45 protein-coding genes and 1 tRNA gene (2 of these 46 running past the window's edge) are annotated in these 57,671 nt (G+C 66.8%); 19 read left to right on the forward strand and 27 right to left on the reverse strand.

From position 1 onward, the window contains the following. On the forward strand, nucleotides 1-285 hold the end of the coding sequence (locus QOZ99_RS01535) for a glycosyltransferase family 4 protein (protein ID WP_306888113.1). The gene continues 774 nt to the left of window position 1, outside the view; only the last 285 of its 1,059 coding nucleotides appear in the window; its start codon lies off the left edge, out of view; it ends in the stop codon at nucleotides 283-285. A 27-nt stretch (nucleotides 286-312) separates the two neighbouring features. On the opposite strand, the gene QOZ99_RS01540 is transcribed toward QOZ99_RS01535, so the two are convergent. Then, nucleotides 313-1,302 carry a threonine ammonia-lyase gene (locus tag QOZ99_RS01540; RefSeq protein WP_306888114.1) on the reverse strand — a complete coding sequence of 330 codons (990 nt, stop codon included), beginning with the start codon at nucleotides 1,300-1,302 and terminating at the stop codon, nucleotides 313-315. Between the two features lie 151 nt (nucleotides 1,303-1,453). On the opposite strand from QOZ99_RS01540, the gene QOZ99_RS01545 reads away from it, so the two are divergent. Further along, nucleotides 1,454-2,074: a helix-turn-helix domain-containing protein gene (locus tag QOZ99_RS01545; RefSeq protein WP_183190994.1), complete on the forward strand. Its 621-nt coding sequence runs from the start codon at nucleotides 1,454-1,456 to the stop codon at nucleotides 2,072-2,074. A gap of 202 nt (nucleotides 2,075-2,276) precedes the next feature. Here QOZ99_RS01545 and QOZ99_RS01550 read toward each other — a convergent pair whose 3' ends face one another. From QOZ99_RS01550 to QOZ99_RS01585, 8 genes are all read right to left on the reverse strand, one after another. Continuing rightward, nucleotides 2,277-5,444: an efflux RND transporter permease subunit gene (locus QOZ99_RS01550; RefSeq protein WP_306888115.1), complete on the reverse strand. Its 3,168-nt coding sequence runs from the start codon at nucleotides 5,442-5,444 to the stop codon at nucleotides 2,277-2,279. Between the two features lie 17 nt (nucleotides 5,445-5,461). Then, on the reverse strand, nucleotides 5,462-6,667 hold the full coding sequence (locus QOZ99_RS01555; RefSeq protein WP_306888116.1) for an efflux RND transporter periplasmic adaptor subunit: 1,206 nt from the start codon (nucleotides 6,665-6,667) through the stop codon (nucleotides 5,462-5,464). A 140-nt stretch (nucleotides 6,668-6,807) separates the two neighbouring features. Next, on the reverse strand, nucleotides 6,808-8,352 hold the full coding sequence (murJ, locus tag QOZ99_RS01560) for a murein biosynthesis integral membrane protein MurJ (RefSeq protein WP_306888117.1): 1,545 nt from the start codon (nucleotides 8,350-8,352) through the stop codon (nucleotides 6,808-6,810). A gap of 33 nt (nucleotides 8,353-8,385) precedes the next feature. After that, nucleotides 8,386-8,979, reverse strand: coding sequence for a Uma2 family endonuclease (locus QOZ99_RS01565; protein WP_306888118.1), 594 nt, complete (start codon nucleotides 8,977-8,979; stop codon nucleotides 8,386-8,388). 59 nt (nucleotides 8,980-9,038) lie between these two features. Further along, complete coding sequence (locus tag QOZ99_RS01570; RefSeq protein WP_306888119.1) at nucleotides 9,039-10,208, reverse strand: DegT/DnrJ/EryC1/StrS family aminotransferase; 1,170 nt, start codon at nucleotides 10,206-10,208, stop codon at nucleotides 9,039-9,041. 13 nt (nucleotides 10,209-10,221) lie between these two features. Then, nucleotides 10,222-11,223, reverse strand: coding sequence for a Gfo/Idh/MocA family protein (locus tag QOZ99_RS01575; RefSeq protein WP_306888120.1), 1,002 nt, complete (start codon nucleotides 11,221-11,223; stop codon nucleotides 10,222-10,224). A 134-nt stretch (nucleotides 11,224-11,357) separates the two neighbouring features. Continuing rightward, nucleotides 11,358-12,878, reverse strand: coding sequence for an SH3 domain-containing protein (locus QOZ99_RS01580; protein WP_306888121.1), 1,521 nt, complete (start codon nucleotides 12,876-12,878; stop codon nucleotides 11,358-11,360). A 369-nt stretch (nucleotides 12,879-13,247) separates the two neighbouring features. Beyond that, a complete protein-coding gene (locus tag QOZ99_RS01585) occupies nucleotides 13,248-14,540 on the reverse strand; it encodes a nicotinate phosphoribosyltransferase (protein ID WP_306888122.1) in 1,293 nt (430 codons plus the stop codon). Nucleotides 14,541-14,853: 313 nt separating this feature from the next. On the opposite strand from QOZ99_RS01585, the gene QOZ99_RS01590 reads away from it, so the two are divergent. Continuing rightward, nucleotides 14,854-15,951 carry an alkene reductase gene (locus QOZ99_RS01590; protein ID WP_306888123.1) on the forward strand — a complete coding sequence of 366 codons (1,098 nt, stop codon included), beginning with the start codon at nucleotides 14,854-14,856 and terminating at the stop codon, nucleotides 15,949-15,951. A gap of 71 nt (nucleotides 15,952-16,022) precedes the next feature. Here QOZ99_RS01590 and QOZ99_RS01595 read toward each other — a convergent pair whose 3' ends face one another. The 3 genes from QOZ99_RS01595 to QOZ99_RS01605 form a co-directional block, all read right to left on the reverse strand. Further along, nucleotides 16,023-16,913, reverse strand: a complete 891-nt coding sequence (locus tag QOZ99_RS01595) for a transglutaminase family protein (protein WP_306888124.1) — start codon at nucleotides 16,911-16,913, stop codon at nucleotides 16,023-16,025. 73 nt (nucleotides 16,914-16,986) lie between these two features. Further along, nucleotides 16,987-17,259, reverse strand: coding sequence for a hypothetical protein (locus QOZ99_RS01600; protein WP_306888126.1), 273 nt, complete (start codon nucleotides 17,257-17,259; stop codon nucleotides 16,987-16,989). Between the two features lie 70 nt (nucleotides 17,260-17,329). Beyond that, the gene (locus QOZ99_RS01605) at nucleotides 17,330-17,563 is read right to left on the reverse strand and encodes a hypothetical protein (protein ID WP_306888127.1); all 234 of its coding nucleotides are present in this window, start codon (nucleotides 17,561-17,563) and stop codon (nucleotides 17,330-17,332) included. 404 nt (nucleotides 17,564-17,967) lie between these two features. Between QOZ99_RS01605 and tssA the strand changes: the two genes are divergently transcribed. The 16 genes from tssA (at nucleotide 17,968) to QOZ99_RS01685 (ending at nucleotide 37,338) form a co-directional block, all read left to right on the forward strand. Then, nucleotides 17,968-19,647, forward strand: coding sequence for a type VI secretion system protein TssA (gene tssA / locus QOZ99_RS01610; protein WP_306888128.1), 1,680 nt, complete (start codon nucleotides 17,968-17,970; stop codon nucleotides 19,645-19,647). Nucleotides 19,648-19,712: 65 nt separating this feature from the next. Continuing rightward, on the forward strand, nucleotides 19,713-20,216 hold the full coding sequence (tssB, locus tag QOZ99_RS01615; RefSeq protein WP_306888129.1) for a type VI secretion system contractile sheath small subunit: 504 nt from the start codon (nucleotides 19,713-19,715) through the stop codon (nucleotides 20,214-20,216). Between the two features lie 56 nt (nucleotides 20,217-20,272). Further along, nucleotides 20,273-21,760: a type VI secretion system contractile sheath large subunit gene (tssC, locus tag QOZ99_RS01620; protein ID WP_306888130.1), complete on the forward strand. Its 1,488-nt coding sequence runs from the start codon at nucleotides 20,273-20,275 to the stop codon at nucleotides 21,758-21,760. Between the two features lie 78 nt (nucleotides 21,761-21,838). Further along, a complete protein-coding gene (gene tssE, locus QOZ99_RS01625; RefSeq protein WP_306888131.1) occupies nucleotides 21,839-22,270 on the forward strand; it encodes a type VI secretion system baseplate subunit TssE in 432 nt (143 codons plus the stop codon). A 2-nt stretch (nucleotides 22,271-22,272) separates the two neighbouring features. Then, entirely contained in the window at nucleotides 22,273-24,018 is a 1,746-nt protein-coding gene (tssF, locus tag QOZ99_RS01630; protein WP_306888132.1) for a type VI secretion system baseplate subunit TssF, read from the forward strand. Beyond that, on the forward strand, nucleotides 23,982-25,019 hold the full coding sequence (gene tssG / locus QOZ99_RS01635; RefSeq protein ID WP_306888133.1) for a type VI secretion system baseplate subunit TssG: 1,038 nt from the start codon (nucleotides 23,982-23,984) through the stop codon (nucleotides 25,017-25,019). Before tssF ends, tssG begins: the two co-directional genes overlap by 37 nt. A 222-nt stretch (nucleotides 25,020-25,241) precedes the next feature. Next, a complete protein-coding gene (tagH, locus tag QOZ99_RS01640) occupies nucleotides 25,242-27,155 on the forward strand; it encodes a type VI secretion system-associated FHA domain protein TagH (RefSeq protein WP_306888134.1) in 1,914 nt (637 codons plus the stop codon). A 1-nt stretch (nucleotide 27,156) separates the two neighbouring features. Next, the gene (tssJ, locus tag QOZ99_RS01645; RefSeq protein WP_306888135.1) at nucleotides 27,157-27,696 is read left to right on the forward strand and encodes a type VI secretion system lipoprotein TssJ; all 540 of its coding nucleotides are present in this window, start codon (nucleotides 27,157-27,159) and stop codon (nucleotides 27,694-27,696) included. Nucleotides 27,697-27,739: 43 nt separating this feature from the next. Continuing rightward, nucleotides 27,740-29,080: a type VI secretion system baseplate subunit TssK gene (tssK, locus tag QOZ99_RS01650; RefSeq protein ID WP_306888136.1), complete on the forward strand. Its 1,341-nt coding sequence runs from the start codon at nucleotides 27,740-27,742 to the stop codon at nucleotides 29,078-29,080. Beyond that, complete coding sequence (gene icmH, locus QOZ99_RS01655; RefSeq protein WP_306888137.1) at nucleotides 29,077-29,988, forward strand: type IVB secretion system protein IcmH/DotU; 912 nt, start codon at nucleotides 29,077-29,079, stop codon at nucleotides 29,986-29,988. The genes tssK and icmH overlap by 4 nt, the downstream gene beginning before the upstream one ends. Nucleotides 29,989-29,997: 9 nt before the next feature. Beyond that, nucleotides 29,998-33,576 (forward strand): type VI secretion system membrane subunit TssM, encoded by a 3,579-nt coding sequence (gene tssM / locus QOZ99_RS01660; protein ID WP_306888138.1) that lies wholly within the window; start codon nucleotides 29,998-30,000, stop codon nucleotides 33,574-33,576. Next, nucleotides 33,573-34,331 carry a type VI secretion system-associated protein TagF gene (gene tagF, locus QOZ99_RS01665; protein ID WP_306888139.1) on the forward strand — a complete coding sequence of 253 codons (759 nt, stop codon included), beginning with the start codon at nucleotides 33,573-33,575 and terminating at the stop codon, nucleotides 34,329-34,331. The genes tssM and tagF overlap by 4 nt, the downstream gene beginning before the upstream one ends. Continuing rightward, on the forward strand, nucleotides 34,328-35,059 hold the full coding sequence (locus QOZ99_RS01670; protein WP_306888140.1) for a PP2C family protein-serine/threonine phosphatase: 732 nt from the start codon (nucleotides 34,328-34,330) through the stop codon (nucleotides 35,057-35,059). The genes tagF and QOZ99_RS01670 overlap by 4 nt, the downstream gene beginning before the upstream one ends. Then, a complete protein-coding gene (locus tag QOZ99_RS01675; protein ID WP_306888141.1) occupies nucleotides 35,056-36,018 on the forward strand; it encodes a serine/threonine-protein kinase in 963 nt (320 codons plus the stop codon). The genes QOZ99_RS01670 and QOZ99_RS01675 overlap by 4 nt, the downstream gene beginning before the upstream one ends. 79 nt (nucleotides 36,019-36,097) lie before the next feature. Then, a complete protein-coding gene (locus QOZ99_RS01680) occupies nucleotides 36,098-36,571 on the forward strand; it encodes a hypothetical protein (RefSeq protein ID WP_306888142.1) in 474 nt (157 codons plus the stop codon). Then, nucleotides 36,568-37,338 carry a MinD/ParA family ATP-binding protein gene (locus tag QOZ99_RS01685; RefSeq protein WP_306888143.1) on the forward strand — a complete coding sequence of 257 codons (771 nt, stop codon included), beginning with the start codon at nucleotides 36,568-36,570 and terminating at the stop codon, nucleotides 37,336-37,338. Before QOZ99_RS01680 ends, QOZ99_RS01685 begins: the two co-directional genes overlap by 4 nt. Nucleotides 37,339-37,408: 70 nt before the next feature. On the opposite strand, the gene QOZ99_RS01690 is transcribed toward QOZ99_RS01685, so the two are convergent. From QOZ99_RS01690 to QOZ99_RS01760, 15 genes are all read right to left on the reverse strand, one after another. Continuing rightward, nucleotides 37,409-38,737, reverse strand: coding sequence for a serine/threonine-protein kinase (locus QOZ99_RS01690; protein WP_306888144.1), 1,329 nt, complete (start codon nucleotides 38,735-38,737; stop codon nucleotides 37,409-37,411). A 111-nt stretch (nucleotides 38,738-38,848) separates the two neighbouring features. Next, nucleotides 38,849-40,537, reverse strand: coding sequence for a sigma-54-dependent Fis family transcriptional regulator (locus QOZ99_RS01695; RefSeq protein ID WP_306888145.1), 1,689 nt, complete (start codon nucleotides 40,535-40,537; stop codon nucleotides 38,849-38,851). A 3-nt stretch (nucleotides 40,538-40,540) separates the two neighbouring features. Continuing rightward, the gene (tssH, locus tag QOZ99_RS01700) at nucleotides 40,541-43,315 is read right to left on the reverse strand and encodes a type VI secretion system ATPase TssH (protein WP_306888146.1); all 2,775 of its coding nucleotides are present in this window, start codon (nucleotides 43,313-43,315) and stop codon (nucleotides 40,541-40,543) included. Nucleotides 43,316-43,606: 291 nt separating this feature from the next. Further along, nucleotides 43,607-44,122 carry an Hcp family type VI secretion system effector gene (locus tag QOZ99_RS01705; protein WP_306888147.1) on the reverse strand — a complete coding sequence of 172 codons (516 nt, stop codon included), beginning with the start codon at nucleotides 44,120-44,122 and terminating at the stop codon, nucleotides 43,607-43,609. A 245-nt stretch (nucleotides 44,123-44,367) separates the two neighbouring features. After that, nucleotides 44,368-44,715, reverse strand: a complete 348-nt coding sequence (locus QOZ99_RS01710) for a hypothetical protein (RefSeq protein ID WP_306888148.1) — start codon at nucleotides 44,713-44,715, stop codon at nucleotides 44,368-44,370. Nucleotides 44,716-44,719: 4 nt separating this feature from the next. Further along, nucleotides 44,720-46,585 carry a tetratricopeptide repeat protein gene (locus QOZ99_RS01715; RefSeq protein ID WP_306888149.1) on the reverse strand — a complete coding sequence of 622 codons (1,866 nt, stop codon included), beginning with the start codon at nucleotides 46,583-46,585 and terminating at the stop codon, nucleotides 44,720-44,722. Beyond that, nucleotides 46,582-47,196: a DUF3540 domain-containing protein gene (locus tag QOZ99_RS01720; protein ID WP_306888150.1), complete on the reverse strand. Its 615-nt coding sequence runs from the start codon at nucleotides 47,194-47,196 to the stop codon at nucleotides 46,582-46,584. Before QOZ99_RS01720 ends, QOZ99_RS01715 begins: the two co-directional genes overlap by 4 nt. Nucleotides 47,197-47,306: 110 nt before the next feature. Continuing rightward, nucleotides 47,307-49,820: a type VI secretion system Vgr family protein gene (locus tag QOZ99_RS01725; protein WP_306888151.1), complete on the reverse strand. Its 2,514-nt coding sequence runs from the start codon at nucleotides 49,818-49,820 to the stop codon at nucleotides 47,307-47,309. 49 nt (nucleotides 49,821-49,869) lie between these two features. Next, nucleotides 49,870-50,274, reverse strand: a complete 405-nt coding sequence (locus QOZ99_RS01730) for a DUF4150 domain-containing protein (RefSeq protein WP_306888152.1) — start codon at nucleotides 50,272-50,274, stop codon at nucleotides 49,870-49,872. A 1-nt stretch (nucleotide 50,275) separates the two neighbouring features. Next, complete coding sequence (locus tag QOZ99_RS01735; protein WP_306888153.1) at nucleotides 50,276-51,364, reverse strand: pentapeptide repeat-containing protein; 1,089 nt, start codon at nucleotides 51,362-51,364, stop codon at nucleotides 50,276-50,278. Further along, on the reverse strand, nucleotides 51,357-54,491 hold the full coding sequence (locus QOZ99_RS01740) for a DUF2169 family type VI secretion system accessory protein (protein ID WP_306888154.1): 3,135 nt from the start codon (nucleotides 54,489-54,491) through the stop codon (nucleotides 51,357-51,359). Before QOZ99_RS01740 ends, QOZ99_RS01735 begins: the two co-directional genes overlap by 8 nt. 573 nt (nucleotides 54,492-55,064) lie before the next feature. Then, nucleotides 55,065-55,140: transfer RNA gene (locus tag QOZ99_RS01745), tRNA-Lys, on the reverse strand. A gap of 107 nt (nucleotides 55,141-55,247) precedes the next feature. Further along, the gene (locus QOZ99_RS01750) at nucleotides 55,248-56,747 is read right to left on the reverse strand and encodes a tripartite tricarboxylate transporter permease (RefSeq protein WP_306888155.1); all 1,500 of its coding nucleotides are present in this window, start codon (nucleotides 56,745-56,747) and stop codon (nucleotides 55,248-55,250) included. A gap of 16 nt (nucleotides 56,748-56,763) precedes the next feature. Further along, nucleotides 56,764-57,243 (reverse strand): tripartite tricarboxylate transporter TctB family protein, encoded by a 480-nt coding sequence (locus QOZ99_RS01755; protein WP_306888156.1) that lies wholly within the window; start codon nucleotides 57,241-57,243, stop codon nucleotides 56,764-56,766. Between the two features lie 86 nt (nucleotides 57,244-57,329). After that, on the reverse strand, nucleotides 57,330-57,671 hold the 3' end of the coding sequence (locus QOZ99_RS01760; RefSeq protein WP_306888157.1) for a tripartite tricarboxylate transporter substrate-binding protein. Its footprint extends 645 nt past the window's final position; 342 of the gene's 987 nt are visible here — the last part of the coding sequence; its start codon lies off the right edge, out of view; the stop codon is at nucleotides 57,330-57,332.

A 57,671-nucleotide genomic window follows, 5' to 3' on the forward strand; every position in this document is an offset into this window, starting at 1 on the left:
ACATTCGGTATCGTGCTGCTGGAAGCGCTGGCGAGCGGCCTGCCGGTCGCCGCCTTCCCCGTGACCGGGCCGATGGACGTGATCGGCGAAGCCCCGGCCGACGCGCCGGTCGGCGTGCTCGACAACGACCTGCGTCGCGCCGCGCTCGCCGCGGTGGATATCGATCGCGGCACCGCGCGCGCCTATGCCCAGCGCTATAGCTGGCGCGCCTGCACCGAGCAGTTCCTCAGCAATATCGAGACCGCGCAGGCGCGCTCGCAGCCGCCCCGGCAAGCGGCCGGCTGACGGCTGCGATCCGCCGGCCCCGCCGGCTCAGGCGATGCCGAGGCAGCGTGCGAACACGCGGGCGTCGACATTGCCGCCCGAGAGCACGATGGCGCCCACCTTGTCCTTCAGGTCGAGCTTGCCCGCGAGCACAGCGGCCAGCGCGACCGCCCCGCCCGGCTCCACCACGATCTTCAGTTCCTCGAACGCGAAGGCGACCGCGCGCGCCACTTCCTCATCGGTGGCCGAGACCCCCTCGCCCACCATGCGCGAGGTGATTTCGAAGGTCAGCTTGCCCGGCGTCGCGGCGAGCAGCGCATCGCAGATCGAGCCGGACACCTGGTTGTTGCGCTCGCGCCCGCCGGAGCGGAACGAACGGGCATGGTCGTCGAAGCCGGCCGGCTCCGCCGTCATCACCCGCGCTTCCGGGAAACGATCCTTCACCGCCAGCGCGATGCCCGAGACGAGCCCGCCGCCCGAGGCGTTGGCAACCACGATATCGGGGGCGAGGCCAAGCGCGGCGAGGTCCTGGGCGATTTCCAGCCCGACCGTGCCCTGCCCGGCAATGATGTAGAAATCGTCATAGGGCGGCACGAATACCGCGCCCCGCTCGCGCGCGATGGCGCCGGCAATGGCGTCGCGATCATCGGTCTCGCGGTCATACTCGACCACCTCCCCGCCAAAGGCGATGGTGCGGGCGCGCTTCACCGCCGGCGCGTCCTTCGGCATCACGATCACCGAGCGCATGCCCATCAGCGTCGCGGCTGCCGCGACACCCTGCGCGTGATTGCCGGAGGAACAGGCCACCACGCCCCCCGCGCGCTGGTCCGGCGGAATGCGCGAAATGCGGTTATAGGCGCCGCGGAACTTGAAGGATCCGGTGCGCTGCAGCGGTTCCGGCTTCAGGAACACCCGCCCGCCCGTCAATTCGTCGAGCCTGGCGCTGGTGATCAGCGGCGTGCGCACCGCCACGGGGGCCAGCCGCTCGGCGGCGGAGGCGATGTCGTCGATGGTCGGGAGAGCGTTGGTCTGCATCATGGGCAAACTCTAGTGCGGCCGCGCGCGGCGCGCATCCATTATCCGATGGGGGCGGCTTTAGCCGTGAATCGGCAGGCCTGCCGCCCCTGTCATGCTTGCGCCGTCGCCTTCCGGCAACCTAAATTCCGACTTTGGTTCGGTTGGAGACGCCATGTCGGGACGCACGCGCAGCCTGGATCGCAACGGCATGGAAGCCGGCGCGCAGGCCATTACCGGACAGCTCGGCCGCACCATCCAGCGGCTGCGGAAAGCCTATAATCTCTCGCTGTCCGAGCTTTCCGAACAGTCGGGCGTGGCGAAGTCGATCATCAGCCAGATCGAGCGCAACGAGACCAATCCGACGCTGGCCACCGTCTGGCGGCTGTCGCAGGCGCTCGACATGTCGATCGACCGCTTCATGTCGGCGACCGATGACGAGCCCTTCGTCGAGCACCTCACCCGCGCCGACACGCCGATCCTGCTCTCGGAGGATGGCAAGTGCCGCCTCACCATTACCGGCTGGATCAAGACGGTGGAATGGCTGCAATGGTTCGATTTCCTCGCCGAACCCGGCGGCGAGCTGATTTCCGATGGCCATCAGCGCGGCTCGGTGGAATGCCTGTCAGTGCTGTCGGGCGAGCTGCAGGTGGAATGCGGCGACGTGACCGAGACCGCCCGCGCCGGCGAAACCCTGCGCTACCGCTGCGACCGGCGCCATGTCATCCGCAATCTCGGCAGCACCCCGGCGCACGCGACCATGGTGTGCCTGCTGAAGGCGGCCGTGCTGGATTGATGGAGCGCTTTCTCCCTCTCCCCGCGGGGAGAGGGGTCTTCTTTCGCTCCGCAATCGCCGAAGCCCTCACCGACCCGCTACGCGGGCCACCTCTCCCCAATGGGGAGAGGGAAAGCAAAGAACATGAAAAAGGCGCCCCGCGGGGCGCCTTTCGCATATCCGGATCAGGACGCCGGCCCGGCCGCACCCGGCGGCCATCCGCTCAGTGCGGCGAGCTGGCCGCGCGCGCCCGTTCCCGCCGGCGTTCGCCGAAGCCGGCGATCCAGCGGCTCACCACGTAGAAGGTGGGCGTGAAGAGCAGGCCGAAGAAGGTCACGCCGATCATGCCGGAGAACACCGCCGTGCCGAGCGCCTGGCGCAGTTCCGAACCCGCTCCCGTCGCCCGCACCAGCGGCACCACGCCGAGGATGAAGGCGAACGAGGTCATGATGATCGGCCGCAGGCGAAGCTGCGCGGCGTGCGTCGCCGCCATGAACCGGTTCTCGCCGCGATCCTCCAGCTGCTTGGCGAATTCCACGATCAGGATCGCGTTCTTTGCCGCCAAGCCGATCAGCACGATGAAGCCGACCTGACTGAGGATGTTGTTGTCCTGCCCTCGCAACAGAATGCCGGCCACGGCGGCGATCAGGCACATCGGCACGATGAGAATGACCGCCAGCGGCAGGGTCAGGCTCTCATATTGAGCCGCCAGCACGAGGAACACGAACACCACGCCGAGCGCGAAGGCGAAGATCGCCGTGTTGCCCGCCCGCTGCTGCTGGAAGGCCAGCGTCGTCCACTCGTAGGAGAAGCCGTCGGGCAGCGTCTCGGCGGCAATGTTCTGCATGAGCTGGATGGCCTGCCCTTGCGAGATGCCGTTGACGTCGCCGTCGAGTTCCGCCGCCGGGTAGAGATTGTAGCGCGGCACGCGGTAGGGACCGGAAATGTCGTTCACCTTGGTGAAGGACCCGAGCGGCACGGTCTCGCCCTTGTCGTTCTTCACCCGCAGCCGCAACAGGTCCTCCGAGGTCAGGCGATACGGCGCATCCGCCTGTGCCTGCACGCGGTAGGTGCGGCCGAACAGGTTGAAGTCGTTGACATAGGACGAGCCGATATAGGTCTGAAGCGTCGAGAACACGTCGGCGATGTTGACGCCGAGCAGCTGCGCCTTGGTGCGGTCGATGTCGAGGAAGAGCTGCGGCGTCGAGGTCTCGAACAGCGAGTAGACCTGCTTGAGCCCCGGCGTCTGCGCGGCACGGCCCATCATGGCATAGACCGCGCCCTGCAGCGCCTCATAGCCGCGCCCGCCGCGATCCTCGATCATCATGCGATAGCCGCCGGCATTGCCGATGCCATTCACCGGCGGCGGCATGACGACGATCATGAAGGCTTCCTCGATCGAGGCGAGCTTGCCGAACAGCGCGCCCTGGATTGCCGGAGCCGACTGACCGGGATGCAGCGCCCGCTCATCCGCCGGACCGAGGATGACGAACATCGCGCCCGCATTGGGTGCGTTGGTGAAGGTGGCGCCGGAGAAGCCGACAATGTTCACCACATGCGCCACGCCGGGCTGGGCGAGCGCGATCTTGGCCGCGCGCGTCATCACCTCGTTGGTGCGCGCGAGCGCCGCGCCGCCCGGCAGCTGCGCCGCAACAATCAGGTAGCCGCGATCCTGCGCGGGGATGAAGCCCTGCGGAGTCTCGGTGAACAGCTTGAAGCCGCCGGCGAGGATGGCGGCATAGACCAGCAGCACGATGACGGCGAAGCGCACCAGCTTGCCGGTGAGCCAGCCATAGCCCCGCGAAACGGCGTCGAAGCCCTTGTTGAAATAGTGGAAGAAGCCGGTGATCGGCCGCAGGAACCAGGCCGGCTTGTGGTCCGGTCCCTTGTGCGGCTTGAGCAGCAGCGCGCACATCGCGGGCGAGAGGGTGAGCGAGACCAGCAGCGAGATCAGCGTCGAACCGGCGATGGTCAGCGCGAACTGGCGGTAGAACTGGCCAGATATGCCGGTAATGAACGCCGAGGGGATGAACACCGAGGCGAGCACCAGCGAGATCGCCACCAGCGCGCCACCCACCTCGTCCATGGTCTTGTAGGCGGCATCGCGTGGCGACAGACCGGTCGAGATATTGTGCTCGACGCTTTCCACCACGACGATGGCGTCATCCACCACGATGCCGATCGCCAGCACGAGGCCGAACAGCGAGAGATTGTTCAGCGAGAAGCCGAACAGGCTCATGATGAAGAAGGTGCCGATCAGCGAGACCGGAATCGCGAGGATGGGAATGATCGCCGCGCGCCAGCTCTGCAGGAACAGGATCACCACGATCACGACCAGCACGATCGCCTCAAGGATCGTGTGTTCCACCGCGCGCACCGATTCCGCGATGAACTGGGTGGGGTTATACGCCGTGGAATAGGCGACGCCCGCCGGGAAACTCTTGGCGATGTCCCGGATCGCCGCCTCGATCGCCTGCCCCGTGGCCAGCGCGTTCGAGCCCGGCAGCTGGAAGATGCCCAGCGCCACGGAAGGCTTGGAGTCGAAATAGGAGATCGAGGAATTGTCCTGTGCCTCGATGTCGATGCGCGCCACGTCGCGCAGCCGCACCACGGCGTTGTTGTCCTGGCGGACGACCACGTTGCCGAACTCCTCGGGCGTGGACAGACGCCCGAGCGTGCGCACCGCCACCTGGAAGGCGAGCTGCTTTTCCACCGGCGGCGCGTTGAGCACGCCGGAGGCGACCTGCAGGTTCTGCGCCTGCAGCGCGGCGGTGACGTCGGTCGCGGTGAGGTTCAGCGCCTGCAGCTTCAACGGATCGAGCCACACCTGCATGGCGTAGTCGCGCGAGCCGAACACGGTGATCGAGCCGACGCCGGGAACGCGCTGGAGCTGATCCTTGATCTGCAGGTTGGCGTAGTTGGAAATGAACAGTGAGTCGCGCGAATCGTCGGGCGAGAACAGGCTGACGACCATCAGGATGTCGGGCGACGATTTCGTCACCGTGACGCCGATCTGCTGCACTTCCTGCGGCAGGCGCGGCGTGGCGGTGGCGACGCGGTTCTGCACCTGAACCTGCGCGATATCGAGATCGGTGCCGATGTCGAAGGTCACGGCGATGGAGAAGCGCCCGTCGGCCGTGGAATTGGAGGAGATGTAGAGCATCCCCTCCACGCCGTTGATCTGCTGCTCGATGGGCGCGACGACCGTGTCGGCCACCGTCTCGGCGCTGGCGCCGGGATACTGGCCGCTGACATTGACGACCGGCGGGGCGATGTCGGGATATTGCGCGACCGGCAGCGCGAAGAACGCGACGCCGCCCAGGATCATCACCACGATGGACACGACCGAGGCGAAGATCGGTCGGTCGATGAAGAAGTGCGAGAATTTCATGGCCGAAGCTCCCGCGTTCAGTTGGCGGGCTTGGCGGCGGCGGGAGCAGCCGCCGCGGCGGGCGCCGGCTGATCGGGCTTGCCGATCACCTTGGCGCCCGGGCGGATGCGCACCAGTCCGTTCACCACGATGAGATCATCCTTGCTGACGCCGCTCACGATGACCCGCTGGCCGTCATAGACACGGCCGAGCGTGACATATTTCATCTGCGGCACCTGCGGCTCCTCGCCGGGCTGCATCACGTAGACGAATTTGCGCGTCTGCTCGGTGCCGATGGCGACATCGGGCACCAGCACCGCCTCATGCGGCGCCGAGGACGGCACCTGAATGCGGCCGAACATGCCGGGCGTGAACACGCCGTCCGGGTTGGCGAACTGCGCGCGGCCGCGGATCGTGCCGGTGGTCTCGCTGATCTGGTTGTCGACGAAGTTCAGCGTGCCCTCATGCGGGAAGCCCTTCTCGTCAATCAGCCCGAGCTGCACCGGGATCGCCTTGCTGGCATCGCCCATGGCCTTCGCCATGCGCTGGTAGCGCAGGTAGGACGCCTCGTCATAGGTGAACTCGAAATAGATCGGGTCCAGTGAGGCGATGGTGGCGAGCAGCGTGTTGGTGTTGGCGCCTCCGGCACCACCGGTGACGAGATTACCGACGGAGACCTTGCGATCACCGATACGCCCGGTCACGGGAGAGCGCAGGTCGGTGAACTCGACATCGAGCTGGGCGGCGTGCACCGCCGCCTCCGCCGCCGCCACGCTGGCGCGCGCGGTGCGCTCGGTCTGCAGCCGCTGGTCATAGGCCTGCTTGGAGATGGCATTCGAGGTCTTGTCGTCGATCAGCGTCTGGGCGCGCTGCAGGTCGGACTGGGCGAAGTCGAGATCGGCCTGCGCCTTCTGCAGGTTCGCCTGCGCCTGGTCGAGCGCCACCTGGAAGGGCCGCTTGTCGATGGTGAACAGCAGGTCGCCCTGCTTCACCAGCTGACCGTCGGTGAAGTCGATGCTCTGGAGATAGCCCGACACGCGCGCATAGACCTGGACGAAGTCGATTGCGGCGAAGCGGCCGACATACTCGTCATAATCGGTGATCGAGCGGGTGGAGGGCTTGGCCACGGTGACGGCCGCGGCCTGCGGCGGCTGCTGCGCCGGCTTCTGCTCGGAACACCCCGCCAGCATCAGGGCACCAAGCGCGAGAGCAACGACGGAAAAACGCGGCAACGCACCTGACATGCATCAATCTCCGAGACTGCGAAGGTGAAACTTCGGTCCCGCTCCGAAGTCATGGGCCATGTCCCGATCCGCCACGGAAACGACTGGCGATGACCGATTAGCAAATTTTGCTGCAATGCGTAAGCAATAAAACGGAGCCCTTACGGGCGCGTCGGGCGAGCTCGCAACAAGCCTTTGAGGTAGCGAGGCCCGATCAGCACACCGGTAAGCCCCACATAGACCGCCCCGCCCGCTGCAATGCACAAGGCGAGCAGGGCGATATCCTGCCCTTGCGTCAGCCGATAAACCAGAATCGGCCCGTAAATGCCGGTCGCATACAGCGTCGCGGCAATGGCCAGCGCGATTGTCGCGAGGCGCGGCAGCACACGCAGCAGCGCGGCATCGCCGCATTCATAGCCCCGCCGGTGCGCCAGGAATGCCAGGACGAGCACCGTGATCCAGCCGCCCGCCGAAGTCGCCAGCGCCAGCCCGACCTGTTGCAGATCGTGCATCAGCCAGATCTTGAGCGCGATATTGACCGCCGCCGCGCCGAGCGTCGCCATGACCGGGGTGCGCGTGTCGCCCCGTGCGTAGAAGGGCGACATGAAGGCACGCATCACCACGAAAGGCAGCAGCCCGATGCCATAGGCGGCCAGCGTCGCCCCGGCAGCCGCCGCCGCCTCGGCCGTGAAGGCGCCACGCAGGAACAGCCCGCGCATGATGATGTCGGGGATCACCAGCGCAGCGGCGAGGAAGGGCAGCACCAGCAGGACCGTCAGTTCGATGGCGCGCGCCTGCGCATGGCGGGCGCCATCGACATCGCCGGCGGCGATGCGCTTCGACATTTCCGGCAGCAGCACGATGCCCGCGGCGATGCCGACCACGCCGATCGGCAGCTGGTTGATCCGATCGGCATAGAACAGCGCCGCGATCGCCCCCTGCGGCAGATAGGAGGCGATGATCGTATCGGCGAAGATGGCCAGCTGCGTGCCCGCCGAACCGATGATCGCCGGGCCCAGCGCGAGGAGGAAGCGGCGCATTTCCGGATCGAGCCGCGGCCGGCCGAAGCGCAGGCCGAGCCCGTGCGTCTGCGCGTCCCACACCAGCAGGCCGAGCTGGAGAAATCCCGAGATCAGCACGCCCCATGCCGCCGCATCCCCGGCGCTGGGAAACAGGCCGACCGCGCTCAGCGTCCCGACCATGGCGACATTCAGCAGAATGGACGCGGCCGCCGCCGCCCAGAAGCGGTCATTGGCATTGAGCACGCCGCCGACCAGCGTCACGACCGCGATCAGCCCGAGATAGGGAAAGGTGATGCGGGTGAAATCGACCGTCAACGCGAAGCGCTCGGGATCGTCCGCCAGCCCGGGGGCGAGGATGCGCACCACCCAGTCGGTCGCCACCAGCGCCAAAGCGAGGATCGCCAGCTGCACGAGCACCACCGCGGTGAGAATGCCATCGGCGAAGCGGCGCGCATTCGCCTCGCCCTGCACCGTCTTCACCCGCGCGTAGGCCGGCACGAAGGCGGTGTTGAACGCGCCCTCGGCGAAGATCGAGCGAAAATGGTTCGGCAGGCGGAACGCGATGTAGAACGCATCCGCCACCGGCCCCGCGCCGAGGATCGCCGCCATGACGATGTCGCGCACGAAGCCGGTCAGCCGCGAGAGCAGCGTCCAGCCACCGACGGAGAAGATGCTGCGAATCATGGAATGTCCGGCCACGCTGTGAGGTGGCGGAACCTAACGGAGCCCACCTTCGCCCGCCAGCGGGTCGGGAAACCTCATATCCTCGTAAATCTCGGCCATGGCGAGTTCGGCGCGGATGCCGGGAAGGCCGACGACGCCCTCCAGCCCGTCAAACGCCGCCAGTTCCCAGCCATCGCCGGGCGCCCGCCACCATAGCAGCACGCTCGGCACATCCGGCTCGACCAGCAGAATATAGGCGAGCGAAGGCAGCGCCTTGTATTCTTCGAGCTTGCGCACGAGGTCGGTCTGCCGTGTCGACGGCGACAGCACCTCGACGACAAGGCGCGGCGAACTCGCCTCATAGGCCGTGTCCAGCCGAACACCGCAGTCGACCAGAGCGTCCGGCCGCCGGATATTGCCGGTCATCGTGGCGACAGCGATGCCCGCGGTATTCGCCCGGCACGGCGACCCGCGCAGCTTTTGGCGAAGAGCGGCCAGCACGTTCAGCGTGATCGTGTCATGGCGCTGACTCGCGCCGGTCATCGCCTTCAGCGGAAAGCCGTCCACCAGTTCGTAGCGGACGCCGTCCTCGCCGGGCCAGCGATAGAACTCTTCCGGCGTCATGCGCTTCAATGCGTGCGGTGCCATCGACCGGTTCCTTGCGGGAGCCGGTCCATCCTACAAAAAGGCGGGGTAAGGGAAAGAAGCTATTTTCCCAGCGCGCGCCGCACCGCCGCGACTACCCGGTCCTGGCTCGCCTCGTCGAGATAGGCGTGCATGGGCAGGCTGATCACCTCGCCTGACAGGCGCTCGGAGACCGGCAGGCCGTTGCCCGCGGCGGGAAACTGCTCATAGGCCGGCTGGCGATGCATCGGGATGCGGTAATAGACCGCCGTCGGCACGCCTTCCTTCTGCAGCGCCGCACCGAGAGCGTCGCGCACGCCCTGCGGCAGCCGGATCGTGTATTGCGCCCAGATCGAGGTCGCGCGCGGATCGACGGCCGGCACGATGGCGACATCCTTCAGCGCCTCGTTGTAGCGCGCGGCCACGCGCTGGCGGGCTGCGATCTCATCTTCGAAAATGCTGAGCTTCTCCAGCAGGATAGCGGCCTGAATGGTATCCAGACGGCCGGTCATGCCGATGCGCACGTTCTCGTATTTGTCGATGCCCTGGCCATGCTCGCGCACGCTCTTGAGCACCGGCACGAGGTCGTCATCCTCGGTGAAGACCGCGCCGCCGTCGCCGAAACAGCCAAGCGGCTTGGCCGGGAAGAAACTGGTCGCGGTGGCATCGCCGAACGAGCCGGTGCGCTTGCCGTTCCAGGTGGCGCCGAAGCCCTGCGCGGTGTCGCACAGGATCTTCAGCCCGTGTTCCCGCGCAATCGCCGTGATGGCGTCGAGATCGGCCGGTTGGCCGAACAGGTCGACCGGGATCACCACTTTCGGGGTGAGGCCCTTTTCCTTCGCCACCGTGATCGCCGCTTCAAGGCTGCGCGGGTCGATATTGAACGTGTCTTCCAGCACATCGACGAAGACCGGCGTCGCACCGACCCACGGCACCACCTCGGCGGTGGCGCAGAAGGTGAAGGAGGGGCAGAACACGGCGTCACCGGCCTTCACGCCCCAGGCCATGAGGATCATGGCCAGCGCATCCGTGCCGCTGGAGCAGGAAATGGCATGCTTGGCGCCGGCGAAGGCGGCGAGCCGGCTCTCCAGTTCGGTCACTTCCGGGCCATTCACGAAGCGACAATGGTTCAGCACCCGCGTCACCGCCTCGTCGATGCGCGAGCCGAGCCGGGCGCGCTGCGAGGCGACATCGATGAAGGGGATCGGCGCGAGGGACACGGGGGCGCTCTCGGTCTTCACATGCGTGTTCATATCGGATCCTCGCTCAGCCGGCAGCGACCACGCGCAGCGGCGTCGGGTCGGCGACCGATTTCGCGGTCGGGAAGTTTTCCAGGCATCGAATGGCGGTGGCGATGGCGGCGACGCCATCCTCGCCGGACACCGCCGGCCCGCGCTCGCCACGCACCGCTTCAAGGAAGCGGGTCAGTTCCACGCGCAGCGGCTCGGCATAGGCGACGGGCAGATGGCGCATCGAGTAGCTGCCATCGGGCTTGTAGTCGAAGCACTCCGTGACCTGCCGGGTCAGCAGGTCGCCGATGACGTATTTGTTGCGCGTGGCCACATGCACCGTGCGCGCCTTGAACGGCGTCAGCCAGTTGGTGTTGATATGCGCCAGCACGCCGTTGGCGGTGCGGAACTGCAGCAGCGCGATATCCTCGCGGTCCGCCACCGCCGCCTTCACCTGCGGCTGGATCTCGGCGATCTGCGATCCCGTGAAATGGCAGATCAGGTCGATGTCGTGCACGGCGAGATCGATCACCACGCCGACATTCGACATGCGCGGGGGAAACGGCCCGACGCGGGTAATGCCGATGGAGAGGATTTCCTCGCCGCGAATGGCGTTCTTGATCGCCTCGACCGCCGGGTTGAAGCGCTCCACATGGCCGACCATGAGGGCGACACCCTGCCGCTCGGCGGCGTCGACAATGGCCCGGGCCTCCGCCACGGTCGGCGCGATCGGCTTTTCCACCAGCACATGCTTGCCCGCCGCGATGGCGGCGATCGCGACATCGTGGTGCAGATGGGTGGGCGCCGCCACGACCAGCGCATCGACACCGAGGGCGAACAGCGCGTCCACATCCGCCACGGCGGGGCAGCCCAGCATCGCCGCGACCTTGCCGCGCTGGACCTCATCGGGATCGGCGATGCCGGCGAGTTGCGCGCCGGGAAGGTCGTTCAGCACGCGTGCATGGTTATAACCCATGACGCCGACACCGACGACGCCGATGCGAATGGGAGCGCTCGTCGCAGCCTCGCCTTGAGCCATGAATCGTTTCCTTGCGTGGGTAATTTACCGTGACCGGGGGTCTAACACGCGGTCCGGAGGGAGGCGAGCGCGGGCGGCACATTCACCGCCGACGTCGCTTCAATAAATGATTCAAGATGTTACGGCGAAAGCGCTCATTCCGGCGCGGCGTCGGCCTGCTGGAGCGACTTCTGGTCTACGTAACTCCTGTAGACGTAGCCGCGCTTGCCCTCGACGATCACTTCGCACCAGTTGGTGCAACCCACCAGTTCCACCTTCTGGCCCGCCGGCAGGTTCGAGATCACCGAAGCGTTTCGCTTCGGTGCGGTGCGCATGGAGACGGACGAGCGCAGCGCCACCACGCCAACCGGATCACCGCCAAAGGCGGATTGAGAATCGGCCGTGTCGCCGGACACATCCGGCTCTTCGCCCGCGACATCCGCCGGCGCGCCGGCAGCCACAACGACGGTCTCGGTCGGCTTCGCGGCAGGCTTGGCGGCGGCGTGCTTGACCGGGGCGGGCGGGGGAACGGGCGCGCGCTTGGGCGGCGCGGCGACCGTGGCGGCGTCCGCCGGCTCGCTCGCGGCCCCGGCAATGTTGGCCCCGCCGGGGGCGAAGGCGGTCACACTGGCCGGCAATTCAGGAAGATCCGACGAGTTGAACACCGGCCTGGCATTCCGCAGCATCGGATTCTGCACGGAGGCAAGGGCATCGGCGGCGCTCTCCGCATCGGTCTCGGGCTCATATTCCGGCTCGACATCCGGTGCGGCAGCCACCTCCGTCATGGCGGGCTCGGGTTTCGGCCCGGCCGGCGGCGACACCGGATCGAAAGCGGCGACCGCCGGGCTGATCAGGCTGGCCCCACTCGAAGGAGCGACGCTGGCGATGGCGGCATTGCCGATCGCGTCGGCGGCGACTTTCGTCTCGTCACGTCCGACCACCGATTGGAGCGCGACGGCACCGCCGCCGACCACCACCATGCAGGCCACCAGCACACCCACGCGCTGCCAGGTGATGGCCTCGCTCGAACTGGCGCTGCGACGCCGGCGGGCCGGCGCGTCGCAATCGCTCCGGCGGGCGGCGCCGAAACCGCGCCGACGCGGCTCCAACGCTTCGGACGGGGCCGCGACGGGGGCCGAGGGGGCGGCACGCGGCGCCGACGGGGCGGCACGGGGGGCCGGCGCCACCGGCGGATGAGCTTCCGCCGGACGCGGCTCGGGGGGGCGCGTTTCCTCGACGATACGCGGGGCCGGCTCGGTGATGCGCGCGGCGGGCGCCACGACGGGCGCGGCTTCGGCGACAGGGCGGGCCGGGAACATGTCTTTCACGTCGCCCAGCGCGGCAATCCGGCTGCGCAACTCCGCATAGGCCATCGGCGCGGGGCGCTCGCTCGGGGCGTAACGACGCGGCGGCTGGGTGGCCGGCCGAGCCGGAACGGGCTCCGCGGCCATCGCGGGCGCGGGTTCTGCCGGAGCCGGATGGGCGGATGAGGCTTGCGGTTCACCGCCGGGCACGGGATCGCGCTCCGGCGCGGGCGACGCTGCGGCGGGCTCGGTGGAGCGGGAGACCTTCTCCTGCTCGAGAGAGTTCAAAATTGCTCGGAAATCGCTGACAAGCGATGACGAAAGACCCTGACCGCGCGGCTCCTGCGACGACATCGACATGGCGCTGATCACTCTACCGGCGTTTCGGAAAAAACGATTGGGCAGAAACGCATACGCTTCGCCTGGAAGGTCTCGGCCTCGGATCGGGCTGCCGACCGCTGACGCATCGCTGCGCCGAAGATCGCCCTCTCGGTCACGCGCGGATCAACACTTCGCATGCGTTACTTTCCGGTTCTGGGACGGGCCGCATCGGAACCCCTCACCAATACTCACCTTGCTGACTCGCACGCTCCGAACACCACACTAACGGCAGATCCGGGCTTGATGCAAGAAAGCCACAACACTGATTTTTCAAATTGGCCACCGATTGCGGCAACTCTGGGCCCGATTGCACAATCTCTGTCTGGTATTTATCGGACTACCTCCCGATTAAGGTGTTATTCACACCGTCTGGGCGCGGGCGAGCTGCGGCGACGCCTCGAAAACCCGTTGATAGCGGGCGATTTCGTCGGCCGGCCCCATCGCCTTGGTGGGATTGTCAGAAAGTTTCACCGTCGGGCGTCCGTCGGCGGAAATCACCTTGCAGACGATGGAGATGGGATCGAGCCGGCCTTCCCGCGCAAAGCCGCGGAAATCATTGGTCAGCAGCGTCCCCCAGCCGAACCCCATGCGCATGCGGCCGTCGAAATGGCGGTAGATGCGCTCGATGTCGCCGATGTCGAGCGCATCGGAAAAGATCGCCAGCTTGCGCGTCGGGTCCTGCCCGCGGGCGCGCCACCAGGCGATCGCCTCCTCGCCACCCTCGATCGGCTCCTTGCTGTCGATGCGGATTCCGGTCCATCCGGCGACCCAGTCGGGCGCGTGGGCGAGAAAATGCGAGGTGCCGAACGTGTCGGGCAGGATGACGCGCAGATTGCCCTCATAGTCCTTCTGCCAGTCGGACAGCACCTTGTAGGGTGATTCGGCCAAATCGGCGTCCGAATCGGCCAGCGCGCCATAGACCATCGGCAGCTCATGGGCGTTGGTGCCGGTCGCCTCCACCTCGCGGCGCAGCGCGATGAGGCAGTTGGACGTGCCCATGAAGCGCTCGCCAAGCCCCTCCATCATCGCCTGCACGCACCAGTCCTGCCACAGGAAGCCGTGCCGGCGACGGGTGCCGAAATCGGCGACATTCACCTCGCCGAGCTTTTTCAGCCGCTCCACCTTCTCCCACACCCGCGTCATCGCCCGGGCATAGAGCACCTGCAGCTCGAACCGGCCCATGCTGCGCAGCACGGCGCGCGAGCGCAACTCGTTGATGATGGCGAGCGCCGGGATTTCCCACAGCGTGGTCTCGATCCACGGCCCCTCGAAGGTGAGTTCGTACTGCCCCTCGCGCCGCTCCAGATGATAGGCGGGAAAGCGGAAGCGCTCGAACCAGGCGATGAAATCCGGCGAGAACATCTGCCGCTTGCCGTAGAACATGTTGCCGCGCAGCCAGGTGGATTCCCCGCGCGTCAGCGTCAGCGAGCGCACATGGTCGAGTTGCTCGCGCAACTCGCCCTCGTCGACGAAATCGGCGATGCGCACGGTCCGCGTGCGGTTGATGATCCCGAATGTGACGCGCGTGTTGAAGTGACGCCGGTAAATCGTCTGCGCCATCAGAAGCTTGTAGAAATCCGTATCGAGCACCGAGCGCACGATCGGGTCGATCTTCCAGTTGTGATTATAGACGCGCGTCGCGATGTCGATCATGCACAGAAGGCCCCGTTGCCCGAGAACTCCTTCTAGAACCTTTTGCGCCCGGGCGAAATCACCCGGGCGACAGGAAAATGCTCTCGTTTCAATGGATTGAGCATAATTCTAAAATGCGCTCCGGCGCGCGGTAGCGCCTGCGGCCGCCAAGAGCCGGCCGGCACGCCCTTCCCCCGGGGCAGACGGCGCGCCCTCCATGTCACCCCGATGACGGCGTGCGTTTGCCACTTGGAACTCGGGCATCCGTGCTTAAGTGGCATGGGGAAAGCCCGTATCGGGCTACGGAACAGATGCACAAAGACAGGAGCCGATCTTGGTTGCCACCCCCTCCCTCTTCGACACGTATCGCCTCGGCGACATCACGCTGTCGAGCCGCATCGTCATGGCCCCGCTGACCCGCAACCGCGCGGCAGACGGGCTCGTCCCCTCCTCGCTCGCCGTCGAATATTACGGCCAGCGCGCCAGCGCCGGCCTCATCATCACCGAGGCGACGCAGATCTCCGCTACCGCCCAGGGCTATCAGGACACGCCCGGCATTTTCACCGAAGCTCAGGTCGAGGGCTGGAAGCGCATCACCGACTCCGTCCATGCCAAGGGCGGGCGCATCTTCGTGCAGCTCTGGCATGTCGGCCGCGTGTCGCACAGCTCGCTGCAGCCCGGCGGCGCCGCCCCGCTCGCCCCGTCCGCGATCCGCGCCGCGACGAAGACCTACGTCAATAACGGTTTCGCCGAGGTCGACGAGCCCCGCGCCCTGACGCTGGAAGAGATTCCCGGTATCGTCGAGGACTTCCGCAAGGCTGCCGCCAACGCCATCCGCGCCGGGTTCGACGGCGTCGAGATCCACGGCGCGAACGGCTACCTCATCGACCAGTTCCTGCGCGATGGCGCCAACAAGCGCACCGATGCCTATGGCGGCTCGATCGAGAACCGCACGCGCTTCCTCAAGGAAGTGCTGACGGCCGTGGTCGGCGAAATCGGCGCGGCCCGCACCGCCATCCGCCTGTCGCCGGTCGCCCCGGCGAACGGCCTGTCGGACAGCGATCCGCAGCCGCTGTTCAACCACGTGCTGGACGTGGTGGAGAGCCTTCACCCGGTCTATGTGCACATGATCGAGGGCGCCACCGGCGGCCCGCGCGACATTGCGCCGGACTTCGACTTCGAGGCTCTGCGCAAGCGCTTCAGCGGTACCTGGATGGTGAATAACGGCTACGACAAGGCGCTCGCCGAGGAAGTGGTCGCCGCCGGAAAGGCCGACCTCGTGGCCTTCGGCAAGCCCTTCATCTCCTCGCCGGATGCGGTGGAGCGCCTGCGCCGCGGCGTCGCCTTCAACGAACTGGACCGCGACCACCTCTATGGCGGCGGCGCCAAGGGCTATGTCGATTACCCCACCCTTGAGACGACCGACGCCTGACGCCACGCCCCGACATGGAAAGGGCCGCCCTTCGGAGGCGGCCCTTTTTCAACGCACGTATCGACGACGGATCACGCCGCAAGCGGTTCGTGATGCGCGCGCACCGAGACGTCGACAGTCATGCCGAGATAATCGCCGACCAGCCCGGTGAAACCGCCGGCCACCGGCACGGCCTGGCTGGGATCGCGCGTCACCGCGACACGGATCAGATTATCGGCGGCGATGGTGCCATTGGTCGGGTCGAACTCGATCCAGCCGGCGCCCGGCAGGTAGATGTCGGCCCAGGCATGGGTTGCCCCCGCGCCGATGACCGACGGCGCATCGCTGTCGAGCGCCGGATCGTAGAGATAGCCGGTGACGAAGCGCGCACCGAAACCCAGCGCGCGCGCCGCCTCGATCAACAGCAGCGCGAAATCGCGACAGGAGCCGCTGCCCAGCCGCAGGGTCTCCAGCGGGGTCTGGGTGCCCTGCTCGTGGCGCAGCTGATAGGCGAACCCCTTGAAAATACCGGTGTTCATGTCGCTCAGCAGCGCCATCGTGTCGGTCGGGCGGGCGGCGACGAAACTCTTCGCCCACTCGGCAAGGTCGTTGCCGGGATCGGGATAGTGGCAATCGAGCATGCGGCCGAGATCGATGCGATCGTCGGGCGAATAGACGAAGGGATATTCCTTCGCATTGTCCTCGATCTCGAAGGTCAGCCCGCCAAGCCCGAAGCGCTCCAGCGTCAGCACGCTTTCCACCTTCAGTTCGTTGGAAGGTTCGAGAAAATCGACCACGGCGACGGAATTGCCGAACACATCGTGCAGCCAGTGCACATTGCCATGCGGCCACAGCGACAGTTCGGCGCCGACAAGACGCAGGTCGTGGCTGTCGCGCGGGCGCAGCATCAGGCGATGCCGCTGGAATTCGACCGGGTTGGCGTAATTGTACTGGGTGACGTGACGCACCACGAGGGTCTGCATGCGCGCTTTCCTAGGTCTAGTCAGGCGAAAGCCCGCCATCGGGGCGGGCTGACGTCGTGGAGGGTTGAGCCGATCAGCGCGTCATCAGGCGGCCCACGGCATAGCCGGCCAGCGCGGCGGCAACGATCATCTTGAAGGAATAGCGCCGCTGCGCGCCCACCGCCATCGTGCCGGCGGCTCCATGCGTGCGCTGCGACATCTGGATCAGACTGCGAACGGCGTTGACGCGCCCCTTGCTCGCCGCTTGCGCCGGCCGCCGCGCCGAAGGTGCGACATGAGCGGGGTGTTCGGGCGCCTCGCCCGACGCCGTGCCCAGACCGTTGGGAATGCCTTCATCGTCTGCCATGATCGCGCTCCATGAACCCGGATATCCGGTGTTCAACGCACCAGTGCAGGATTGGTTCGCGCCAGCGGGCTCAGATGCGGCCGGAAAGGAAGGCCAGCATCTCCACCGGACCGCTGGCGTTGAACAGCGTCACGCGCCGCCCCCCGCACATGTCGCAGCGCAGCCGCGGCGGCGGCTCGGCGGTCTCGACGGCCGGCAGCAGCTTCGCGTCGCCCTGTCCTAATGCCGAGCGACGGCCGCAGCGGTGGCAATGGGCGCAGATCAGCGAAAGAGAATGGTTGATGGTGCGATCCTCCTGGGGCAAAGCGACTTGGGGGCAAAGCGACTTGGGGGCAAAGCGACTTGGGGGCAAAGCGACTTCCAGCGTCGTCCGCCGCTGCCTCCCCTCCTATATGGCATGATAATCCGCTGATGCACGTGGCAGCGGGACACATGTCTGGGCGAGCGCGCCGCGGGCCCATGCCTCATTCCCGGCGCGGCGGCATCGTCCCGTCCCTGTCGCGTGGCAGGACGGCAAGGGGCCGCTGGTTTGATGAGGCCCTCCATCCGAGGCGGCTCATGAGGCGGCGGGCTCGTCCCCTCGCTCTCAAAGCCCTACTGTCGCACCACCGCAACGCAGATTTCACACCACCGTCAAACAACCCAGCCACATGAGACGGCTATTCACTGGCGGCGGGGGCCCCCCGCAGCGCGCGGGCATGGGTGGGCATGAGCGATACCGACATGGCCGTCTTCGAGGACCCGCGCGTCGTTGCCGTAACGGCACCGCTGGCGGTCGACGCGCCTCTGGGCGTGGACGTGCGCGACGACCCGATCTTCGAACAGATCGAAATCGAAGTTCGCCGGATCGATACGGAGGGCCCCGCTGGCGTGCGCTGGGCACAGGTCGCGAGCGGTGGCCTGGAGTTGATCACCACCCGGGGCCGCGACCTGCTGCTGGTCAGCTGGACCATCTATGCCCTTACCCAGACCGAGCGCTGGCGCGGCCTCGCGGTCGGCGTCTCCGCGCTGGCCCCGATGATCGTGGACCACTGGGAGGCCATTCTGCCCAGGCGCGAGCGGGCGCGGGTTGGCGCGCTCGATTGGCTGACGGGACGCATGGTGCCGCTGCTCACCGAGATGGAGCTGGAGCATGCCGATGCCGCGGCGGCTCTCCACGCCAGCGCCATCCTGGACCAGTTGCAGCCGGTGCTCGCCAGCAAGCTGGTCAAGGAGCAGGTGGCGATCGGTGAACTGGTGCGGCTGCTCCGGGCCAAGGCCGCGCAGGCCAGGGAACTGGTCGCGCAAAGCACGTCGGCCGGCAAGGCTGTGGCGGATGCCGAAAAAACGGCCGCCACGGCCAGCTCGCCGGATGCGGCACCGCTGGCGCTTCCGCAAGCGGCCGCCGCTCCCGCGCGCGCGGATCACGAACGGACGGTGCTACCACCGCCGCTGGCCGCCGCCGTCACGCCCCCTCCCCCGCCCCCCGCGCCGGCGCCCGACGCGGACATGGGCCGGGCCCTGAGCGCGCTGGCCGATAGCATGCGTCTTCACGCGGCACGTCTCAGGGACGCCAACCTGGCCGATCCGCGCAGCTATCATCTCACACGCCTGTCGGCCTGGCTCGACATTACCACTCTGCCGCAGGCGACGGGCATAACGACCCAGCTGTTCCCGCCCGCCGCCCAGCGCCTTCAGAGCCTGGAGGCACTGCAGCGTGCCGGAGAGCATGACGCGGCTATCCGCATGATCGAGGGCATGATCGCCGCGGCGCCGTTCTGGCTAGATGCTCACCGCCTGGTCTGCGATGGCCTCGCCGCGCTGGGGCCGCGCCACGGCCTGGCCGTGGACGCCGTGCTGGCGGCGGTGGCCGGCCTTGTCCACCGCCTGCCGGGACTGGTGGAACTGACATTCTCGGACGGCATGCCCTTTGCCGATGCCGCGACACGTGACTGGCTGAATCAGCACGCCGGCTCCGGAACCACGGCGCCCCCGGAAATGGCCGGCGAAGGCCTGTCCGAACTGCAGCAGGATGTACGCGCGCTCATCGTCGCCGGCGACAAGGCCGCGGCGCTGGATCGCCTCACCACGGCCCGGGCGGCGGCGCGCGACGGGCGGCAGGCTTTCGAGATCCAGATCCTTCAAGCACAGCTTTGCCTCGACATGGACCTGCCGGGCGTCGCGCTGCCGCTGGCGGTGCATCTCCAGGCGGTATCCGACGCGCGCTCGCTGGATTGCTGGGAGCCTTCCCTCGCTCTCGGGGCCGCCGGGCTGGCCATGCGGGCCTTCCGCCATCCCGCGGCCGTCAAGCTGTTGGGGGAAGACAGGCTGCGTATGGCAGTGGCGGCCACCCAGCAGCGCCTGGCGGCGCTCGACCTGCGGGTTGCGGCGCGGTTGTCCCATGCCTGACCCATTCCTCACCCGCCGCACGTCGCGCAGCACGCCCATTTTTCAGAAGCCGGGGAGCCTAGACCATGAGTGAATCCGTTGCACCGAAGGAGCGGGTGAACATCCGCTACCGGCCCGCCACCGGCAATGCCAAGGAAGAAGTGGAACTTCCGCTCAAGCTGCTGGTGGTTGGCGACTATACGCTGCGCCCCGACGAGCGGCCGGTGGAGGAACGGCCCCTTGTCTCCATCAACAAAGACAATTTCGACGACGTTCTGAGGGGTCAGAACCTGTCTCTGGATCTGGCTGTCCCCAGCAAGCTGGACGACGACGCCTCCGAGGAGAAGGTGGCCGTCAGCCTGACATTCACGCGCCTGAAGGACTTCGAGCCGGAGGCGGTTGTCAAGCAGGTTCCCGAGCTGAGCAAGCTGCTGGAGATGCGTGAGGCGCTGGTCGCCCTGAAGGGGCCGCTGGGCAATATCCCCGCGTTCCGAAAGCTGATCCAGAGCGTGATCGAAGACGAAGCGACACGGAAGCGGTTCCTCACCGAGGTGACCGGCGACGCCACCACCGACACGGCACAATCCTGACCCCTCGTTCAGCGACCTGCGCTCGGCGCGGTCGCGCTCATCTGGAGACGTGACCCATGAGCACCGAAGCTTCAACCGAATCCCAGGGCGCAGCGACCACGACCCTCGCCGAACCCTCCATGCTCGAGCAGATCCTGCTGGAAACGAAGCTGCGTCCCACCGATGACGGCTATGACGTGGCCAAGCGCGGCGTCGCCGCCTTCGTCGCCGAATTGCTGAAGCCGACCCGCAGCGAGGAGAAAGTGAACAGCGCCGTCGTTGATCAGATGATCGCGGCCATCGACCAGAAGATGTCGGCGCAATTGGACACCATCCTGCACGACGAGAGCTTCCAGCAGCTGGAATCCGCGTGGCGCGGCCTGAAGTTCCTGGTGGACAAGACCGACTTCCGCCAGAACATCAAGATCGAGATGCTCTCCACCTCCAAGGACGAGCTTCTGGCGGATTTCGACGATGCGCCCGAAATCGTCCGCTCCGGCCTCTACAAGCACGTCTACACCGCCGAATACGGCCAGTTCGGCGGCCAGCCGGTGGGCGCCGTCATCACCAATTTCGACTATGGTCCCGGCGCCCAGGACATCAAGCTGCTGCAGTATATGGCCAGCGTCGGCGCCATGTCCCATGCCCCGGTAATCGGCGCCGCCAGCACCGATATGTTCGGCGTCGACCAGTTCGAGGAACTGGCGAACCTCAAGGATCTCCAGTCGATCTTCGAGGGCCCGAAATATGCCAAGTGGAACAGCTTCCGTCAGAGCGAGGATGCCCGCTACGTGGGTCTCACGGCCCCGCGTTTCCTGCTGCGCCTGCCCTACGGCCCGGACAGCAACCCGGTAAAGTCGTTCAACTATGCCGAGGACTCCGCCGGCACCACGGCCAAGTACCTGTGGGGCAATGCGGCCTATGCCTTCGCCACCCGACTGACGGACAGCTTCGCCCAGTTCCGCTGGTGTCCGAACATCATCGGGCCGCAGTCGGGCGGCGCGGTGGAAAACCTGCCGCTGCACACCTTCGAGGCCATGGGCCAGCTGCAGAGCAAGGTGCCCACCGAAGTGCTGATCTCCGACCGGCGCGAATATGAACTGGCCGAGCAGGGCTTCATTGCGCTGACCATGCGCAAGGGCACGGACAACGCGTCGTTCTTTTCCGCCAACTCGGTGCAGAAGCCGAAATTCTTCGGCAACAGCGAAGAAGGCAAGGAAGCGGAGCTGAACTACAAGCTGGGTACCCAGCTGCCCTATATGTTCATCATCAATCGCCTGGCCCATTACATCAAGGTGCTCCAGCGCGAGAACATCGGCAGCTGGAAGACCCGTGTCGAGCTGGAGGGCGAGCTTAACAAGTGGATCCGCCAATATGTGGCCGATCAGGAGAACCCTTCCGCGGAGGTGCGTTCGCGCCGGCCCTTGCGGGCGGCCTCCATCCAGGTCGAAGACGTGCAGGGTGAGCCGGGTTGGTATCGTGTCTCCATGGCCGTCCAGCCGCACTTCAAGTACATGGGCGCGGATTTCACGCTGACGCTCAAGGGCAAGCTGGACAAGGCCTGATCGCGCCGCCGGCTGGTTTCGCCCCCCTTGTTTCGGCGCCGCGGGTTGCGGCGCCGTTTTCTCTCCGGTGACAGTTCCATGGCCCAGCGTACCCTGGTCGAGCGACTGCTGGCGGCCGATGGCGGCCATCCAGACGCGCCGACGCGCATCGGCGGCGAGTTTGCCGACAAGTCCGAACTGCTGGACAGCGTGCTGGCCAACATGCGCGGCGTGCTGAACTCCCGCGCCGGCTGTTGTCAGATCCGCCCCGATTACGGCATGCCGGATTTCAACGGGCTGGTCGGCCGTTTCCCCGATGCCATCGGCATCATTGCCAGCGCGGTCCGGGCGCAGGTGGAAGAATTCGAACCGCGCCTCTCCGGCATCACCGTCCGCCACGTGCCCGACCGCAGCAATCCGCTGCGCCTCGCCTTTCGCATCCATGCGGCGCTGGTGGTCGGCGATCAGGTGGAGCGGCTGTCCTTCGACACCGTCCTGAACAATGACGGCTTCGTGCGCGTGATGGGATAGTCATGGCGCTCAACCGCTATTACGAGGACGAACTCGCCTATCTGCGCGACCTCGGCGACATGTTCGCGCGGGAGAACCCGAAGCTCGCCGGTTTTCTGTCCCGCAAGGCGTCAGATCCCGATGTCGAGCGGCTGCTGGAAGGCTTTGCCTTCCTGACCGCCAATCTCCGCCAGCGCCTGGACGACGACTTGCCCGAGTTGGTGCATGGGCTGTTGCGGCTTGTCTGGCCGGCCTATCTCCGGCCCATTCCTCCGACCACCACCTTGTGCTTCCATCAGGTCGGCGGCGGCGATGGCGCGCCCATCTGCGTGCCCCGGGGCACCGAAGTGCGCTCCCGCCCGCTGGACGGCACTACATGCCCCTTCATGACGTGCTATCCGCTCGATGTCCTGCCTCTGGATATCACGCGGGTGGACCTTGAGAACACCGCCACCGCAGCCGAACTCTCGACGACCCTTTCAGCCCTGCGCCAAGCGGGTTTTTCCGCCCTCGCCGACCGGCCGCTGCGGCTGCACTTCAGTGCCGACCGTGATCCGCTGGTGGGCCGGACCCTCTATTTATGGATGCAGCGTCATCTCCGGCGCATCGTGGTCCGCGCGGGCGACGAGACGCTCCTGACATTGCCGCCCGGCGCGGTGTCCCCTGTCGGCTTCTCCGTGGATGAGGCCGTGCTGGCCCAGGAACAGAATGCGGTCGAGGGCTTCCGGCTGCTTCAGGAATACCTGCTGCTGCCGCAGAAATATCTCTATGTGGATATTTCGGGCCTGGCGCCCGTAGCGGCAACAACTGCCCGGACACTTGAACTGGTCTTCGTGTTCGATCGCCCCTTGCCTCCGCAGGTGCGCGTGTCGCGGGAGGCGGTCCGGGTGAATTGTACGCCTGCCGTCAATCTCTTCCCCGCCGCCGGCACCCCCATCCATGTGGATGTGGCGAAGACCGAATATCGGGTAAGTCCGCTGGATGGCGATCCGCTGTCCATCCACGCCGTCACGCAGGTGGCAGGCTTCGTGCAGGGATCGTCCCAACGAATCGACTATGTCCCGTTCGAGTCATTTCGGCATGATCTGCCGGGCCACGGCGGCGGCGCCTATTATCGGGCCCGCATCACCCCGTCCGTGGTCGGCCGCCGCATCGATCACTACATCTCGTTCGTCAATGCGCTGGATCGCCGGGTCCTGCCGGCGGCCGAGACCGTCAGCATCGAACTGACCTGCTCGAGCGGCCGCCTCGCCGAGCGCCTGCCGGTGGGCTCGATAGATCAACCCGGCATGAACACGCCGAACGGCCTCGCCTTTGAGAATATCGCCCAAGTCACCGGCGAGGTGGCGCCGCCTCTGGAGGACGGGCTGCTGTGGCGGCTCGTGGCGAGCCTCGCGTGCAATTTCAACTCCATCGCCGATGTGGGGACCTTCAAGCAGCTCATCGCCACCTTCGACTTTCGCGCCGTGCCCGACGAACAGGCCCGCCGCCGGCTGGAATTGCTGCTCGACGGGCTGGAGCGCTTTGAACACGGCACCGGGGACATGGTCATGCGCGGCGTCCCCGTGCGTATCCGGCACTACACGTTGGTGTGCCAGGAAAGCAAGGTGGGCGGCGAAGCGGAGATGTTCCTGTTCGGCTGTGTCGTGGAACGCATGCTCAGCGCCTTTGCCACCGTCAACAGCATGCATCAGTTCGCCATTCGCGGCAGCGAGACCAATGTGCGTTATGAATGGCCGCCGCGGCGCGGCACGGCGCAGCCGCTGTGACCCGGCCCGAAACCATGCCCGGCGCCACCATCGACCAGATGGCGCTCGATGCCCTTGAGCCCCAACGCGCCGCCTTTTTCGCCCTGGCCCTGCATTTCGAGCGGCTGTTCCCCGATGCGCCGCCGCTGGGTGCCACCGGCGATCCCACATGCGAGCGCGTGAGATTCGGGGCTCACCCCTCGCTGGGCTATCCGCCGGGGGAAGTGGAGGCGCTGACATGGAACCCGGAAGCCGGTCACGCGCTCATGCAGGTCAACTTCCTCGGGCTCTACGGGCCTTCCTCGCCATTGCCCGCGACCTATACCGAGCGGGTCATCGGCAGTGACGGCGCGGCAGGGGCGCTGGGCCTGTTCCTGGATCTGTTCAACCATCGCCTCACCGGCCTGCTTGTCCGCATCTGGAAACAGCAACGCCATCATCTGCGCTACAGCGCGGGTGGTGGCGACGCGATATCGCAGGCCGTGGCGGCGCTGATCGGCCTGCTGCCGTCAGGCGGCAGCCTGCATCGACCGAGCCTGCTGCCATTTGCCGGACTGCTGAGCTGCTACAGCCTCTCGGCATCGATCATTGCCAGCGTGATTTCCCATTGCACCGGCCTGCCCGTGCGGATCGATGAATTCATTCCGCGCACCGTGACCCTTCCACCGGACAAGCGCTCCCGCCTGGGAGACGCGCCACCGGAACTGGGTGGCGACTTCATCGCCGGAAGCGAGGTGGTGGACCACACGGGCATGTTCCGGGTCGTGATCGGTCCGCTGGACCAGACGGCGTTTCGCACGGTTTTGCCGGACCAACCCGCGTTCGCGGCAGTGGTCGAACTGGTGCAGCTGTCTCTCCGCGACCCTCTGGCCTTTGACATCCGCCTGGAGCTGGAACCCGGCGCTTTGCCGGCTTTCGTTCTCGGCGATGCGCGGCTGGGCTGGGATAGCTGGGCGGCCCCGGCACCCGCCCAGGCCGGGCATGCCGACTTCGCGGGTGACAAACGCATGGCAACCATATGACCTTGATGTGCGTGACCTAGCCGGTTGTTATGCGCCTGTCACCGTTCGCGACGATGTTACCTCCGCTGCGAGAGGCGGGGCGCAGGCAGGATCGGCGGCAACGATCCTGGCGCGAATGTGGTCAGGCCCCATCCACATATATTCCCGATCCATTCGGGGGCGGAGGACAATGCCGGCCGTGTCGCTTGCGCGCCGGGGACCTGCGGGAGCCGTGACGGGAGGATGTTCTTGCGAGCGCGGCTGACGGTCTCCAGCGAACAACGGCAGAGCCTTGGTGCGCATGCCTCCCGGGATTTCGATGAGGCCGGAGGCTTCATCGGTCGATCTGCGACCTGTGACTGGCGCCTTCCGGATTCCACCCATACGGTGTCCGCCCGGCACGCCGAGATCCGCTTCAATGGCCACGGCTTCGTGGTGGTGGATCTGAGCACCAACGGGGTTTACCTGAACACCACCGATGCGCCTTTGGGCCGTGGCAACAGCGCCGTACTGGTAACTGGCGACACACTCTACATGGGCGTTTATGTCCTCCAGGTGGAGGTGCTTCGGGCAGAGGCCGGCCCGCGTTCGAGTAGCGATGCCGGGCTGGCTGAATTGCCGCCCGCATCACCGCGTCTGGATCCCCTGTGGCAAGCCCCTGCCGCGCGACCGGCCGTGACCTATCGCGCACCCGGCGCGCCAAGGCCGATGGATCCCCTGGATGCGCTGGATGGTGCCGAGGGCGCGCCGGAAGGCGACAATCCGTTCGCGGAGCTGGGCTTGGCGGGTCGATCGGGCGACAGCACCTCCGAATGGCGCGACCTGCTGGATAGCCGCAGCCGCCCCGCTCCATCGCTCTCTCCGGTCCAGGACTCGATCCCGCGCGGATTGCCCTCGGCGCCCCCACTTCCGGCACAGCCCTTCGCCGGGGCGACACCCGTCATTCGGTCCGATGCCGCCCCGGGGCCGGTATCGGGTCTACCGGCCCGCGCGGCCGCGGGAGGGGCGAGCGCCACCCCCTCGCCGATCCCCGCTGCACCCGCCGCCCCGCCGGCCTTTCCGCCGCAGGCATCCGGCCATTTCCCAGCCCCGTTGCCGGCGCAGAGGCTTGCACCCGCCATTCCGGCCCCGGCCTTTGCCTCGGCTGCAGCCGAAGGTGAAGCCCCTGACGGCGGGATTCCGCCAAACTTTCTCGATGAGCTTTCGACCCTGTTCCCTCAATTGCTGCAGCCCTCGGATGCGCCCGCGGGCGATCCGCCGCCAGAGGCGCCCCCCTCCGGGACACCGCTCGCCATCTCTCGCGGCGTGTCCACGCGCAACCCACCGGAGGCAGGGCTCGCGGCGGCGGATCCGGTGTCGTTGCTGAGGCAGCGGGCCGCCGCCCGCAGCGGTGTGGCGGGCCAGACCGTACCCGACGCCGACGAGCGTCGGCCCGACGCCCTGGCCCTGGGCGATGCATACGCGACCATCCCCCGTGACGTCCCCCAGGACATCCCCCCCGCGCCGCGCCCCTCTCCACCCGAGACGCCACTGCCGCCGGGTGGATCGGCCGCTGGCAGCGATCCGGCGGAGCCGCTCTGGACACTGCTTGGCCTGGACGGGCCGAGCCTGTCCCCGCAAGCGCGCGCCGTCATGTTTGCCGATGTCGCCGGTCTGTTGCGCGAAATGGCGGATGGCCTCGTCTCGGTGCTGGAGGCGCGGCGGCTGATCAAGGATGGCTTCCACCTCGACCAGACCCAGCTCCGGCCGGCGGAGAACAATCCATTCAAGTTCTGCGCCTCCGGCCGCGAGGCGCTGGACAAAGTGCTGATCAAGCGACCGCCCGGCTTCCTTGCTGCCGACGATGCCGCACGCGCCGGGTTCGACGACGTCAAGGCGCATGAGATGGCGACGATGGACGCCATGCAAGCCACGATCGCGCGGCTGGTTCAGCGTATCAGCCCCGCGGCCATCACGTTCGAGCTGGAAGAAGAGGCGGCGCGCAATCCCGGCCTGTTCTCCCGCAAGCTGGACAAGGCTCGACTGTGGGATCGTTACCTCGCGATGCACGAACGCCTCGTCGATTCGCTCGATGTGGTCGGCCCCGAGGTGACGGGAGAAGAACTGGCCCGCGCATATGCCCGTCACAGTCAAGACCTGCACCGGAGGGACACCTGAAATGCACGGCCCCACCCCAAAGGCTGTGGAGCCGAACGCCCGCCGCGCCACGCTTGGGTATCTGCTGGCATTGCCGCTGGCGCTTTGCCTTGGCAGCTGCGCGACACCCAACCCGCCGCCTCCGGTCGTCACACCCACGGTCATAACCATCCGGGCGGATGCCAACGTCAATCCGAACCAGGACGGCACCCCCTCGCCTATCGTCATCAAGTTGTATGATCTCAGGGCGCAAACAAACTTCATGAATGCGAGTTTCTTCGACCTTCTGGACAACGATGTCACGGCGATCGGCCCGGAATTGCTGTCGAAGCAGGAAGTGGAGATCCTCCCCGGCACCTCGAAGGATGTGAACCACGATATCACCGGCGAGGTGAAGTATCTGGGCGTGATCGCCGGCTTCCGCGACCTGAACGCCGCCCAGTGGCGCGCCAGCGTCGCGGTGGTGCCTGGAAAGACCAACTACTTCCTGGTCACGGTGACCAGCCTGTCGGTGAGCGTGGAGCTGAATGCCACGCGCGGCAAGGGCTGGTTTGGCCTGTGATCATCCGATCCGCCGACCCGTATCGACCGGAGCCCCCGACCCCATGTCGCTGACCAGCAAACCCCTCTGGACGGAAGGCATGTTCATCAAGCCGCAGCACTTCCAGCAGCATGACCGCTGGCAGGAGCACACGCTGGAGGCGCGCGTGCGCGCCCTGGTGCCGTTCGGCTGGGGGCTGTGCCGGCTGGAGATCGACGAGGAGCTGCTACGGCTCGGGCAGTTCGCTGTCGCGCGCTGTCTGGCGGTGCTGCCGGACGGAACCACGTTGGATATTCCCGGCCAGATGCCCCCGCCCCCGCCGCGCCGCGTGCCGCCCGGCCTGAAGGAGGCGCGGGTGTTCATCGCCGTTCCCGCCCGCGCCCGCGACGGCGCGGAAATAGTGGAGCCCGGCGCCGCCCAGCGCCGCATGCGCGCCGTGGAACACGCCGTCCGCGACACCAGCGCGCCGGACCGCGAGCCGGTGAACATCCGCGTCGGACGACTGAATGTCGGCTTGCTGCTTGAGGGCGAACCACAGGACGACCTTATCGTCCTGCCGGTCGCGCGCATCGCCGAGGTGGAGCCGTCCGGCGCGGTGGTGCTCTCCCCCTCCCATATCCCCCCCTGCCTCGACTATCAGGCCTCCGCCCGGCTGGTGCAGGTGCTGAATGAAGTCCATGGCCTAGTCCATATTCGGGCCGAGGCCCTGGCTGAGCGTGCCGACCCCAGCCGCATGACATCCGACAGCGCCGGGCTGCTGGATGTACTGGTGCTTCGGATCATGAACGGCACCGATGCGGTTCTGCATCATCTGGCCCATCTGCCCGGCTGCCATCCGGAGGTGCTCTTCCGCGAAATGGTGCGGCTGGTGGGCGACCTCTCCGCGTTCGATTCCCACCACCGCCGGGTGCCGCATCTGCCGGCTTACCTCCATGACGATCTGGAAACCTGCCTGGAGCCGCTGCTTGCGGCGCTGCGTCAGGCCCTGAATGTGGTCATCGAACGCAATGTCGTGCCCCTGCCCCTCCAGGAACGCGGCTATGGCATCCGCACGGCCACCATCATGGACCGCACCATCTTCTCGGGCGGGCGCTTCATCCTGGTCGCCAGTGCCGGCATTCCCCATGAGACCCTGCGCACCCAGCTGCCGGCTACCACCAAGGTGGGGTCTGTCGAGCAGATCCGCGATCTGGTGAACCTTCAGCTGCCCGGCATCCCCTTGCGCTCGCTGCCGGTGGCGCCGCGAGAACTGCCCTATCTCCAGGGTGCGGTCTATTTCGAGATGGACCAGAGCGTGGAACTGTGGCGCAGTCTTGCGCGCTCGGCAGCCTTCGCCTTCCATGTGAGCGGTGACTATCCGGACCTGCACCTGGAATTCTGGGCCATCCGGGCGGTGCAGCCGTGAACCAGGCCTCCAACACGGGCGACGATGAACCCACCGTCATCGGCCACCGGCCGGTAGCGGTGGGGCGCAACGGCGCGGTTCCGGATGGCGCGCGCGCGACCGCGCCAATTCTGCCCGTCGACCCCGCCATGCCACTGCGGCCCGCACCATCCAACTCCGCCCCCTCCTCTCCACAGCCTGTGCCCGGGCTGCTGGCGGAACTGCCGCTATCGGCCGATGCCAGCCGGCCCGAGGAACTGATTGCCGCCGCAGCCACGCCGCTTCTGGCCCTGGCCGCGCAGTTGCGGCAGTCGGTGGACTATGCGGATGTGACCGCTCTGCGAACCGAGACGGTGGCCCAGATCAAGAAGTTCGACGAGCGCGCCATAAAGCTCGGCGCCCGCGTTTCCGATGTCAGCGCCGCTCGCTACGTTCTGTGTTCGCTGCTGGACGAAACGGTGATGACAACCCCGTGGGGCGCCGCCAGCAACTGGAGCACTCACAGCCTGCTCAACCAGTTCCACGGCGAGACCTGGGGCGGGGAGAAGGTGTTCGCCATTCTGGATCGTGTGCGCGCCAACCCGCCGCAACGCCTCGCTCTCCTGAAGCTGATCGACCTGTGCCTCGCGTTCGGCTTCGAGGGCAAGTACCGGGTCATGGAGGGCGGCCAGTACCAGCTGGAGGAACTGCGCGACGAGTTGGGGCGGCTCTGGCGCAGCCATGTGAAGGCATTGCCGGAGGATCTCTCCCCACAGTGGCAGGGCGTGTCCGTGCGCCGCAAACTGCGCGCGGCGTTGCCGCTCTGGGTGCTATTCGCCGTGGCCGGAGCGCTCCTTCTGGGAATTTACGGACTGTTCGCCTTCCGCCTGGACCAGGGGCTCAAGCCCATTGAACAGCGGTTCGAACGTATCGGCGTGCCGAGGATCTGAGGAACGCCAATGCTCAACGCCGCCATTACCGAATTGCTGCGGGTTCGAAACCTGCTGATTTTGCTCGGCATGCAGTGCGTTGCCATCCTGATCTGGTTTGTCGGGCCATCGGTGAGCATCGCGGGCGTGGCACCCCTCGCCAGTGTCGGCGCGCGCATCGGCGCCATCGCGGCGCTGTTTGTGGTCGTGTTTGCCGCCACGGTCCTGCGCATTTTTCTGGCCCGACGGGCCAATGCGCTGGCGATCCGCAATCTGCTGGATTCCGACGGCCTGGCAACGCTTGCCACCGACAAGTCATCCGATGAGATCGAGCTGATCCGCGAGCGCTTCGAAAGCACGATGCGGGTTTTGAAGGACACCGCGATCGGCAAGGAGTCCGGGCGCAACTACATGATCCAGTTGCCGTGGTACGTGGTCATCGGACCACCCGGCGCCGGCAAGACAACGATCCTGAAGAATTCCGGCCTCACCTTCCCGCTGGCCGAACGTGTCGGTGACGACCCGGTCGCCGGGATCGGCGGCACCCGCTATTGCGACTGGTGGTTCACCGACGAGGCGGTGCTTATCGACACGGCCGGGCGCTATACCACGCAGGATATCAACAGCGAGGTCGACAAGGCCACCTGGCGCGGCTTTCTGGAACTGTTGCGCACCCACCGCGCCCGCCGGCCCATCAACGGCGTGATCATCGCCATCAGCCTTGCCGACATGGTGTCGGGGGACGAGGCCACCCGCAGGAAGCATGTGGAGGCCCTCAAGAAGCGGCTCCAGGAACTGATGCGCTTCTTCGGCATGCCGGTGCCGGTCTACGTGCTGTTCACCAAATGCGACCTGGTGAGCGGCTTCAGCGAGTATTTCGAGGAACTGGACGACACCGGCCGGGCCCAGGCCTGGGGCACCACCTTCGCGCTGGACGATGCCACCGCCGAGCCCGGAGCGGGTTTCGACCGCCGCTTCCTGGGACTGGTGGAGCGTCTGGAAGGCCGGCTGATGCGGCAACTGCACCAGGAGCGCAGCATTGCCCGGCGGTGTCGCATTTTCACCTTCCCGAAGGAATTCGCCAGCCTGCGCGATCCCCTGAACACTTTCATCGCCGACGTGTTCAAGGCCAGCCGATTCGAGATGCGTCCGATCCTGCGCGGTGTCTATTTCACCAGCGGCACTCAGGAAGGCACCCCCATGGACCGCCTTCTGGGCTCCATGAGCCGCAATTTCGGGCTGGCCGGCACCCGCCAGACGGCTTTCAGCGGCAAGGGCAAGGCCTTCTTCATCAACCGGGTCCTGACCGACGTGGTGTTCGAGGAGCAGGGCCTGGTGGGCGTCAACCGCCAGCTGGAGCGGCGCCTGTCCATGGTGCGCGGGCTGGCCTATGTGGCAACGGCCGGGTTCACCCTCGCTCTCGCATCCGCCTGGATCTTCGGCGCGGCTCGGAGCGAGATTCGGATCGGCGAGACCCGGATTGCGCTCGACGATCTGGAGCGCCAGCTGCAGGGCCTGCCGCCAAATGCCAGCTTCAATGATCTTCTGCCGACATTGAATGCCGCGAGCGCCCTGGAGGACATTGCCGGCAAGCGCGACAGCTGGATCAATTCCGAAAGCCTCGGCCTCTCCGCGGTGCCGCGCCTCAGCTCGGCCTCCAGCTCGGCCTATGATCGCCTGCTGGTCACACGACTGCTGCCCAGTCTGGCCAATCGGCTGGAAAACCGCATCGACCAGGACCAGCGGCTGGGGACGCCGGCTGCGCTCGAAGATCTGCGCACCGCGCTGCGCAACTATCTGATGCTGGGCGAGCCGGCCCGTTTCGACCGCGCCACCATGAGCCAGGTGGCGAAGACCGAAGCCGTGCTGAGCTTTCCGCTGGATACCGCCAAGCAAAGCCAGATGGCGGATCATCTGGCGGCGCTGATGGCGCTGATGCCAAAGCCCTATCCGTTGAACCTGGCCCTGATCAGCAGCGCCCGCACGAAGCTCGCCAAGGTGCCGCAGGTGGATCAGGTCTATGCCCGGCTGCTGCGCGAAGGGTACCAGAACCCGGCCCTCGCCAGCCTTGATCTTGGGCAGGTTGTGGGCGCGCGCAGCCTGACCGGCACCCGGGACGCGCAGGCCAATGGCGGTCTGGTCATTCCCGGCCTTTTCACCCGCCCTGGCTTCTACAACTACTTCCTGGTGCAATTGCCCATTCTGGTAAGTGAAGAGCTGGGGTCGGATTGGGTCGCCGGTGGCGGCAGCCAGCCGCAGGCTCAGGCCCTCGCCCGTCAGATCGCCGATCGCTATGTGAAGGACTATGTGGCCACCTGGCAGAGCGCCCTCGCGCGCATCACGCCCGTGCGGTTCAACGACATGCCGCGGGCCATGGCGGTGCTGCAGAACCTGGCGGGCCCGCAGTCCCCGGTGGATGCGCTGGTGGCGAGCGTGCGCGAGAACACCGATCTGCCGCCACCGGGGCAGGAGACCAACGTGCCGCCGCCGCCCGGCTCCGCCCCGCCCCAGGTCTCGCCGCTGACAGTGGCCGCCAGCAAGGCCGGCGGAGCCGTGACCAATGCCGCCACCAGCGCCGCTCTGGGCGAAGGCCCATGGCCGGGCAAGACCATTACCCAGCCGTTCATCCCCCTGATCCAGCTGGCATCGCCCGGCGCTGCCGGCCAGTTGCCGGCGCTTGGCCGCATCCGCGATCTGCTGAGCAACGTATATGGCGTGATGTCCGGCGTCGCCAACGCGCCGCAGCCGTCGGTGGCCGCTTTCCAGATCGTCGCCAACCGGATCAAGGACCAGAGGAACGACGCCTTCGCAGCCCTCAGGGCCGATTCCGCGCTTCGGCCGGAGCCGGTGCGCACCATTCTCCAGGTGGTGGGTGACAGTGCCTGGGCCACACTGCTGTCGCTCGCCTACCAGAATGTGAACCAGGCCTGGAAGCAGGACGTGTTGCCGGTCTGCGAAAGTTCCATCGCGCGGCGCTATCCGATCTACGCGGATGCCAAGGACGAGGTGACGCTTACCGATTTCACCGATTTCTTTCGGCCCGGCGGGGTGCTCGATACGTTCTTCACCCAATACATGGCCGGCTTCGTTGTGGATCAGCGTGGCACCTATGTTCCGGTGACGGTGGACGGGTCGCGGGTGCCGGTGAGTCAGGCGGCGCTGTCGCAATTCAGCCGCGCCCGTCAGATCCGGGACGCCTTCTTCCCCAACAAGGGACCGACCCTGCTGGTGAAATTCAGCGTCAGACCGACCTTCCTCTCACCCAATGTGCTGCGGGCAACCTTGTCGGTCGATGGCAGCGACATCGTCTATCGCCACGAAGCCCCGCGCAGCTATGACCTGGATTGGCCCACGCGCAGCGATGCCAGCACGGTATCGGTGACCCTCAGCCCTGTGGCCGGCGCTGATACCAAAGTGCAGCGCTCCGGTCCCTGGGCGCTGTTCCGCTTCATCAGCGCCTCGTCACCGCGCGGACGCTCGGAACGCCAGTCCTTTACGGTCAACGGACCCGACGGCGCCAGCGTCACCTATGATCTGCGCTCGGGCAGCGTGAACAGTCCGTTCAATCTCGGCGCCCTCGCCAGCTTCCGCTGTCCGGACGACCTATGAGCTCCCCGAACCGGCGCGGAGGCGGACTCTTCGGGAAGATCCCCACCACCGACGACTTCATCCGTCGCCACCTGCCGCTTGGCTTCGTAACCCCCTGGGAACGCTGGATCGCCAGCGTGATCGGCGGCGACGGCACGCTCTCGCGCGAGATGTGGATCCAGCGCTACCTCACGAGTCCGCCCTGGCATTTCGCGCTGGATCCGGGGGTGGCCGGCCCCTGCGGCTGGGTGGGGGTGCTGATCTCCTCCGTGGACAGCTTCGGGCGCGCCTTTCCGCTCACTCTCGCGGTTCCCTTCTCCCGCTCCTGCGGGCTTCTCGACCTCCACGAGGAGACGCACCGCCTTGCCGGCACTCTCGAGACCATGGCCCTGGACCTGATCGAGGGCGATATGCCCGTGGATGTCGCGGCCGAATATCTGGCTACCCTGCACCTCGCCGCGCTGCCGGAGCGCCATTCCGTGTGGCGGCAGGTGCGCGGGAATGTACGGCAGGGCAACCGGCTCTGGATCCTCACCGGGCGCCGCCATCGCTCGGTGGGGTGCGCCGCCAGCGACCTCCTGACGGGCGTTCTGCGCGAACAGGCCAATCGTCCCGCCGGTCTGACATGCTGGTGGCACGAAGGCTGGGGCGACTTTCCCCCCGCCAATGTGCTGGTGCAGGGCCTACCCGGCGTGGACACCTATATGCGCATGATGGATGGCGCGTGGACCGACGATTTGCCGGCGCAGCCCCTTGCGCGGGAGGCTCCGCGATGACCGGCGCGCCGACCCGGCCGATCCTGCCTTGGCAGCTCGATGTCTCCTCCGCCAGCCGCGCCGGCGTCTCGCGGCAAATGAACGAGGACTCGTTTGCCGTGATGGCCGAGCAGGCGCTCTTCGCGGTGGCGGACGGCATTGGCGGGCTGGTGGAGGGCGCGGTTGCCAGCCGGGCCATTGTCGAGGTTGTCGCACGCGTGGTCACGCCCGGCGCTTCGCTGGAAACCCGGGTGCGCGAGGCCGAGGACGCCTTGCACCACGTGAACGACGCATTGTTCGAGGAGGGCCTTGGACGGCGGCCGCCCGTCAACCTGGGCTCGACCATCGTCCTGCTGCTGGTGGGTGAGACGGCAGGCGTCTGCCTGTGGGCGGGAGATTCCCGGGCCTATCTGCGCCGCGGCGGCGAACTTCATCAGCTGACGCACGACCATTCCCTGTGCGCGCAACATGGCGGCATCCACCCCCGCAACGTCATCACCCGCGCCATCGGCCCCAGCCGCGAGGTGGAGATCGATTGCTGCGTGGTGGACATTGCCCCCGGGGACGTGCTGCTGCTGTGCACGGATGGGGTCAGCAATGTTCTCGATGACGCCCGTCTCACGCAGCTCCTGCGCGGCCCCATGGCCGGCATGGCCGACCGGATCGTCACCGAAGCCGTGACCCGAGGCTCGCGCGACGATGTCACCGCCGTGACCGTCCGCATCCCGGCCGGCGAGGATCTGCCGTGAGCCGGGCGGTCCCGCCGCACCACGTGCCGGGCCGCGTCTCCCGCGATGCGGCGACGCCGTCGCTGCTGCCCCATTATCTAGGCGCCCGCCTCAAGGACCGCTATGAACTGATCCAGGTGATCGGTCGCGGCGGCATGAGCACGGTCTATCACGCGGTGGATCACATTCGCCTGCGCGGACGCGCCTCGCAACCCCATGTGGCGGTGAAGGTGGCCAGCATGCCACCGCCCTATGACCATGCCGCGCACGAACTGATCCACCGCGAAGCCCAGCGCATGCAGCGTCTGGTGCATCCCAATATCGTCCGGGTGTTCGACAGCGACCATCAGGACGACACCCATTTCCTGGTCATGGAACTGCTCACCGGCCGCACGCTGGCGACCGTCCTGCCGGAAGGCGCCGGCAAGGGCCTGGACTGGCCGCAGGCGCGCCGGGTCGTCGAGGGCGTCGCGGCGGCGCTGGGCCACGCCCATCGAAATGGCGTCATCCATACCGATCTAAAGCCGGGAAATGTCTTCATCGGCGGCGACGGAACGGTGAAGGTGCTGGACTTCGGCCTCGCCCAGAGCACCGGCGGCGGCGATGCCCACCAGCCGGACGCCACAATCCGCTATCTCGATTTTGTGGGCGGATTAACGCCTTCCTTCGCCTCGCCGGAACGTCTGGCGGGGGCCGCGCCCACTCCCGGATGCGATCTTTTTGCCTTCGGCCTGCTGATCTACATGGTGCTGTGCGGAGCGCATCCATTCCAGCGGCGCAACGCCGAAGAGGCCCGGAAGATGGGCCTGCAACCCCTGCGGCCGCCGGGCCTGGCCCTGCATCGCTGGCGGGCCTTGCGGGCCTTGATGGACTTCGACCCCGCGGCCCGACCGGCCAGCGTGGACGCCTTCATGACCCGCTTCCTCGCACCGCGTTTCGGTCCGCGCGCGTTGCTGGACGTGATGCGGACGGGAGGCTGATCGGGTGTCAGGAGAGCCGACAGATTCCTCGCCCGGCACACCCGGCGTGAAGGCGAACGGTCCACGACTGTCGGAGACCTTGTCCCGGCTGGACAAGGTATGTCACGAGATCGCCCGCGGCAATTACGGCAATACGGATGATCTGTTTGCCTTGACCGTCGATCCCACGGCATCTCAGACCATCCGCGAACTCGCGGAATCCTTCGGCAGTATGCTGGTGCAGGTGGAAGCGCGCGAATTTCGCCTTACCGGCCTCATCGAGGAGTTGCGCGAGGCCCATCGGCAACTGGAAGACGCCAACCGGCAACTGGCCCGCGAGAATGTAACGCTGGCCCGGAAGGTGCAGACGCTGACCATCGAGATCGACCGCCAGCGCTTCAAACGCGAGGTGGGCGAGATCATCGAGACCGATTATTTCCAGGATCTGCAGAAGCGCGCCCGGTCCATGCGCGCCCGCGTCAGAGGCGCCGGCGCCCCACCGGACGGCTCGCCCGAGAGTGGCCCGACCGCCGATGGCAAGAACCCGAACGGCGAACCACAGGACGGTCCATGATGACGCGCATCGTATCCACCCATTCCTACCGGGGCGGCACCGGAAAATCCAACATCACCGCCAATGTCGCGGCTCTGCTTGCAGAGCGGGGCCATCGGGTGGCGGTGGTGGATACGGACATCCACTCGCCGGGCATCCATGTGCTGTTCGGTCTCGATCCGTCCGCCATACGCTTCACCCTCAATGATTATCTCTGGGGTCGCTGCGCGGTGGAGGACGCCGCCGTGGATGTTACCAATGCCGCCCTGCGCGACCCTTCGCGGGCCGGCAGCGGGAAGGTGCTGCTGGTACCCTCCTCGATGCGAGCGGGCGAAATCGCGCGGGTGCTGAAGGAGGGTTATGAAGTCGACCTGTTGAACGAGGGCTTTCACGCGCTCTGCGAGCGCCTGCGGCTGGATTATCTGCTGATCGACACCCATCCCGGCGTCAATGACGAAACCCTGCTGTCCATCGCCATTTCCGATTGCCTGCTGCTCGTGCTTCGCCCCGACCACCAGGATTATCAGGGCACCGCGGTAACCCTGGAACTGGCCCGCCGGCTGGAGGTGCCGCAATTGCTGTTGGTGGTGAACAAGGCGCTGGCCTCGTTCGATGCCAAGGCGCTGGCAGAACAGATCTCGGTGGCCTATCGCTCGCCCGTAGCGGCAGTGCTGCCCCTCACCGAGGATCTGGTACGCCTGGGCAGCGCCGGCGTGCTCAGCGCCCAGATGCCCGACTGCGCCTATGTGAACGGCCTGCGGCAGGTGGTCGACCAGTTGGAAGGCTGACGCCGCCGGATCGCTCGCTTCCCGAGCCTTTGCGAGCAAGGTGGGTACCGGAGCGCGTGATGAAAGCGCGTCAGGGCAGCGAACCGGACTGCCAGTTCGACGCGCGCAGGAATGCCTGCGCATCGGCCAGCCGGTCTTCGGGGGCGAAGGCTAGCGCGTCGCGCACCGCCGCCTGCTCCTGCGGGCGCAGCAGGGGCAGCGGCGCGGGCGCCATCCCCTTGGCCAGAGCGTCCAGCGCCGTGGCCCGGCCGAACGGATGATGCCCGGTCATCATCAGGTGGATGAGGCATCCCAGGGCATAGACGTCGTCACGCGGGTCCCGCCGCGCACCACGCAGACGTTCCGGGCTGGCGTAAACCGGGGTCATGGCATCCAGCCGCGAACCATCGAAGCCGCCATCGTCCCGCGCGGCACAGGAAATGCCGAAATCCAGAATCTTCAGGGTACCGTCGATGCACAGGAACAGATTTGCGGGTTTCAGGTCGGCATGCACCACGCCGCGCGCATGGGCCAGGGCCAGGCCGGCGCACAATTCCCCCACGGCCCGATGGGCGGCCGGACTTCCCACGAAACCCGGATTCGGATCCTTCAGCGCCACATCCAGGGAGCGCCCTTCCAACAGTTCCATCACCATGAACACATGGTCGCCGTCGCGATCGAAATCGTGCACGGCCACGATATTGGGATGCGGCAGATCCTGGGTGCGGCGGGCCTCCGCCTCCATGGCACGGAGGGCGTCGGGATGGGTGCGAAAATCGCCCGCCAGCAATTTCAGCGCCACATAGGGACGCCGCGCCTGCGCCTCCAGCCGCCGCCGATCAACCGCGCGATACACCACGCCCATGCCGCCGCGGCCCAACTCCTTGTCGAGAACGAAGCGGTCGCGCAGCATATGCCCGATCATGTTGCGCTCCGGCGATGCCTCCGCCACGGGATAGGCTCGGGCCTCGCCCGAAGCCGCCTTGCGGGCATCATGGCGGGTGCGCACGCCGCGAAAGGCGGCCAGCGCCGCATCGAGATGGCGCTGCGGCGTCGGGGCACGGCCAGCATCGGCCTGCCGGCGGTCCCTGTATTGCCCCACAAGCGCCTGGAGCACCACGGAATCGACCTTGCGCCGCAGTTCCTCGTCGGTGTCCGCGGCAGGCGCGTCGCCTCCGGCCGCACGGGCCCCCGGCTCCGGCTGGCCCGCCTCCGCCGCGGCATCATCGGTCTCGACACCGTCATTCGGGGCGGTTTCGGCCGGGGCGGTTTCGCCGGCCCGGTCCTTCGCGACGTCCCGATAGACCAGCACCGCCAGATCATAGGGCAGGCGCCCCGCATCGATGAAGCTCTGCAAATGCCTGGAGAGTTGGGCCAGGCCATCCTCACGCGCCCGCACGAGAGCGCGCAGATCCAGCACAAGCTTCTCGAACGGACAGTGCCCGGCAAGAAACGTCGTCAGCGCCCCATCGAATGAAGCCGGGATGCTGGGCCCCGAAGGAGAACGTGCGGAAATGGTCGACCCCCGTCCTCACGCCCGCTCGGGCTGGCGGATGGCGTAGCGCTGGACCTTGTCCACCAGACTGCGCCGCGAGATTTTCAGCAGGCCCGCCGCCCGGCTCTGGTTCCAGCCGCTCTCGCGCAGCTGCACCTCGATCAACGCCGCCTCATAGCATTGCACCATGGTGCGCAATCCCCCGCCCGCCTGCGGATGGGCCGGCGGAACCGGGGCCGGTATCGCCGGGTCACTCCGTAGTTCCGGCGGCAGATGGCCCAGTTCCAGGCGTCCTCCGTCACACAGCAAAATGGCGCGCTCGAGGATGTTCTTCAGTTCGCGCACATTGCCGGGGAAGCGCCATTTCATCAACACATCCAGCACCCCGGGGCTGAGCGCGGGAGGCGCGCGGCCGATGGCCTCGCACGCCCGCCCGAGAAAATGCTCGATCAGCGCGGGAATGTCGGACGGGCGCTCCCGCAGGGCCGGCAGGGTGATGGGGAAGACGCTGAGCCGGTAATAGAGATCCTCACGAAACTGTCCGGAGGCGATCTTGGCCGGCAGGTCCGCATTGGTCGCGGCGACGATGCGCACGTCCACATTCTCGGTGCGGGTGTCGCCCACCCGGCGCGCCTCGCCCTGACCCAGCAGGCGCAGGATCTTGGCCTGCAGGCCCAGCGGCATGTCGCCGATCTCGTCCAGGAACAGCGTGCCGCCATGCGCTTCGTGGACAAGGCCCTTCTTGTCCATATGAGCCCCGGAAAACGCCCCCTTGCGATAGCCGAACAACTCGCTTTCCAGCAGGTTCTCCGGTAGCGCCGCGCAATTCTGCACCACCAGCGCCTTGCCCTTGCGTGGCCCCAGGCTGTGCAGAAGCTTGGCGAACACCTCCTTGCCGGTTCCGGTTTCACCCAGCAGCAGAACCGGCACATCGGCGGGAGCGGCGCGGCGCAGCAGGGCGACCGCGGACTGGAAAGCCGGGCTCTCGCCAATCACTCCCTTCCCCGCGCCAATCCCGCTGCGCAACCGCGAATTCTCCAGGGCCAGGTCGGCATTGGCTCGATCCAGCTGGCGAATGAGCTGGCGGTTCTCCTCGAACAGCCGCGCGTTTGAGATGGCCACCGCCGCATGGGCGGCAAACGCGCGCACGATGCGCTCGAATGGAGGTGTCAGCGCCACGGGCGCGCCGCCCGCCTCAAGGCGGGTGTTGGTGAGCTGGAGCACGCCCAACGTCACCCCCTCCAGGCTGCGCAAGGGCAGCACCAGGAACGAGCGGGTGCGGAAGGATCCCCGCGCCTCGCGCCGGTAGAGTTCGGCGAAGTCGAAGCCGCTATAGGCGCGCACATCGGCAAGGTTCACCATGCGTCCGGTGACCGCCGCATAGGCGCTCGGATCTTCCATGTGGAAGCCCCCGCCGGCGCGATAGAGCGCCACCGGCTGAACCAGCCCGGCGGCATCGGGGGCGCCATCATTCTGGCCCACGATGCAATAAAGCTCGCGCCCCGTTCGGTCGAGCACCAGCACCCGGCCGCCATCCGCGTGAGTGAGGCGGCGTGCGGAACTGACCACGGCACTGATCACGCTCTCCAGCCGCCGTTCCGTCGACAAAGCGGTCGTAAGCTCGATCAGTTCCTCGATGACTCCCAACGGGTCGCGCACGAAGAGATCCGGCGGCGATATCAGCGGCGATATCAGCGACTTGGGCACGTTTTCGGGCTCCGACACCGCTCAGGCATCCAGCCCGACACCCGGCGCCCCGGTGCGGGCAGCGGCATCCTCCCGGCGATAGAGGAAGCGCCCCTCCGCATTGGTGTCCACATGTATGGCGCTGGCCTGCGGCTCGCGGCCCGTGCCCATCCCCATGCCCATTCCCTGCAGGATTTCGGTGGCGATGTCCGGCAACAGCGTCTTGTTGACGATATGGTCAATGTTGCGCGCTCCGGTCTCCACATCGGTGCAGCGGGCAACGATCTGCTCCACCACCGCGTCGGAATAGACAAAGGCCATCTTCTGGCTGTCGCGAAGCCTGCGGCCCACCTTGTCCAGCTTGAGGCGCACGATCTCGCCGAGAATATCGCCCAGCAGCGGATAGAACGGCACGATCTGCATGCGCGCCAGCAGCGCTGGCTTGAAGTGCCGCGACAATTGCGGGCGGATCGCCTCCACCAGGGCATCGGTGCCGGGGCGCGGCGTCATCTGGCCCATGCGGGTCAGCGTGTCGGTCGCCAGGTTGCTGGTGAGGATGACGATTGTGTTCCTGAAGTCCACCACCCGACCCTCGCCATCGGACAGAACACCCTTGTCGAACACCTGATAGAACAGGTTCATCACCTCCGGATCGGCCTTCTCCACTTCGTCCAGCAGCACCACGCTATAGGGCCGCTGGCGCACCGCCTCGGTCAGGATGCCGCCCTCGCCGAAGCCGACATAGCCGGGGGGCGAACCCACCAGCTTGGAGACGGTGTGCTTCTCCTGGAATTCCGACATGTTGATCGAAATCAGGAAGCGCTCGCCACCGAACAGCAGGTCCGCCACCGCCGTTGCCAGCTCGGTCTTGCCCACGCCGGAGGGGCCGACGAACAGAAACACGCCCATGGGTTGGGTCGGACTGTTGAGGCCCGCCTTCGCGGCGCGCATGCCCTCGTCGATGGCGGCGATCGCCTGATCCTGTCCGCGGATCCGGCGCTCAAGATCGCCGGCCAGAGCCAGGATGGAACGGGCCTCGTCGCGCACCATGTTGCCGGTGGGAATGCCGGTCCAGTCGGAGATCACCTGCCCCACCGCATCCGGGGTCACTTCGTAGTGCAGCAGACCGTTTCGGCCCTGGATCGCCGCCAGTTCGGCCACCACGCGGGCGAGTTCGGCCCGCACCACAGCGGCGGTGCTCCCCTCCGCGGCGAGATTGTCGGCCGGCATCGGCGCCGCTTCGGCGACGACATGCGCAGTGGGCGCGTCCGTGGCCGTTTCGGGATCGGCCAGAGCGTTGATTTGCTGACGCAAGGCAAGGATCCGGTCCACCAGCCCCTTCTCCCTCCCCCAACGCTCCTCCACCGCGGCGATCTCGGTGCGCAGTTGCGCCACTTCCTCGGCAATCTCCCGAGCGCGGGGGCGGTCACCGCCGCCCAATGTGTCCTGGTCGCGGGTCAGCGCGGAGAGTTCGCGCTCCAGCATGGCGATGCGCCGCTCCCGGCTGTCGAGGGCATGGGGGCGATTGCTCAGGCCCAGCTTGACCCGGGCGCAGGCCGTGTCGAGCACATCCACCGCCTTGTCCGGCAGCTGGCGGCCGGAAATGTAGCGGGCGGCCAGTTGGCTTGCCGCCACCACGGCGTCATCGCGCACATAGACATTGTGGCTGCGCTCGTAGATCGGTCGCAGGCCGCGCAGAATGGTGGTGGCTTCCGCCGGGCTCGGCTCATCCAGCTTCACCACCTGGAAGCGCCGCTCCAGCGCGGAATCCTTTTCGAAATACTTCTTGTATTCACTCCATGTCGTCGCGGCGATCGTGCGCAGTTCTCCGCGCGCCAGCGCCGGCTTGAGCAGATTGGCCGCGTCTCCGCCGCCCGCCGCGCCGCCCGCCCCCACCATCATGTGGGCCTCGTCGACGAACAGGATGATGGGCGTGGGCGAGGCCTTCACCTCTTCGATGATTCCCTTGAGCCGGTTCTCGAACTCGCCCTTCATCCCCGCGCCGGCCTGGAGCATCCCCAGATCAATGCCCACCAGTTCCACCTGCCGAAGAAATTCCGGCACGTCCCCCTGGGCGATCTTGAGGGCAAGGCCCTCGACGACGGCCGTCTTGCCCACGCCCGGCTCGCCGACGCAAATGGGATTGTTCTTCCGACGACGACCCAGAATATCAATCATCTGCTGGATCTCGCGATCCCGGCAGAATACCGGGTCGATCTTGCCGGCCCGCGCCTGAGCGGTGAAATCGGTGGCGAAGCGGGCCAGAACACTGTCGGGATTGCGCTGGCCGTGGCCCGCGGGGCGCCCGCCCGCCGGGCCGCTGGAAACCGCCGCGGCGTCGCTCTCGACGGACGTGGCGAGAAGCCCGTGAAACTCTGCCTTGAACCGGGCGCTCGATACCTGCCGAAGGGTCTCCCACCATTCGGTAAGACCGAACCGGTTGCCATTGGCCAGCACCGCCAGCAACACCGCGCCGGAGCGGGTCGCGCTTTGCCCCAGCTCCACCGAAGCCAGCAGCCACGCATCGGTGAGAATCTCGATGAGCACCGGCGCGAACACGGGACGGCCCGGATTCCCAACCTTCATCTCCTCAACCGCGCGCTGCAGCTGGCGCTTCAGGCTGGCGGTCTCGACGGCGTAGTGGCGCAGGGCCAGGCCCAGATCGCGGTCGGTGTCATCCACCATGGCGAGAAGGAAATGCTCGACGGTCACATCATAATTGCCGCGCCCCACCGCAAGGCCCGCCGCCATCTCCAAGGCGCGCTTGGTATAGGGCGACAGGCGGTCCAGAAGCGGCTTGAGATCCAGCGACAACATGGCAACATTTCCCCCGCACGCGACCGCGACGTCCCGTCACAAGAGGCGAGCATCGACGAATGGCCAATCAAGGGGCTGTGAGACGACGCGGGCTCGGTCCATCCAAATGCATGGCACGGCGCCGCGATCCCACCAGCCCGAGCGCATGGAAGACAGGTTCGATGACCTGGAAATGACAGTCATGCATTATACTACCGCACTCCCGGCCGCCATTGCCCCTGGCCGTGCCGAAGGCCGAGGGCGCGCGTGCGCCCCCGTCCCCAGGAGAGGATAAGGAACCGTGGACGGCGATCAGGTGGCCGGCTTGCGCCAGTCGTCGGAACCGGAGGTGCCGGCCTTCTCGTGCGTCCATGTCACCTGGCGATAGGTGAAGGACCAGTCTTCCATGTGCTGGAGCTGGGCGTTCTCCGGCAGCAGGCAGTTGGGGATCATGGCCTTGCCGTCCACCAGCACGGCGTCTTGCCATTTGATGGTGAAGTATTTTTCCTGCTGCCCGGTCTTGGACGTGCGCCAGAAGAACAGTTCAACCGTGGTCAGAACTTCACCGGTAGCCAACGCCTGCCACAGCAGCGGCGAAGCCTTGTCCTGATACTTGGTGAAGGTCGCCGGCTGGTGCACGCGCCCGCCGGTCGGCTGACCCGACTGCGGATCGCGGGGAATCATCACATTGCTCATGAAGCCCTGGACGATGCTCTCATCCTCGTGGCCTTCCTGATAGGAATTGCCCACGCTGTCGGCGGTGAAGGCGCCCTTGGTGATAAGGCCCTGCTTCTCGCCGGTGATGCTGATGTAAGCGGGTGTCGGCATAATGCCCTCGGTCTCGGGTCCCGGCCAGTCGCCGGTGCTGCCCTTACCGCAAGACTGACGCCAGTTTTATTTCACGACGCCGTCATGAAGATAAATATTCCATTTAAGCAACGACTTAACCCCATTCCGGCGTTGCAAATATTGGCTATGCGAACGTCATTATCTAACGGTCACTGCGCAGGTTTTCGCGCAGTGACAGGGATTTCCCCGACTTCTGCGCACATGACGACGGCGTGATCCGCGTTTCACACCGCCTCCAAGGCGCCAATTGGCGAGAGCCGGCACTGGACATCGAGCAGTGCCCGCGTCTTCAGATCCAGGATCGCCTCGCCTCGGCACATAAAGCCTTCCGAGCCGATCACCGCCTGCCCGCTCACCTCATAGGTGATGACCGCGCGCGGACCGAATGTGGTGCGGATCTGCGGCCGGGCGGCCAGACGCAGTTGCAAGGTCCGTCCATCGGGCAACGCGAATGACTGCCAGGCGGGCCGCTCGGGCCCGCCGGCGGGATACGCAGCCACCAGCAAGCACACCGCCGCGGAAAGCTGCACCTCCACCACGTCCGGATCGTCCTTCAACGGCTGCCAGATCACGGGATCAGTTCTCCTCGATGGACGCGCCAAGCGGGCCGGCGTCGCGGCGGGTAAGACGGCTGGCGATCGCCGCCAGCGCCCGCAGCGGGTCCGCCCATTGGCCGGGCCGGGTCTGCCGCAGCACACGGACGCTCGGATACCACAGGGCCACGCCCTCGCGATGGGCGAAGGCCCAGGGCAGCGCCGCCGGCACCAGGGCCACCGCCGCCGCGCCCATCGCCCCGGCCATGTGCAGGGCGAGGCCCGGATGGCCTGCCACCAGATCCAGATGAGAGAGGATTGCCGCGAGATCGCGGGCATCGGCCATATCCGCGCCCGCATCAACGACATCAGGACATTCGGACACCTGTGCCCGCGCCGCGTCGAAAGCCAGCGAGATCAGGGTGCCGTGCCCCGCCAGTGCGGCCGCCAGCGGCGCAAGCTGCAGCCCCAGCGCGCCGTTCTCCGGCACCAGGCCGATCCAGGGCCGCGGCAGGTGGGCCATGGCGGCGCCCCATCGCGCATGGCGGGCCGCATCCACCGCCAGATAGGGCGGGCGCGCCAGATCCCGCGGGCCGACGCCCAGCAGGCCCGGAAGGGCCGATAGCGCCACGGCATCGGCAGGCGCGGGGGCCGCGGTAGCGCGAATTCCCACCATGCCCTGCAGCAGCGGCAGCAGCGCGGGCTCGCAATGGCAGGGCATCGGCCCGCCATCAGCCGGCCGGCGGCCGGCAAAACGGGCAAGCAGCACGATCTCCCCCGCCGTCAGATGCGCCGGGATGACCACCGCCGTCACATCCGGCAGCGGCGGCGCGGCGGCGTCCCGTTCCGGCCAGACCTGCGCCATCCGCCCCAGCGCCAGCCGCAGGTGATTGCAAAGCTGAGAAGCCTCCGGCGCCTCGGGAGCCTGCTGCACCGCCTGCTCGGTGAAGGCCAGCGCCTTCTCCAGATCGCCGTTCAGCCGCAGCAGGCGCGCCATGGCCAGCAGAACGCCCGGAGCGCCCTCTGTACGGCGCACCACCTGTCCGAACGCCGCCAGTCCCCGCGCCGCATCCCCCTGAAGGATCGAAACCCGCGCCAGGGCGTCGGCCGCCGATATGTCATGGGGCGTGATGGCCAGCACTCGCCGAAGCGCCGCTTCCGCCTCGCCAAGGCGCCCGACCTCCATCAGGCATCCGGCGCGGGCGACGGCGTAGGCGGGATTGGCGGGCGCGGCGAGATAGGCCTGCTCGGCAACCGCCAAGGCCTCCTCGGCGCGCGCCATCATGGCCAGCAGGTCGGCCAGAAGGGCAAGGTCCGGGGCGTGCGCGGGGCGCAGTTCCAGCGCCCGCCGCAGCGACGCCTCGGCCATCGCGGCCTTGCCCTCGCGGATGAGAAGGCGCGCGGCCAGCGACCACCCCTCGGCGGCGAGCGGCACATCGTCCGCCGCCTCGGCCAAGCGCTGCACGGCAAGGATTTCCGCGCGGGCTTTCACCGGCTCGTCGCGGGCCAGCAGCAGCGCGGCCAGTTCCGCCCGCCGCAACCCGTCGTCCGGCGCCAGTTGGGCCGCCTGCTCCAGACAAATGAAAGCCTCCTCCGAGCGCCCCAGCGCGGCGTGAGCCGCGCCCAGATTGGCGATCACATCGGCACGGCCGGGGTGGCGACCGGCCAGCGCGGCCATAAGCTCGAAACCCGGCTCCAGCGCCCCGCGGGCCATGGCACCGGTGGCGCGCAGCAACAGCGCGTCCACCTGCTCGGGCGCAACGGCGAGCACGTCCGCCACCAGAATGTCCGCCTCCTCGAACCGCCCGGCGGACATCAGCCGGCCCGCCGCAGCCACATGAGCCGCCAGATGGGAAGCCAGATGGGGCGCATAGCGCGCGGTGGCGCCGGCAGGCTCGATGTTCCTCATCCCACCGTCACCCTTTTGCCGTCGAAGCGCACATCCTCCTTGGCCACCAGAACGGCGGTGCCTGCGGTGGTGCTGGTGATGCCGGCCACTGACTGCGTCACGGTGCCGGCCTCCAGCACATCGATATCGCGCACCAGGACGACCCGCGATTGCGCCTGCACCGCGATCTGGTCGGCCACCACCTCCCGCCGCCGGGCGGTGGAGCGCAGATGATCGGCCACGAGGGTGACAAGCCGCCCCACAAGGAAGACGGCGTGGGCGCGGATGCCCACGGTGCGACTCTCGATGGTCACGTCCCGCGCCGCCGCCAGCGCCAGCGTGTCGCCGGCAGCAAGTTCCAGCCGGGGGGCAGCAACGGTGAGCCGCTCCACGCCTGGCGCCGACAAGGTCGCGGCAACAGGCAGCAGGCGATCCAGCACGGCGAGCACGAAGCGCGTGCCTTCCACCTCGGCCAACAGCACCCGGTCCCCCACGACCGGCTCCACGAGACAGCCGAAGGCGCGGATTGCCGTATCCTCGACCTCGCCGAAAACCACCCTGATCCGACCATCGGCCCCCGGCCCCAGGACGCGGGCCGCGTGCACGCCCGCCGGCGCGGGCACCACGGCCACGGATGCCGAAGTCTCCCGGGCGACGGGCCGATCCCTCCCATCGCCCACAGGATCTGTAATGGATGGCGCAACACTCACAATCGCATCCCCCAAGGCCAGCACGCCACATGTCACATGTAGGCTTCCAGCGTCACAAAGTTGATCTTGGAAGATTTTTTTTCCGTAATTATATCCATTTGTTTGAAAACTAGCTCTGCCTGCTCAAGATTCCACGACACATGCGTCGCTTTTGTTTTGACGTCTTCGAAGCCGACATTCACGATTTTAGCATCCATTACAGCGCAATATTTGAAATCTATATTGGCTATTTTCATATCCGACGTTGTAATCTTGCTGTCTTTCGTTGTAATTTTCATGTCTCCTGCGCCGATGCAGAATTTGGCCGACAAGCCGACGATCACATCCGCCTTCGCCCCCAGAGTCATGGAGGTGGAGGCACCCAGGGTGATGGTGCTCACCGCCGACAATTGGATGGTCAGGGAGATCGAGGCTTTCAGCGTCTGCTCGAAACCCATGAAGATGCTGAAGGATTCCCCCATGGAATATTTCGTCGTGGTGCCATAGGTGAAGAAGGTGGTGTCGCCCATGGACTTCGTCTTCACCATATTGGTGGCGGTGATGGACACATCCGCCAACCCGGTGTCGCCGCCGGTGATCTTCACTCCATTGGTGGCCTTCAGCGTATATTGGCCGTCTTTCACCGAATGGGTGGAATCGCCCTTGGTGGTCTGCGTGGCGTGACCGGCGCCGAATTTCAGGGTCGCCGCGCCGACGATGTTCACGTCCAGATCCTGCTCGCTATAGAGCAGAATGCCATTGCCCGACGTGGCGTGAGTGGTGCTGGTCACCGTCACCGTGTTCACGGTATTGGCGGTCGCGGTCTTGAAATCGGCATAGGCCAGCCCGCCTTGGGTCGAGCCATAGGCGTCCGAATCCGAGACGCCCACGGTGGAGGTGGAATAGCTCAGGCCGGACTGCGCCGGCTTTTCATCCTCGCCCGCCTGCGAGCCGAGCCGCAGATAATTTCCCGTGGGAGGCTTGTCGCCCACCACCTTGGGCACGTCCATGCGCAGAAAGCGGGTGCCCGTGTCACTCGCGCCATCCTCCATTTCCAGCAGCGTGCCGGCGGTGGAACGCAGCCGGTTGAGGGTGCGCGAGGCCTTCACCACAGGGTCGGCATTGGCACCGTTATAAGCGGCGCCGACGATCACCGGGCGATCGGGGTCGCCGTTCACGTAGCCCACCAGCACCTCCGCGTTCTTCAACAGCGGCATGTGCAATCCACTTGCGACGCTGTTGGCGGACGCGCCCGCATAGGGCTGGAGCTGCCGCAAAGCGGCGCTGGCCTTGCCGGGAATGGTATGGTTCTGGCCGTCATTGTAGCTGAAGCGCACGCGATAGCGGCCGCTGTCATCCAGGGGCGCCCGCTTGTCGTCGGTTTCCGCATCGACCAGCGCGTTGAAGACACCGGACATGACAGGTCGCGGCGTCACCCGCCGTGGTCGAAAAGGCACATCCTTGCGTATGGCCACGAAACTGTTGCCATAGGCTGCCGCCTCCCCGCCCGCGGTGAAGCCCAGCGGCGCCGGAGCGCCCGCAACGTGGGTCACGGACACCACGATATACGTGGTGTTGAACGTGTCTATCGGATGTTCGGTCAAGGTGAAGGTGGCGCCGGCGCGCATGCCGGGGAAATCGCTGGAACCCTCGAAAACCGCCGCCTGCCAGGCCAGTTCCTGGGCGCGGATGGTCACGAGACTGTTGCCTTCCGTCGTATTGGGGAAGTTGTCGCCATAGGCCACGATCTGGCCTACGCCATCGACGGCCGGTGAAGCCGAGATGAGATCGACGGTCGGCGTCGCCTCGTTATAGTCGCGCAGGCGCACCTGCTTCACCTGCGGGCGCTGCACGCTGCAGAAGGAGGTGACGGACACCGCATCGACGGCGTCGCTGAGCCCGCCGATTCCGCCCCTTTGCCGCGCCTTGAAGCGGATCTCCGCCGGCGCCAGGAAATCAGTGTTTGCGGACCCCACCATGATGGCATCCTTCGGGGTCTGGCCGGATTCTTCGGTGGTCAGAAAGTAGAATATTCCATAATGCTCGCACACACGCGAAAAGAATTTAAGATCCGACTCGTTGTATTTTGTTATATTTGTACGCGAATATTCCGTAGCAATAGTTGAAGATATTGTAATATCAAGTTGCTGCCCATGCCCACCTGTCGTGCTGTTCTGGGACAGCGTGCCATTGAGAATTCCTGTGATCAGCGATTTCACGTCCAGTGCGCTATCGGCCGCGAAAACCTCGGTCTGCTGACTGAAATCCAGCAGTGACAGCCGCGGCGCAATCACCAGCGAATAGGCGAAATCGTTCTGGTTCGGCTTGTCATTGACACGGAACTCCATCACCACCCCGGCGAAAGTGGCCGTACTGCCCTTGGCGGTCACGGTCACCCAAGCCGGCTTGCCGGCAGCACTCCGGCCGGCGAGATCGCGCGGCGACACCCAAGAAACCTCGAACCGATAGGGCTGGGAAATTTCTTCAAAGCCCTTGAAGGTTTCGCAGCGGCTATCGTGCTCCTCAAGGGCCGGGATCGAAACCGAGATGATCAGGTCGGTCGGCATAGGGGATCCCCCGCGGCGATGACAGGAACGGACAGGCGATCAACCGGCATCAGCGCATCGACGCCAGCTTGACCTGGGACGGACTGATGCGGATGCCCGGCTCGTTGGGGCAGGAGCCGTTCTGCTTGGTGGGCGAGGTCAGCTTGGTGGCCGGCGTGCCGCAGATGATGAGATTGGTGGAACCCATGGAGGCCTGCGCCGGGCCCATGATCATGTTGGACACCACCCCGAGGAGAACGCCGGGCTGATTGCCGTTGGTCATGGGCGTGATGGTGGCCAGATTATGCGCCGGCATGGCGGAAAGCAGCAGCTTGGTCTGATTGGGAATGGACGTGGTCGACAGGCCGATGCAGGCATAGGGAACGGGAACCACGGCGGGGCCCATGGGGGTCTTGCAGACATCGGGAAAGCCCATATCGGTGGCCGGCATGGGACCTTGGGACGTTACGAACATCTCACTGCTCCGGAATGGCGCGCCGCACCTGTTGGGGATTGTAAAGCTCCGCCACGGCCCGCTCCGGGTCGGTCTCGAGGGTGTCGCCAGTGGCGCCGAAATTCAGCGCGCCGAGCGTATTGGCCCGGTGCAAATCCGTGCGCTTGAAGGTGGCGCCGCTGAAGTCCGCCCCCTCCAGCCGCGCGCCGGCCAAGGTCGCATGGGCCAGATTCGCCCCGACGAAACGCGCCGCGGGCGCGCTCGCGCCTGTCATGACCGCCATTTCGAGATCCGCTCCGGTAAAGTCCGCCTGCCCGAGACGGGCGGACATGAAATTCGCGCCACCAAGCCTGGCCTCCACCAGCCGCGCGCCGGTGAGGTCGCTCTGGGCGAAATGCGCCTGCGGCGCGGTGATCCCGGAAAGATCGGCTCCGGCCAATCCGCAAGCCTTCATGAAGCTGCCGGAGAGGTCCACCCCGGCAAGGTTCGACCCGGCAAGGTTCGACCCCATCATGTTGACCCGGGCGAGCGCCAGCGAGGTAAGATCAAGGCCGGAGAGGTCGGCTTCGGCCAGCAGAACGGTGTCGCACGTCAGCCCAGTGAGGATGGCGTCGGTCAGATCCGCCTTGGTGGCGATCAGGCGCGTCGCCGTCACGCCCGACAGGTCGATGCCGGACAGGTTGCATTCCATCAGTGCCGTGCCGTCGATCCGGGCTCCCGGAAGCCGCGCCTGCGACAGATCGCATTTCATGAAGGTGGTGTCGGTCAGTTGCGCCGCCGCCAGACCCGCCTGCGCCAGCGCGCACTGCAGGAAAACCGTGCCGGACAACTGCGCGCCGTCGAAACGGGCGGCGGTGAGCGTGCACTCGATGAATTGGACATCCCGCAGGTCCGCCCCGGCAAACACGGCGCCGGACAGGTCGCACTGGACGAACATCGCGCCCACCAGCGCGGTGTGATCAAGGCGCACGCCGCGAAACCCGGTGCGGACGCAACGTATTCCGGCCAGAGATGGCGCCTGTGTCCAGTCGGTGAAGGAGAAGTCGCCTCCCTCATAGAGCAGGCCGAGGCGCGCGTGCTCCAGAAGATCCGCATGCGCAGGGTCACGCATGGCTGGTCTCGAGGACGAGTATCGTGTTGGCGAGGTTCGCCCCGGTAAAATCCGCCCCCGCGAGATTGGCATCGCTGAGGTCCGCGCCGTAGAGATTGGCGCCGCGCAAGGTCGCCCGGACCAGATCCGCGCGATGAAGCTGCGCCTCCATCATCTGCGCGCCGATAAAGTCGGCATCGACGAGAGTGGCGCCGTCCGCAAAGATCCGGCGCAGCGAGGCAAGCCGGAAGTCTGCCCCGGCAAGCTGGGCATCCGCGATGGTCGACCGGTCGAGAACCGCGCGCGGGAAGCGTGCGCCCGTGAGATTGGCGCCGAAAAAGCTGCAATCGCTGGCGAGGACGCCGGGACAGTCCGCGGCGGTCAGATCCGTCCCGCCGATGAAATTGGAGCCTCGCAAATCGGCATTCACGGCCCGCATCCCGGACGCATTCACCTTCAGAAAGCCACAGCGATCCACAAAGGCGTCGGAGAAATCCACGCCGGTCATGTCCGTTTGCAGAAACTGGCACTGCCGCAACTGCGCCCCGGTGAACGCTGCCCGCCGCATCGTGGCTTTCAGCACCATCACCTCGTCCAGGCGGGCCTCGGCAAGGTCGGCGCCATCCAAATCCGCCTCCAGCGCCTGCACGTCGCGCAGGGTCGCCTTCTGCATCAGGGCGCCGCGCAGGCCGGCCTTCATCAGGCGCGTGCGCACCAACCGCGCGCCCGCCAGACGCACAGAGGGGGCATCCACCCCGCTTAAGTTCGCCCCGGTGAGATCGGCATCCGACAGATCCGCATGGTCGAGCCGCGCCTGGGTCAGTGCCGCATCGACAAGGATCGCCCCGACAAGCCGCGTGTTGGCGAGGTTGGCGCGTTCAAGAAAAATGCCGCTGAGGTCGAGCCCCGAGAGGTCGGCCCCGGCCAGGTTCGCTCCCGCGAGGTCGCGTCCGCGCAGGCTCAGGCCGCCTCGGGCCTCCGCTACGATCAGATCGCCGAAGCTGCGCGCCACATGGGGGGAGAAAAGTTCCTGTGGATAGGCCGCCTCCGGCGCGTTCAGCCGCAGGTTGGCGATGCCGGCCATCAGGCGGGACTCAGCCGCGTCCATCGCCGCGCGGGACGGCGTCAGTTCGCTCCTGGCATGCGCCATCCGCTCATCGGCGCTCAGGCCGGCCGCTCGCGGATCGCTCGGGGCCACCTGCGCCAGCAGGAGGTCCAGCGCCGAGCCGTCACCGCTCGCCGCGAGCCCCGGCAGGGCTGCCCGCAACTGCCGGTCCGCGACGGCCACCTGCCGCGCGAGATCCGCCCCCTCCGCCGCCGGCAGGTCCGGGCTCGCGGCAAGCGTGGCCAGCAGCGCCGCCACCGGGTCGGCGGGCGGCGGCGGTGCGGGGCGTGCATCCTGCGGCAGATCCGGCATGGGCGGCAAAGCCACCGCATCGAGACGCTCGAAGCTTGCGCGCGCCTCCGCCAGCGGACGGGCGCCCGGCAGGTCCAGGAAGCGCGCCCGCGCGGCTGCCAGCACGGCCTCATCGTCCGCGCCCTGAAGCGCATTCGCCAGCAGGGCCCGCCAATCGCTCGCCACGGCGGCGGCGGTCAGGGCGGTGTCCAGCACCGGCGGCACAGGATCGCCGTCGAGATCCGGGGCCGGCGCCGGGCGCTGCGCCGCGGCGATATCGAGGCTCGCGGCAATGTCGGGGGCACCCAGCGGCGCGAGGCTCGCCAGAAGGGCATCAATCTGCGTCACCCCGGCTCCGGGCCGCGCGAGATCCGCCATGGCGTCGATCACCGGCTGGCCCTGCGCCGCCAATTGCTGCAGGCTCTCCTCGGCGGCACGGGTGGTCGCTTGCAGCGCATCGAGAAGGGCGCCCAGATCGAAATTTCCATCCGCCAGGTCTTCCGGGGTCGGCAGGGGTAACGGGTCTGGGTCCGGCACCGTCGGCGGCGGTCGCAGCACGACCGGCACCGACAGCCGGTCCATCTCGCGGGTGATGAGGAAGTCGGATGCCTGCGCGTCGCGCACGGCACGCGCACGCGCCCGGGTCGAGCGGGCAGCGACGCGGCGCGCGGTATCGATCGGATCCGGCTCGGGCGAGAGCTGGCCCTCGCTGAAGGCATGGCGCGGCCCGGTCTCAGGGTCGATCCGCAGGCGCCGCACCTGCGCATAATGGTCAAGGGAGCGGGGCGCATCCGCCATGCGCTCATAGGCCAGCATCAGATCGGTGACATCCTTGCCATCCATGTCGGCCACGGGCACCCCGCCGTGCCAGCACAAAAGACCCCGGCGCGCACCGGCGAACAGCCAGAGCGTGTCGAGTTGCAGGCTCACCTCCACCCACTCCTGCCGCTCCCGCCCCACGAAGGCCCGCGGTCGCAAAGCCGGAAGCCGGCCGCTGAGCTCGGGCCTGTCGCGGGAGAAGTTGCGCAGGCGAAAGGGTTCATCACCGCGCAGATAATCGGCGAACCGCTGGTCCGGCGGGGCCGTCATGAAGAAATCCGGATGAATGTCATCGGCCAGCGCCGGCGCCACATTCTGCAGCCAGGCCTTGTCATAGGTCCCGGCAAGAGCGGCCCGCGCGGGATGCATCACATCCATGGGACCGAACACCGCGGGGGCCGGCTCATCGTCCATCGCGTAGACGAGGGCGGCGGGATCCTCCACATTGGGCAGCGCCACGGGCGCGCCAGCACCGATGCGCGCCGCCGCGCCAAAACCGAGCCCGGCCGGATTGAGCCGGTGCCCCGGCCCGCCATAGGCCCGGTCCGGCCCCAGCAGCAGATCGACCAGCGGTTGCGCCGGGGTCGCCTCATAGCCCGCCACGCCCAGACGCCACCAGCGATCACCATAGACCGCGAGGCGCTTGGTCAGGGCGCCCACCTGCGCCTCCAGCAGGAGCCCCGAACTTTCGGGGACCTGGATGCGCCCGCCAATGAGCAATTCCGCCCGGGGCTTGGGCATGCCGACATCCAGAACCCCACCGGAAGGCAGCGCCTGCGCCGCCATCATCCACAGGCCTTGCTCACCATCGAGGCGGGAACTGTCCGCGAGATCGAACGATGCCATCACGGTGACGAGATACTGGGTCCCGCGTCGGCGCCGTTCGACCTTGGTGAGCACCGCCAACGGGCGCGGCTTGATGACGAGGGGCATAGATCCTGCGGAAGCTCACGTTGAACGATCCCTTGTAGAGGTGCGCTCTTACAGTCGTAAGACGCTCCAACATGCTGGACGGACGCGGCGAGGTATCCGGGATTCGGTCGCGGGCCCTGCTCACCCCACAGGCTGGCGCGGCTCGCTTCGTCACGCCGACAGCGCGCAGGCCGGCGCCCCGATGCGGGAGCCGCGGCACCGGGCCGAGAACGCCATCGCGTCCCAGATCGTCGGTCGCCCGTAGCCGCCGGCAATGCGCGCAGCGCGGCCGTGGGCATCACGCCGATTCGAGGCCATGGAGGATTGCGCCTCGCCCCGGCGGCGACGCGTGCGGTCAGCCGCAGATCAGCCCGGACGCAGCAGGCTTCGTGATGATGGCCACACGCCGACAGCCCGGGCGGGCGGCCATGGCCGGGCATGCCGTTTCGAGCATGCGTGTGCGTCTTGACGCATCTATCTCGCAGCGTGGATCGAGCTTGGGGAGACGGAGATGACCAGATCGGCAAAGCATGCGGATCTGGAAGATAAGTCAAACCGCACGGAAAACGATCTGAAAGTTCCACCATCCAGGGATGGTGGGCGCACTAGGGCTCGAACCTAGGACCCGCTGATTAAGAGTCAGCTGCTCTACCAACTGAGCTATGCGCCCTCGCGGGCCGTGGCCTCGCGAACGAGTGGTCATGTAGCAAAGGGATTCTGGCCTGTCCATAGGGACCGGCCAGGCGATCCATCTTTCCCCAACGTGCCTGTGGATACCTATTCCTTGAAGGCCTCCTCGCGCTTCTTGCGGACCGACGGCAACAGCACGACGACAAGAGCCAGAATGGCGAGGGCCAGCATGGTGGCGGAGATCGGCCGGGTGAAGAACACGGTCGGGTCGCCACGGGAGATCAGCATGGCGCGGCGCAGATATTCCTCGAGCATCGGCCCGATGATGAAGCCGAGCAAAAGTGGGGCCGGCTCGCAGTCGAGCTTCACCAGCACGTAGCCCACGAGGCCGAACACGGCCATGGTGAACACGTCGATCGCGTTGTTGTTCACGCTGTAGACGCCGATGCAGCAGAAGCCGACGATCAGCGGAAACAGGATGTGATAGGGCACGGTGAGCAGGCGCACCCATATGCCGATCATCGGCAGGTTGAGCACCACCAGCATCAGATTGCCCAGCCACATCGACACGACGATGCCCCAGAACAGGCTCGGCTGCTCGTTCACCACATTGGGGCCCGGCACGATGCCCTGGATGATCAGCGCGCCGATCATCAGCGCCATGACCGGGTTGGACGGGATGCCCAGCGTCAGCATCGGGATGAACGAGGTCTGCGCGCCGGCATTATTGGCCGATTCCGGCGCCGCCACGCCTTCGATGGCGCCCCGGCCGAACTGCTCGGGATGGCGCGAGATCTTCTTCTCGATCGAATAGGCGGCGAAGGAGGAGAGAATCGCCCCGCCGCCCGGCAGGATGCCGAGGAAGGAGCCGAGGAAGGTGCCGCGCAGGATCGGCCCAATGATTCGCTTGATGTCGTCCTTCGACAACAGCAGGCCCTTCACCTTCTGCACCATTACGGTGCGGGTATGCTCGTCCTCCAGATTGCGCACGATCTCGCCGATGCCGAACACGCCCATGGCGAGCGCCACGAACTCGATGCCATCGGCCAGTTCCAGCATGTCGAAGGTAAAACGCGGCGCTCCGGTATAGACATCCTGGCCCGAGAGGCCGAGCAGGATGCCGAGCACCACCATCGCCAGCGCCTTGACCACCGAGCCGGAAGCCAGCGCGACCGAGGCGACGAGGCCCAGCACCATCAGCGCGAAATATTCCGGCGGACCGAATTTCAAGGCGAGGTCGGCCAGCGGCGGCGCGAACACCGCCAATAGGAACGTCGCCACCGAGCCGGCAACGAACGAGCCGATCGCCGCCGTGGCCAGCGCCGCGCCCGCGCGCCCCTGACGCGCCATCTGGTAGCCGTCAATGGCGGTGACGACCGAGGAACTCTCGCCCGGCAGGTTGATGAGGATCGCCGTGGTCGAGCCGCCATATTGCGCACCGTAATAGATGCCGGCCAGCATGATGAGCGCCGCCACCGGCGGCAGGCCGAAGGTGATGGGCAGCAGCATGGCGATGGTCGGCACCGGCCCGAGGCCCGGCAGCACGCCGATCAGCGTGCCGAGCAGCACGCCGAGGAAGCAGTAGAAGATGTTCTGGAAGGTGAAGGCGACGGAGAAGCCAAGGGCGAGATTATCGAAAATTTCCAAGATACCCGCTCCCGATTCAATAGCCGCCGAGCCAGGGCCCGAGCAGGGGCAGCGGCAGGCCGAGCCCCTTGATGAACACCGCCCACGAGAACGCGACCATGATCAGCGCCGAGGCGAGGCCGGTGAGGAGGTTGAACTTGCGGCTCGCCAGCGCGGAGAGGAAGACCGCCAGCCCCATGGACGGGCCGAGCCCCAGCGGGCGGATGCCGAGCCCGAAAATGACCACCGCCAGTGTCACCAGCGCCAGCGAGCGCCACGGCCAGCCAGCGAAATCGATCGCGTGGCTTTCCCCGGCGGGCACCGCCAGCCCGGTTGTGAGCACGATGAGGCCGAGCAGCGCCAGCAGCCCGGCCAGGATCATCGGGAAATAGCCCGGCCCCATGCGGATCGCCCGCCCCATCGGCAGGTCCATCGCCTGCCAGGCGAAGAAGGCGGCCAGCCCAATCAGCAGGAGGCCGCTGGCGACATCCTTGGGATTCTTCACGAAACGCGTCATGCGCGGACATTCCCCGAGATCGTCACGAATGAAGCCCACCCGGCGACGCGCGCGTCACCGGGTGGGTGGCCCTTCCGGGCGCCGCGTCAGTCGGCGAAGACGCCGGCCTGCTCGATGACCGGCTTCCACTTGGCCACTTCCGCCGCGAGGAAAGCCTTGTGCACCTCCGGGGTCGCACGATCGAGCGCCACCGGCTCGGTGCCCAGATCCGCGAAGCGGGCGATCACCTTGGGGTCCTGCAGCGCCTGAACCAGCGCGGCGTTGATCTTGTCCACCACCGCCTTCGGCGTGCCCTTGGGCGCATAGACACCGTGCCACACCGCCACCTCGAAGCCCGAAAGCCCGCCCTCCTGCAGGGTCGGCAGGTCAGGCATCGACTTGAGGCGGTTCTTGGTGGTCACGCCATAGGCCTTCACCTTGCCCGCCTT

This window comes from Ancylobacter amanitiformis (genome assembly GCF_030814815.1).
GTDB classification, from domain to species: domain Bacteria; phylum Pseudomonadota; class Alphaproteobacteria; order Rhizobiales; family Xanthobacteraceae; genus Ancylobacter; species Ancylobacter amanitiformis.

Excerpts from the sequence above, each read along its gene's own strand:
- tssM (WP_306888138.1), top strand. The coding sequence starts at position 29,998 with ATGCTCAACGCCGCCATTACCGAATTGCTGCGGGTTCGAAACCTGCTG.
- QOZ99_RS01715 (WP_306888149.1), bottom strand. The coding sequence starts at position 46,585 with ATGAGGAACATCGAGCCTGCCGGCGCCACCGCGCGCTATGCGCCCCAT.
- QOZ99_RS01585 (WP_306888122.1), bottom strand. The coding sequence starts at position 14,540 with ATGATCGACATCGCGACGCGCGTCTATAATCACAACTGGAAGATCGAC.
- QOZ99_RS01600 (WP_306888126.1), bottom strand. The coding sequence starts at position 17,259 with ATGGCAGACGATGAAGGCATTCCCAACGGTCTGGGCACGGCGTCGGGC.
- QOZ99_RS01545 (WP_183190994.1), top strand. The coding sequence starts at position 1,454 with ATGTCGGGACGCACGCGCAGCCTGGATCGCAACGGCATGGAAGCCGGC.
- QOZ99_RS01685 (WP_306888143.1), top strand. The coding sequence starts at position 36,568 with ATGATGACGCGCATCGTATCCACCCATTCCTACCGGGGCGGCACCGGA.
- QOZ99_RS01730 (WP_306888152.1), bottom strand. The coding sequence starts at position 50,274 with ATGTTCGTAACGTCCCAAGGTCCCATGCCGGCCACCGATATGGGCTTT.
- tssF (WP_306888132.1), top strand. The coding sequence starts at position 22,273 with ATGGCGCTCAACCGCTATTACGAGGACGAACTCGCCTATCTGCGCGAC.
- QOZ99_RS01705 (WP_306888147.1), bottom strand. The coding sequence starts at position 44,122 with ATGCCGACACCCGCTTACATCAGCATCACCGGCGAGAAGCAGGGCCTT.
- murJ (WP_306888117.1), bottom strand. The coding sequence starts at position 8,352 with ATGATTCGCAGCATCTTCTCCGTCGGTGGCTGGACGCTGCTCTCGCGG.
- QOZ99_RS01725 (WP_306888151.1), bottom strand. The coding sequence starts at position 49,820 with ATGCCGACCGACCTGATCATCTCGGTTTCGATCCCGGCCCTTGAGGAG.
- QOZ99_RS01575 (WP_306888120.1), bottom strand. The coding sequence starts at position 11,223 with ATGGCTCAAGGCGAGGCTGCGACGAGCGCTCCCATTCGCATCGGCGTC.
- QOZ99_RS01555 (WP_306888116.1), bottom strand. The coding sequence starts at position 6,667 with ATGTCAGGTGCGTTGCCGCGTTTTTCCGTCGTTGCTCTCGCGCTTGGT.
- QOZ99_RS01735 (WP_306888153.1), bottom strand. The coding sequence starts at position 51,364 with ATGCGTGACCCTGCGCATGCGGATCTTCTGGAGCACGCGCGCCTCGGC.
- QOZ99_RS01565 (WP_306888118.1), bottom strand. The coding sequence starts at position 8,979 with ATGGCACCGCACGCATTGAAGCGCATGACGCCGGAAGAGTTCTATCGC.
- tssK (WP_306888136.1), top strand. The coding sequence starts at position 27,740 with ATGTCGCTGACCAGCAAACCCCTCTGGACGGAAGGCATGTTCATCAAG.
- QOZ99_RS01740 (WP_306888154.1), bottom strand. The coding sequence starts at position 54,491 with ATGCCCCTCGTCATCAAGCCGCGCCCGTTGGCGGTGCTCACCAAGGTC.
- tssG (WP_306888133.1), top strand. The coding sequence starts at position 23,982 with ATGGCCGCCGCGGCGCGGCACGGCGCAGCCGCTGTGACCCGGCCCGAA.
- QOZ99_RS01670 (WP_306888140.1), top strand. The coding sequence starts at position 34,328 with ATGACCGGCGCGCCGACCCGGCCGATCCTGCCTTGGCAGCTCGATGTC.
- tssH (WP_306888146.1), bottom strand. The coding sequence starts at position 43,315 with ATGTTGTCGCTGGATCTCAAGCCGCTTCTGGACCGCCTGTCGCCCTAT.
- tagF (WP_306888139.1), top strand. The coding sequence starts at position 33,573 with ATGAGCTCCCCGAACCGGCGCGGAGGCGGACTCTTCGGGAAGATCCCC.
- QOZ99_RS01570 (WP_306888119.1), bottom strand. The coding sequence starts at position 10,208 with ATGAACACGCATGTGAAGACCGAGAGCGCCCCCGTGTCCCTCGCGCCG.
- QOZ99_RS01755 (WP_306888156.1), bottom strand. The coding sequence starts at position 57,243 with ATGACGCGTTTCGTGAAGAATCCCAAGGATGTCGCCAGCGGCCTCCTG.
- tssA (WP_306888128.1), top strand. The coding sequence starts at position 17,968 with ATGAGCGATACCGACATGGCCGTCTTCGAGGACCCGCGCGTCGTTGCC.
- tssJ (WP_306888135.1), top strand. The coding sequence starts at position 27,157 with ATGCACGGCCCCACCCCAAAGGCTGTGGAGCCGAACGCCCGCCGCGCC.
- tssB (WP_306888129.1), top strand. The coding sequence starts at position 19,713 with ATGAGTGAATCCGTTGCACCGAAGGAGCGGGTGAACATCCGCTACCGG.
- tssC (WP_306888130.1), top strand. The coding sequence starts at position 20,273 with ATGAGCACCGAAGCTTCAACCGAATCCCAGGGCGCAGCGACCACGACC.
- QOZ99_RS01595 (WP_306888124.1), bottom strand. The coding sequence starts at position 16,913 with ATGCAGACCCTCGTGGTGCGTCACGTCACCCAGTACAATTACGCCAAC.
- QOZ99_RS01540 (WP_306888114.1), bottom strand. The coding sequence starts at position 1,302 with ATGATGCAGACCAACGCTCTCCCGACCATCGACGACATCGCCTCCGCC.
- tssE (WP_306888131.1), top strand. The coding sequence starts at position 21,839 with ATGGCCCAGCGTACCCTGGTCGAGCGACTGCTGGCGGCCGATGGCGGC.
- QOZ99_RS01550 (WP_306888115.1), bottom strand. The coding sequence starts at position 5,444 with ATGAAATTCTCGCACTTCTTCATCGACCGACCGATCTTCGCCTCGGTC.
- tagH (WP_306888134.1), top strand. The coding sequence starts at position 25,242 with ATGTTCTTGCGAGCGCGGCTGACGGTCTCCAGCGAACAACGGCAGAGC.